The following is a 57,671-nucleotide window of genomic DNA, read 5'->3' as shown; positions in this document are numbered from 1 at the left end:
CGGGCCGGACCCGCGCCGTGGTCCTCCTCCACCAGGGACAGCGCCAGGTCCATGCCGGCGGTGATGCCCGCCGAGGTGATCACGGGGCCGTCGCGTACGAAGAGCGGATCGGACTCGACCGTCACTGCGGGGTAGGCGGCGGCCAGTTCACCGGCGAGCCGCCAGTGCGTCGCCGCCCTGCGGCCGTCCAGCAGACCCGCCTCGGCCAGCACGAACGCGCCCGCGCACACCGACGCCACCCGGCGGGACCGCCCGGCGAGATCCCGTACCCCGGACGTCAGCGCGGCGTCCTCCACCGCCCGCCGCCAGTCCCGCCGGCCCGGCACCAGCAGCGTTCCGAGCCGCCCCGGGAGACTGTCCAGGGGGCCGTCGACCCCGAGCCTGATCCCGCCGGAGGTCCGGACGTCCTGCCCGGTCACCGAGACGATCCGTACGTCGTAGCGGCCCCCGTGGCCGTTGGCCGTGGTGAACACCTCCGCCGGGCCGGTGACGTCGAGGAGCTGAACCCCGTCGAACGCCACGACGGCCACCAGGTGGGGGCGGGTGGCGCCGGTCACTCGGGCCAGGGGGAGTCGAGAACGGTGCGGACGAAGTCGCCGCGTTCGAAGCCGGGGACGTAGTGCTCCAGGACGTCGGCCTTGACGTTGCCGAACGTCGTCTCCGGTTTCGGGCCGACACCGTCGGTGAACGCCCCGAGGATCCGCCGTTTGAAGTCCGGCCGGGGATGGAGCGCGACGACCTCCGCCCGGTCGGCCGGGGAGAGATCCTCGTAACCGATGCCCAGTACGTCGTACTCCACCCCGGCGGTCACGAGGGCCACCTCGGGCTCCATGAACGACGGGATGCCCGGGGTCGTGTGCAGGGCGATGGCCGTCCAGACCCGCCGCACGCTGTCCTCCGGAACCCCGCGCGCCTGGAGGAAGCGACGCGCCTCGTCCGCGCTGTCCACCTCGAAGCGCCGACCGCTGGACCGGAAGGACTCGCCGAGGCCGAGATCATGGAACAGAGCCCCCACGTAAAGGAGTTCGGGGTCGAAGCTCAGGTCGCGGCGCTGCCCCTGGAGGGCTCCGAACCAGAAGACCCGGCACGAGTGGTGATAGATCAGCTCGCTGGCCGTGTCCCGCACCAGCTCGGCCGCCTCCCGGGCGAGCGCGGTGTCCGGAACCCGGACGCGCTCCGTGAGTGACGCACGGGCGGTCGACGTAGGGGTCGATGTATCGGTCGGCATGGGGTGTCCGCTCCCTTCCTCGAACGTCCGGACCATCCAGGTCATCCAGGTCATCCAGGCCATGGAGATCAGCTCACTCCAGCTTGGGCTTCCGGCCCCGGGTGCGCCATGTCCCGAGGGTCGGATATCCCACAGATCCGGACATGGCCCGACCATGGTCACGCGGACGCCGATGCGCTGGGAACCACCGCCGCCCGGCGTACTTTGCCTCACTGGCATACGCTCATGCCCATGACGCAAGAAGATGGTGAGCTGGACAGTCTGGTACGCAAACGGATCCGCGCCCTGCGCGTGGCCCAGGGCTGGTCCCTGTAGGAGCTGGCCGCCCGGGCGAAGGTCAGCCAGTCCACGCTCAGCCGCATCGAGAACGGCCGGCGGCGGCTGGCCCTGGACCAGCTCGTCACGCTCGCCCGTGCCCTGGACACCTCGCTCGACCAGCTGGTCGAGACCGCCTCCGACGACATCGTCTCCAACCCGATGATCGACGGGGCACACGGGCAGATGCGGTGGCCCATCAAGGCGGAGCCCGGCATGACCGTCATCCGCCAGCGCATCACCGAGCCGCCGCCCGACAACCCCTCGCGGCTGCGCGCACATCCGGGCCGGGAATGGCTCGTCGTCCTGTCCGGCACCGCGATCCTGCTCCTGGGCAACCGCCGCCTGCGGATCGAGACGAACCAGGCGGCGGAGTTCCCCACGATGCTCCCGCACGCGATCGGCGCCGAGGGCGGTCCGTGCGAGCTGCTCGGCATCTTCGACCGGGACGCCCGCCGCGGCCACCAGCGCGGCGAAGCCACGGAGAAACGCGGAGAAGGCTCGGACAAGAAGGGGCCCCGCCGATCATCATGTTCGGCGGGGCCGGCCTCCGGTCCACGCGGTCGGCCTCCCGCGCGGGTCAGCCGCTCACGCGGGATCGACGCGCGAGACGACGCCGTTGCTGCCGAGCACGTACAGCTCGCCGTCGCCGCCCTCCGCGAACGAGATGACCTCGCCGCCGCTGACGCCGAGGTCGCCCACGCCGGTCACCTCGCCGTCCTCCAGCTGGAGTGTCCGCAGGGTGCCGTCGCAGTAGTCGCTGAACACGTAGCTGCCCCGGAGGTCCGGGAGCGCGTCGCCGCGGTAGACGAATCCGCCGGTCACCGAGCAGCCCAGGCCCGTACGGTCGTACTCGTGGACCGGCGGGACGTGGTTCGCGGGCTCTGTGCCGCCCCGGAAGGGGTGCGTGCCCTCCATGGAGGACCAGCCGTAGTTCTCGCCGCCCTTACTGGCCGCCGGGGCCCAGTCGATCTCCTCCCAGTCGCTCTGGCCGACATCGCCGATCAGCAGGTCGCCCGTGCCCGCGTCGAAGGAGAACCGCCAGGGATTGCGCAGCCCGTACGCCCAGATCTCGTCCTTCGCGTTCGCGTCGTCCACGAACGGGTTGTCGGCCGGGACCGCGTACGGTTCGCCGCCGCTCGGGTCGATCCGCAGCAGCTTGCCGAGCAGGGTGTCGAGCTTCTGCCCGTTGCCGTGCGGGTCGCCGCCCGAGCCGCCGTCCCCGAAGGCGATGTACAGATAGCCGTCGGGGCCGAACTTGATGTCCCCGCCGTTGTGGTTCGCGTACGGCTGGGTCTGGGTGAGGACCGTACGCCGTGTCTCCGGCCGGAGTTGACCGCCCTCCACCGCGAACTCGTCGATCGTGCTCGTGCCTTCGAGGTCGGTGTACGAGATGTAGAAGTGCGCGAACGTCTTGTCGAACGCGACGCCCAGCAGGCCGCGTTCGCCGTCGGTGGTGGTCTCGTCGGAGATGTCGAGGACGGGATCCCCGAGCCCGGAATCGTCCAAAACCCGTACGGTGCCAGCGCGTTCGGCGATCCACAGCGTGTCATCGGGTCCGGCCGCGCCCGCGGACGGCCCCTGGGCCCTGGCCACTTCGGTCAGGGAGGCGCTCACCTGCTGAACGGGGGCGTCGGCGGGCTCGTCCGCCGACGCCGTGGCCAACGCCAGGGACGTGACGAGGCAGAGCGTTCCGATGATCGCCGAGCTTCTGGTACGAAATTTCACCGTGACCTCCTGGAGGCGGCGAATGGGGGGAAGTCACCCGGCTGCTCGAACGGAGTTGAGTGGGGGCACGAGCCGGCAGGCAACCTGGGTGGGGGACGGTGTGTCACCGGCTACGGGTGAGGATAGGGGGACGGACACGTCTTGGACTAGACCAGCGTTACGGAGTCTTCGTCGCCCAACTGCCCGCCTCCGGCCGGGCACTGGTTCTCCGGGCAGTTCCAGGAACTGCTCCGTAACGCCCACCCGCCGCTCGACCGAGGCAGCGGAACCGCGAGTCGGGGACGTACGCGGGACGTCGGGAACGTATGCGGGCCGCGGTCGACGGGACCGTTCCCGTCGGCCGCGGCCCGCTCACTCGCTGGGCTTACGTGCCCTGGTTCAGCGCACGTCGACGTGGTCACCGGAGCTGGTCGTGCCCAGGCGGGACGAGGTGGCCTTGAACTGGGCCTTCCAGGTGCCGTCCTTCTTCGCGGTGAAGCCCTTCGAGAAGACGCCCTTGCTGTTGGTCTTCACGGTCGCCGACTTGCTCCACTTGGCGGCACCGTCGGCCTTGAACAGGATGACCACGGACTGGCCGGAGGTGTTCTTCCAGGTGCCGTCCAGGCTGCGCAGGGTGCCCTTGACCGTGATCGTGCGGCCCTTGCGGACCGGCTCCGGGGAGGCGTTGAAGCCGGACACCGAGGTGCGCAGCTTGACGTCCACGTAGTCCGAGGAGCTCACGGCCGCGGCCCGGTCGGCGGTCCCCGCGTAACGGGCCCGCCAGGTGCCGTCCTTGACGGCGGTGACCGACGCCGTGGCCACGCCCTTCTTGTCCGTGGTGACCGACGCGGCGCGGCTCCAGGTCTTGGCGCCCTTCGCCCGGAACTCGACGACCACGGGCGTCTTGGCGAGCGGACGCCAGACGTCGTCCGTGGCGCCGGACGTCTGGAGCGTGCCGACGACCTTCAGCTTGCTGCCCTTGCCGACCGGCTCGGGGGAGGCGTTGAAGGAGACGATACGGGCGGGCACGGCGGACACCGTGAGCGTCGCGGCCGACGTGGCGGTCTCACCGGACGCGTTGACGAAGACGGCGCGGTAGCGGTGGCCGTTCAGGGCGGCGGACGCCTTCACCGACAGGGTGGCCTTGGTGGCCCCGGACACGGTGCTCCAGGTCGCGCCCTTGTCGGCGCTGCGCTCCCAGCGGACCGAGTCGTATCCGTCCGCGGCGGCGGTGAAGGCGGCGGTGGCGCCCGAGCGGACCTTACGGGAGACGGGCTGCTGGGTGATGGTGGCGGCGGGGATTTCGACGCCGAACGTGAGCGGCTGGGCCACGTCCTGGGCGCGGGACGGCATCCAGGTGGGGTCGGCGCTGTCGTGCGAGTTGAAGCTCGTGACGAAGCAGGCGGTGGTCCGGCAGTCGACGGCGGGGCCCCCGGAGGGAGTGAACGTCTCGGTGAGCTTCGCCGTCACGCTGAAGGTGCCGTCCGCGCCGACCTGGCGGACGTACACCGCGTTGCCGAAGACGCTGGGGTACGTGGTGCCGGGCATGGCGATGGACTGGGCCAGGTAGACGCCGCGCCCGGGCTGGTAGCCCTTGCCGCTGACGGTGACCTCGGTCTCCGCGCCCAGATCGGTGACCTGGCTGACCGTCAGCGTCGGGACGCTGACGGTACCGCTGATGGCGAGGGGATCCAGCGCCGTGCCCGCCGGGTACATGGGCCGGCCCTGGAAGGCGAAGATCGCCGCGCCCTCGCCGGTGAGCGAGGCCGTGATGCCCGACCAGTCGAGTGCGCCACCGTCGAGGGAGCCGGCGGACGCCGCGAGGGTGGCGAGCGGCACCCCGGACGTGGTGACCGGGTCCTCACCCGCGACGAGATCGGTTGTCACGTCCATGTGCAGCGTGCCCTGGCCGTCCTTGAGGACGACACGCGGGTTGGCCAGCGTGATCGCGGTGATCCCGTGGCTGGGCACCGCGTAGGTCACCGAGCCGCCGAAGCGCACATCGGCGGAGCGCCCCGCCGGGTCGACCGAGCCGTGCTTGACGGGGTAGTCGACCTTTCCGGCCGCGTCGGCGGTCGCACCGCCGCCCGCGGTCACCGAGCCGCCGAACATCGCGACGTAACGGACCCAGGACTCCTTGAAGCCCCAGGAGGACTGCCCGGTCACCAGGATCGGGGCGGCCGCCGACGTCGTGCCGCCGGTCTCGGCCCGCGCCGCGGCGTGGACCCCCGGGGCGGCGGAGGCGGGAACGGCGAGGACGCCGGCGCCCACGGATATGACGGTCAGGGCGGCGAGAGCGGCCAGGCGGCCGCGGCGGGGCATGGACATGCGCTGCATGTCTCCTTCGGGGGAGGGGCACAGCGCGCGTCGGAACGGAGCCGTGCCCGGGAGACGAACGAAAGAAGGGGGGATACCGGCTTCTCGGCGTGTGGGGACCCGAAGACGACAAACGCATATTAGGTGAGGCTTACCTAATTGTCACGATGAGGGTGGTGGCCCGCCGGCCCGGTCCGCCACCTTCGAACGCCTTCGGAGCCGGAGGCCGCCGCCCCCGCCTCAACGCCGAAGACCGGCGTTGAGCCGCGCGGCCCGGCGCGTCAGATGGTCGCGCTCGGCGAGCGTGGGAGCCTTGCGGGCGGCCTCCGCGTACAGCCGCGCGGCCGTCGGCAGATCGCCGTCACGCTCGTGCAGATACGCCGCGACCGCCGTACGGCGCGGCAACGAGTCGCTCAGCGCGGCGAGTTCGGCCAGCCCGGCACGCGGACCGTCCGCCTCGCCGACCGCCACCGCCCGGTTGAGCCGGACGACCGGGCTGTCCGTCAGACCCGCCAGCTCGTCGTACCACTCGACGATCTGCACCCAGTCGGTCTCCTCGGCGGTCGGCGCGTCAGCGTGGAGCGCCGCGACGGCGGCCTGGGCCTGGAACTCGCCCAGCCGGTCCCGGGCGAGGGCCGCCTGCAAAATCTCCACGCCCTCGGCGATCATCCCGGTGTCCCACAGGCCCCGGTCCTGCTCGGCGAGCGGCACCAGGCTCCCGTCGGGCGCGGTCCGGGAGGCGCGCCGGGCATGGTGGAGCAGCATCAGGGCGAGCAGCCCCGCCACCTCCGGGTGGTCGATCGCCGCCGCGAGCTGCCGGGTGAGCCGGATCGCCTCCGCGGCGAGGTCGACATCCCCGGAATAGCCCTCGTTGAAGACCAGATACAGCACGCGCAGCACGGTGGAGACATCGCCGGGCCGGTCGAACCTCACCCCGGAGACGGTGCGCTTGGCCCGGCTGATCCGCTGCGCCATCGTCGCCTCGGGCACCAGATACGCCCGGGCGATCTGGCGGGTCGTGAGCCCGCCGACGGCGCGCAGCGTGAGCGCGACGGCCGACGACGGGCTCAACGACGGGTGGGCGCACAGGAAGTAGAGCTGGAGCGTGTCGTCCACCGCCGACGCGGGGCCCGGCGCCGGCTCCTCCTCGACGAGGTCCTCGCGCCGCCGCCGGGAGGCATCCGCCCGGGTCGCGTCGAGGAACCGCCGCCAGGCCACGGTGACCAGCCAGCCCTTCGGATCCCGCGGCGCGTCGTCCGGCCAGACGCGGACCGCCTCGACCAGGGCGTCCTGCACGGCGTCCTCGGCCGCCGCGAAATCTGCTCCGCGGCGGACGAGGACGGCGAGCACGCCCGGGGTGAGGCTCCGCAGAAGGAGCTCGTCCATCGGGGCGTCCCTCCGTGACGGTGGGCGGCGCGGTCAGGAACGGGCGCACCTCCAGCCACTCGTGGATCGGCTTCCCGCCCGCCCCGGGAGCGGCGGACAGCTCCCCGGCCAGTTCGACGGCCCGGTCGTGACTGTCGACATCGATGATCATCCAGCCGGCGATCAGATCCTTGGTCTCGGCGAACGGCCCGTCGGTGACCGGCGGGCGGCCCTCACCGTCGTACCGGACCCACGAACCCTCGGGGGCGAGCGCCTGACCGTCGACGAACTCCCCGGTCTTCTCCAGCCGGTCCGCGAAGTCCTGCATGTACTGCATGTGCGCCGAGATCTCCTCGGGCGTCCACCGGTCCATCGGGACGTCGTTGACCGCTGCCGGGGCGCCGCGGTAGTGCTTGAGCAGCAGGTACTTGGCCATGATGTCTCTCTCCTCGGTGCTGGGCGGCCCATTCTGGTCGCTCTCACTACGGGGACGGAGCCGGATCCGGGTTCTCGACATCGTCGCCCAAAATCTTCTCGACTTTTTTCGACGGCCCGCGAACGGCCAGTGGTGAGACCGTGGACGGGCTCGCGAACGGCCCCACGGCCGGGCCCCGCGTTCACTGCTCGCGCATGCCCCAAGGCGACCCGTACGCGACGAGCAGATCGAGGAACGGGCGCGGATCCAGCGCCTCGGCGCCGAGCACACCCGCGCCGCTCCAGACACCGCCCGCCACCAGCTCCAGGGCGATCACCGGGTTGATCGCCGTCTGCCAGACCACGGCCTGGGAGCCGTACTCGCGCATCGACCACTGATTGTCGACCACGTGGTAGAGGTACACCTCGCGGGGCGCGCCGCCCTTCGTGCCCTTCACCCAGGTACCGGCACAGGTCTTGCCCCGCATCAGCTCGCCCAGGGAGGCCGGGTCGGGCAGACAGGCCGCGACCACGTCACGGGGCGACACGTCGCCGCCGGGCACGGTCACCTTGTCCGTGCGGTCGAGGCCGAGCCGGTGGAGGGTCTTGAGGGTCTCGATGAACTCCTCGCCCAGCCCGTACTTGAACGTGACGCGCCGGGACTCCACCCAGCGCGGAATCAGCAGAACCTCCTCGTGCTCGACGTTCACGCACTCCACCGGACCGATACCTTCGGGGAAGTCGAAGACCTCCGGCTCGCTGAACGGTGCCGTGGTGAACCAGCCCCGGTCCTTCTCCCAGATCACCGGCGGGTTCAGGCACTCCTCGATGGTGGTCCAGATCGAGAACGACGGGGCGAAGTCATAGCCCTCGACGGTGAGGTTCGCACCGTCCCGGACACCGATCTCCTCGATCTCGTCGAACAGTTCGTCCGCCGCGTACCGGGCGAAGACATCGGAGAGCCCCGGCTCGACCCCCACTCCGACGAGCGCGAGCCGCCCCGCCTCCTCCCACGCGGCGGCACGCTCGAACTGCCCGTCGCCGAGCTTCACCCCGCACTCCTCGTACGGGCGCTCCGGATGCGGGGAGGACAGGGACATGGCCATGTCCAGATAGTCGACCCCGGCGGCCAGCGCCGCGTCGAACAACGGCATCACGAACCGGGGATCGGTCGCGTTCACGAGGATGTCGCACCGCTGCTCGGCGATCAGGGCGGCGACCGCCGCCCGGTCCGAGGCATCGACGCGCAGCGCGGTGAACCTGCCCCCGTCCCCGCCCAGCGCGGCCACCGCCGCCTCGGCCCGGGAGAGGTCGTAGTCGGTGACGACCATGTGGTCGAAGAAGGAGCGGCGGGCGGCGATTCTGGTGATCGCCGTACCCACGCCACCTGCGCCGACGAGGAGTACGCGCATGGCGGATGTGCCTTTCGTCGAGGGGCCGGCCGTACGGGCCGGTGCCCTTGGATTCGTCCATGAAAGGGGCGCACTTGAGTAACGTCAACGCTGTTGGCATAAGGTGAGGAGGCCCGACAGGTCAGCACCGCTGCCCGCCGGGTACGGGGAGACGGATGGGAGAGCGCGCATGGCGAAGAAGGTGGTCGCGGAGGAGGAGCGGCGGCGCAGACGGCCGACACGCCAGGGCGTGGTCGTCACCCAGCAGTTGATCGTCGAGACAGCGCTGCGCATGCTCCACGAACACGGCAGGGACGGACTGACCGTGCGCCGCCTGGGCCTCGCGCTCGGAGCCGACCCGAGCACGCTCTACCGCTACTTCCGCGGCATCGACGACCTGACCCTGGCCATCGCCGACGAACTGATCGGACGCGCGATGCGCGGTCGGCGGGCCACCGGACAGTGGCGCACCGACCTGCGCGAGATCGGCCTGCGCATCCACACCGCCTACCTGGCCCATCCGGAGGCCGCGGTGCTGACCGCCAGCCGGGTCAGCGGCCGGGCCAACGAGACCGCCGGCGACGAGACGATCCTCGGCATCCTGCGGTCGACCGGACTGCCCGACCCGGACGTCGTACGGATCTACCAGGCGTTCGTCGACCAGGCACTGGCCTTCGCCGCGCTGGACGCCGCGAGCCTCGCCCTGCCCGAAGCGGCACGCGCCGCCGACGAACAGGTCTGGCGCGCCACCTACGCCGAACTGCCCGCGGAAACCCACCCGAACATCGCCGCCCTCGCACCGCTGCTGGTCGCGAGGATGAACGACAGCGCGTACCCCACGGCCCTGGAAATGCTGCTCGACAGCGCGGAGGCAAGCATCCGGTGCACACGGCGCGACAACGACGACCCGGCCGAAGCCTGATATCCCCGGTCACTCGATCCGCAGGAGGGCGTCCTTCGCCCCGCGGGCCTCGGCGACGGCCTGCGCCTCGGTCTCCAGGGCCCGCCGCACCGCGGCGGACAGCGCGGCGAACCCCGCAACCGTCACCTCCACGCGCCGCCCCGAACCCCGAGCACGCCACGTGCCGACGATCTCCGACCCGACGAGCACCGCCCCCGGCCCGCCGATGGCCCGCCACAGCTCCCTCTGCCGTTCCCTCTCGGGCAGCAGCAGCGACCGGTCCCGCGCCTGGAGGAACGGATCGCCCGGCGGCAGCAGCCGTACGGTGCCGGTATCGGCGCGCGGAGCCCCGAGCAACGCGTCCACCTCGGACTCCGGAACCCAGGCCGACGCACCGTCCACCGAGACCTCGACCAGCCCGTCCGGCCACACCGACCGGATCGCGGTCGGCCGGGTCCCGAGGAACGCGGCCACCTCCGCCCGGTTGGCCGGACCGAGAAAGCGCAGGTAGGCGCGGACCAGGTCCGCCGTCCCCGACGCCGTGTCCGGCACAGGGAACCGCGACTCGAGCGGCGAAAGCACCGTCTTCCCCCGCTCGGAGCCGACCCGCACCGACCCGAACAGCCCGGCCTCCTGGAAGAGCAGCCCCGAGATGTGCCGCGCGTCGCACGGGGTACACCAGTACGTCAGCGATTCCGGTACGGCCGCGCTCACCGCCGTACTGACCTCGCCCTTTCCCAGCGGCTCCACCACGGTCCGGCGAAAGGCCTCCGCCGTGACGCGGAAGGCCGCCAGGCCGAGCTTCGCCCCCTCCTTGATCGACGCGGTGCTGATCCGGGCGGTGGCGTCCGCGTCGTCGAGCGGCCACAGAGCACGGGCCAGCGCCGCCAGCTCCGTACGCCGGTGCAGATGCGGCGCGCCGCGGAAGGACCAGACCCGCTCCAGCGCACCGGAGGAGGCACCTCGCGCGGCGAGCGCCACGGAGGCCGAGCCGTGCGGGGTGTCCTGAACACCGAGGACCAGGACACCCGGCGTGGGCGAGGCGCGGTCGAACCCCTGGGCCGCCACGCGATAACGCAGGACCTGCTCGCGACTCACATCGATCCGGGCGGTGCCGTTCACCTGCTGCCTACTCACCACAGGTCTCCGTACGCTACCGCCGCCGACCGCCCGAAGCCCGCCGGCAGGAGGCGCGGACGGCCGAAGAAGCCGGAGATCAGCGCGCGGCAAGATGCCCAGATTTATGCTGACTGAATGCGATCTGCTCCTTGGTGGGCCTTGGTCTCCTCCGGGTGCGCTCCCGTCCTGCTGGTCGGCTCCTGGATGATTGCGCAGGTGCGCCAGGGCCCTGCGTACGATCCCGCGACGGAGACCCTGAGCGTGCTCGCCTCCTACGGCGCTACCAGCTACTGGCTGATGACGGGGATGCTGCTGGTGCTGGGGACGTGTTACGTGGCCACGGCGCACGCGCTCCGGGAGGCTGCCCTCCTCGGACGGATGGCCCTGGCCGGCGGCGGCCTGTCCGCGCTGGCCCTGACCCTGGTGCCCGCCCCGAGCAGCGGCGGGGCGCTCGAACACGGAGCGGTGGCCACGGTGGGCGTCGTGCTGCTGGCGGTGTGGCCGCCATTGGCCGCCGTACGGGCCGGGAGACCGGTGCCGTGGGGGCTGCGCCTGGACGTGTCGCTGGCCGCGAGCGCGCTGATGTTCGCGAGTTGCCTGTGGTTCCTGGCGGAGCTCCAGACTTCCCGGGCCCCGGGCACCGCCGAGCGCGTCGTAACGTTCCTTCAGGCGCTGTGGCCGTTCCTGGTGGTGCTCTCCTGCCGCAGGGCCGTAGCCCGACAGGCTCCGAGGTGAAGCCCCGGCAGCGGCGGGGAACGCCTACGCCCTCGCCCAGCGCCGCAGCCAGCCGTCGAGGACCGCGTAGTCGCTGTCCCTGATCCCCTGCCGGGGCTCCACCCGGGTGGAGCAGGGCGGGGCCTGGGTGGTGGACGGCGACCCAGGACCGGTCGGTGCCGGTGATCTCGTCGTCGACCCAGACGAAGGGCCGGCCGGCGGCCCGTGCGACGAGGGTGCGGGTCTTCCAGTGCAGGCCGTTCCGCACGTCCTCTTCCTCCTCGCAACCGGTGGCCCCATCGGACTCGGAGGTCCCCGGCAGGCCGACGACCGGCAACGACGGCAAGCCGATGCGAGGGGCGACCCAGGTGTTCGCGTCCTCCATCCATGTGGTCGCCCAGACGAGTTCGCAGGGCAGAGCCGTGAGCCGGGGCCCGTGGTGGGGATTGATCCTGGCCAGGAGCGGATTCTCACGGGCGCCCAGGTCTTCGGGGCCGGTTTCGTAGGTCGGGTACGGCTGGGAGGCCCCGAAGGGGATGAGTGGTCCGTCGACGTCGAGGAACAACAGCGGACGGTGGGCTGTGGGGAGCACGCGGGCACGATAGCGGCTGCCCCCACCGGAACTCGACCTCAGGCCGGAGTCCGGTGGGGGCCGGTAGGGCGCGGGGCGGGCTCAGGTGAGAGGCTCGACCCACACATTCCGGTAGCGGACCTTGCTGCCGTGGTCCTGGAGCTTGATCGCTCCGGCTGTCGGCCCCTCGGCGATCCCACCGCCGGTGACTCCGTCGATGGCGACGTCGTCGTGGACGGTGACGCCGTTCCACACGACCGTGACCCGGGCATCCTCCGTCTTCGCCCCCGAGTCGTCGTAACGGGCGGCGCGGAAGGTGATGTCGTACGTCTGCCAGGTCTCCGGAGCCGTGGCCGCGTTCACGTCCGGGGCCTTCTTGGTGTAGATCGCCCCGGCCTCGTCGTCCGCGAGGGTGGTGTCGCCGTACGAGTCGAGGATCTGTATCTCGTAGCGCTCCTGGAGGTAGACGCCGCTGTTGGCGCGGTCCTGGCCGGTGACGTCCGGGGGCAGGTTCGGCAGCCAGAACTCGACGTGTGCGCGGAAGTCCTGGAAGCCCTGCTTGGTGCGCAGGTCACCGCCCGCGACCTCCATCGCCTCGCCGTTCACCGGCCACTCGGGCGTACGCCCGTCCGGGTGCTGCCAGGCAGCCTGGCCGGTGCCGTCGAAGAGCTGGACGCGGGCCCCCTTCGGATGGACGGTGATCATGTCCAGATTCACATGGCCCGTGTCACCGCTGTCGTAGGAGTACGTGATCGTGTTGCGGCCCTCGCGCAGTTCCAGCTGTTCGGTCCCCGTCGACCAGGTCTTCCAGTCGGTGGTGGAGAGCAGCTTGATCTGGCGCACCTTCTCACCGTTGACATGGACGCTCACCGTCTTCGTGCCGGGCGCCGGGTTCGGCCCGTTGGAGTAGCGCAGACCCACGTCGTACGTCCCCGCCTCGCCGGCCTCCACGTCGAAGGTGACCGCTGCGCCTTCCTGGCCGAAGTTGTCGACGAAGCCGCCGCCGGAGTAGCCCGCGTGCTCGGTGTCGAAGCCCGCGCCTCCGGTGAGGGTGGCTTCCTCCGCCTCGTACTGGGTGGCGGGGGGCTGGTCGCCGGGCAGGGAGTTGAGGGTGTACCAGGCCTCCGTGCTCCACAGCTCGGTGCCGTCGGCGGAGCTGAAGGGGCGCGGCGAGCGGATGTGGACGACCCGGTTCGCCTTGAGCCCGGGGATCGTCAGCGTGACCTTCTTACGGTCCTCGGAAAGGGTGGCCTCACCGACTTCGAGGGCCTCCTCGTCGATCTTGGGCCCGCCGTACGCGGGAGTCGGGGCGTACGTCCACTGCTCGACCCGATAACTCTCGGCGAGCTCCGCCGCGGTCTCCTCGGAGAGCGGCTCGGTGTACTCCAGCTCGAAGCCGCCCGGCTTCGCCCGCATGGCCAGGATGTCGAAGGCCTTGTCACCGCTGGGGGAGAGCTTCTGGAGCCCGTACGTCAACTTGCCCTCCTGCCCCCAGTTGCCGCCCGCGCCGAGACCGCCCGCGTAGATCGCACCGTCCGGGCCCATGCTGATCCGGTTGACACCGGCCTCCAGACCCTGGGTGAAGCGGAACACCGCCCCCTGGTACTCGCCGTCGACCTTCTCCAGGTACGCGCGCTGGATGCCGCCGTACGTGACGTCCCCGAACAGCATCTGCCCGGCGAACCGCCCCTCGGTCAATTGCAGGGGAGTGCTGGGCGAGTTGGCTATCTCGTTCTGCGGCAGCCACAGCACCGGCTTGGTGACCGGCTTGCCGTCGAAGGGGCCCGACGGGTTGGTGTAGTGGTTGAAGAAGCGGTCCTGCTTGATGTGGAGCAGCTTCGAGGACGGCAGCCAGCCGCCCTGGTTGTCGAGGACGAACATGTCGCCCTCGGGGCCCCAGCCGATGCCGTTGGGCGTACGGAGGCCACCGGCGATGTAGTCGACCTCGCCGGTCTCCTTGTTCACCTTGATGGTCGAACCCCGGTTGGGCGCCGGCTGCGGATCGGTGGTCGCCCCGCCCAGGTCGATCGCCACGGACAGGTTCAGGTAGAAGTACCCGTCGCGGTACAGCAGTCCGAAGGCGAACTCGTGGAAGTTCCCGCCGTACGGCCAGGTGGCGACGGTCCGCTTCTCATCGGTCACGTCGTCGCCGTCGGCGTCCGTGAGCTCGGTGAGCTCGTGCTTCTGCGAGACGTACAGCTTGCCGTCGACGGCCTTGATGCCCATGGGCTCCTTGAGCCCGTCGGCGACCTTCTTGGCGGTCACCTTCTCCGTATCGGTCTCGCCCTGGACGTTGTCGAGGAGGTAGACTTCACCGGTGGTGTTGTCGGTGCCGCCCCAGGTGGTCACGGCGAGCCGGCCGTCGGGCAGCCAGTCCATCGCGGTGACCTGCGGTTCGAAGCCCGCCGGGCGCAGATCGGTGAGCGCGTAGTCCGGGTGCGTCCCGGTCAGCGGCAGCCCGTCGCCGGGGGAGTCGAGGGCGCCTTCGCACTCCTTGCGCCCCGGGGCCGTCACCCGTACGACGTCGGCGTCGGTGCTGAGCACGGAGTTCGGCACGACGGCGAAGTCCGAGGCGCCTGGCGGCTTCCATTCAAGGGTGACCTGTTGGTCGCCGGTTCGGTCGAAGTGATCGATGTGCAGGGCATGGTGACCGGCTGTCAGTTCCGTCGATCCGTCCTTGGGCTCCGCACCGTGCAGCCCGTCGTGATCGATGACGGTGGAGTCGTTGATCCGCAGCCGCGAACCGTCGTCGCTGATCAGACGGAAGGCGTAGGAACCGTCCTCGGGAACGGTCAGGTTGGCGGTGACCTGGGAGACGAAGTAGTCGCCGAAGCCGAAGTCGTCCGGCGAGCTCCAGTCGATGACCGGCATCAACTTGTCTACGTTCGGCGTCTGTCCGGTCTTGATGTCGCACAACTCGCTGAGAGGAACCTGTACATCGAAGACGCGCAGGGTGACCCCCGGTTCCTGGGGCGGGAGTTCGTCCTGCGGCCTCGGCGTCGGCGCGGCGGCGGCCGGAGAGGCGGCAAAGGCGCCGACGAGAAACGCGGAGACCAGCAGACCGGTGAGATGTCTGCGGCAACGGTGGAGCGGCCGTGGATGCATTCTTCCTCCTGGCCCCTCGCGGCGAGGGGCACGTCGCGGCGGTGGGTGGGGCCACCCGGCGCCCGGGGGTGAACGGTTCGGCTCGTGCAGGCGGGGCGTGCTGCGTCCGGACAGGGAGACTCCGGTGGCTGCGTCGAGAACAGTAGGAGGCTTCTACCGGCGGCGTCCATACTTCGTCACCACAGTGTTCAAAGTTCGCAGGTGTTGATGCAAAGTAGCCAAACCCCTTACTGGTCAAGGGATCTGGCACATCATCAGCATCGATGGGGGCGACGGAAGGGCCCGTGGCCGACCCCGAAGCGGCCCGCCGCTTCCGCAGCGCTCTCGGCGCGGACACGCGCGTACGTCTGCGGGCGCCGGACCGGACACGAGCGGCGTTCACGCCGGCGGGACAGTCAGAAGTGTTTGTTCAGCGGGCAGTTGCCGACCAGCCCCGGCTTGGGGTCAATGCCTGGGTCGGGACTCAAGAGGACGCGTCGGTGGAGCGTTTCCGCGCCGCGTCGGCGCCCCAGCTGGCGAGCAGCCGCAGGGCCTCCTCGGAGGGTGATCCGGGTGCGGCGTGATAGGTGCTCAGATACTGATCCTCGTCGCCCTGGAGTGCGAGGGTTTCGTAACGCAGGGTCAGCTCGCCGACGAGCGGGTGCGTCAGACGCATGGGGCCATGGGTCTGCTGCTTGACGTCGTGTGCGGCCCACAGAGTACGGAACTCCGCGCTCTTCATGGAGAGTTCACCGACCAGCGAGGCAAGCTCCGCGTCGTCCGGGTAGAGACCGGCCCACAGCCGTAGCCGGCCCACGACATCCCGGGCCTTGCTGTCCCAGTCGGTGAAAAGCGTCCGGGAGGCGGGGTCGAGAAAGGCGACCCTGGCCCAGTTCCGGTCCCGAGGGGCCCGGGCCGCCCAGTCACCGAAGACGGCGGATGCGGTCTGGTTCCAGGCCAGCACATCGGAGCGGCGCCCCCACACATAGGCGGGGACTCCCTCCACAGCTGCCAGGAGGTCCCGCATCTCCGGCCTGACCTGCTGCCGCGGCGGTTCGACGGTCCTCTCCGCGCGCCGCTTGGGCTGAGCCAGCTGTAGAAGGTGGGCGTGCTCGGCCTCGGAGAGCCGGAGAACGCGAGAGACCGCGTCCACCACTTCGCGCGAGACATTGCGGGCGTTCCCCTGCTCGAATCGCGTGTAGTACGCCGCGGAGACCCCGGCAAGCTGCGCCAGCTCCTCCCGCCGCAGACCAGGGACGCGACGGCGCCGACTGTAATCGGTGAGCCCGACATCGGCCGGCTTCAGACGATCCCGGCGGGTACGCAGGAACTCACTGAGCTCCGCCCGAGGATCGAGGCTCTCACGCTGCGATTCCAGGGATTCCCGCTGCGGGGCTGTCTCCGCCGCCTTCGATGTGCCGGTCCGGGCGGCGCGATGAGTTGCCATGACTCGAGTATGGCGCGATTTACTCGCCCGATCCTGTCCCTGCCAGTGATAGCCCCGCGATACATAGACGAAAGGAGTGTCTGGCTAACCCCGGGATTTCGGCCGACTCTCGAATGGTCCTGACCGACGGCATCAGCCCTCGTCAGGAGCCATCCGCCCGACAGGGCTCCCTCACCGCCCCTGGGAAAGCATCATGACCGACACCATCACCCCACCTCCGGCAGCGGCCGTGGCCGCGCCGGGCCATCGCCTCCCGATCAAGGCCCTGCTGGGCCTGTTCCTGGCCGGATTCATCAGCATCCTCACCGAATGCCTTCCGGCCGGTCTGCTGCCCGAGATGAGCCGCACGCTGGGCACGAGCGTCTCCCTGACCGGCCAGACCGTCACCCTGTACGCCCTGGCCACCGCCCTCGGCGCCATCCCGCTGGCCCGCGCCACGGCCACCTGGCAGCGCAAGCACGTGCTACAGCTCGCACTCGCCGTCGTGGCGGTGATGAACGTGCTCACCGCGCTGTCCACCGACTACACGCTGACCATGGCCCTGCGCTTCGTCGCGGGCCTCGGCACCGGACTGATCTGGCCGCTGCTCGGCGGCTACGCCGCCCGCCTCGCCCCGGAGGGGCGGCAGGGCCGCGCCATCGCCATCGCCCTGGCGGGCACACCGATCGGCCTCGCCCTCGGGATCCCGCTGGGAACACTGCTCAGCAGTATCGGCGGCTGGGAGCTCGCCTTCTACGCCGCTGCCGCCGTGACCGCCCTGTCCATGGCCTGGGTGCTGGTGGCCGTCCCGAACCTGCCCGGCCGGCCGGTCGAGAGCCGGTTCACGATCGCGCAGGTCCTGGTCATCCCCGGGCTGCGACCCATCCTGTTCGCGCTCACCACGTACATGGTCGCGCACAACCTTCTCTACACCTACATCACGGACCTGCTCGCCCACGTGGGCATGGGCGGCCAGACCGGCTGGGTCCTGTTCACCTTCGGTGTCACCTCCGTACTGAGCGTGCTCGTCGTGGGCGCACACATCGACCGCCACCTGCGCAGGCTCACCGTGAGCAGCACCGTGGTGTTCGGAGCCGCCGCCCTCGTACTCGGTGCGGTGTCCGGCGTCCCGGCCCTGGTCTACGTCGCGGTGGCCGCGTGGGGCTTCGCGTTCGGCAGCTCCCCGAGCCTGTTCATCGGGGCCGTCATCAACGCCACCCGGCAGGCCGCGGACGTCGCCCAGTCGATCACCATCACTGTGTTCTCCGCCTCCATCGCCGTGGGCAGCTTCCTCGGCGGCCTGCTGATCGCGGGGCTGGGCACCACCTCACTGACCTGGGCGGCCCTCGCCCTCCTCGTCGCCTCGGCCGCCACCGTCATCGGCGGCAGGAAGCACACCTTCCCGCCGAACGGCTGACACCAGGGCGCACACCGCCATCACACGAGCCAAGCTGGCCATCCACAGGAAAGCGAAACCAGCATGAGCACCACCGACACCCCATCCAGCTCCAGCCCCAGCCTCAGCGCCAGCCCCCGCACCCGCACCCGCACCGGGCACTGCCTGTGCGGATCGATCAGCTACCGGTTCGACGCGGAACCCGTGGCCACTGTCGTCTGCCACTGCGGCCACTGCCAGCGCCACACCGGCTCCGCGTTCTCGGTGAACGTCCTGGTGCCACGCCACTCCCTGCACGTAGAAGGAACGCCCAAGACCGTCCAGACCACCGGTGTGGAGAACGGCAACCTGCGGGACCGGCAGTTCTGCGGTGACTGCGGCACACCGATCTTCACTGTGCTGCACGAGCAGCCCGATCTCGTGATCGTCAAGGCGGGAACCCTCGACGACCGGACGGGCATCGAACCGTCCGCCGAGGTCTGGCGCCGCCGCGCCCAGGACTGGATCGCGCCGGCGGCCCACCGCCCACTTTTCGAAGGCGACCTCACGTAACCCCACGGAAAACAAGGGGCAGAGCCATGGTGTTTCAGACGATCAACCCGGCCACCGGCGAATTCGTCAAGGAATTCCCGCTCCAGTCGGACGAGGAAGTGTTCGCGGCACTGGACACCGCGGACCGGCTGTACCGCGAGGACTGGAAGTTCCGTCCCGTCGCGGAGCGGGCTCGCATCGTCGCCCGTGCGGCCGAGATCCTGCGCGAGAAGCACGACGAGTACCGGGACCTGCTGACCCTGGAAATGGGGAAGGTCACCCGCTTCGGTGACTTCGAGGTCGACCTCGTCGCCGACATCCTGGACTACTACGCCCAGCACGCGGAGAAATTCCTCGCCGAGCAGGAACTGCCCGACGAGCCCGACGCGAAGCTCGTCACCGAACCGATCGGCGTGATCCTCGCGATCGAGCCGTGGAACTTCCCCTTCTACCAGTTGGTCCGGGTCGCCGCGTCGCAACTGGTGGCGGGCAACGTCGTGCTGATGAAGCACGCCGAGAGCGTGCCCCAGTGCGCTCTCGCCTTCGCCCGGCTCTTCGAGGAGGCCGGGGCCCCGGAGGGCGCGTACACGAATCTGTTCTGCGGCATCGACCAGATCGGCAAGCTGATCGACGACTTCCGCGTGCGGGGTGTCACCCTCACCGGCAGCGAGCGGGCCGGCACGTCGGTCGGCGAGCGCGCGGGCCGCAACCTGAAGAAGGCGGTCCTGGAGCTGGGCGGCAGCGACCCGGCGCTGATCCTGCCGGGCGCGCGGATGGACCAGGCCGTCGAGCAGGTCGTGATGGGCCGTACCTACAACTCCGGTCAGGGCTGCGTGAACATCAAGCGGGTCATCGTCGTCGGCGCGGAGCGGGGTGAGCAGATGCTCGCCGCGCTGAAGGACGCCTTCGCCGCGATCAAGGTGGGCGATCCGACGGACGAGGAGACGCAGGTCGGCCCGCTCGCCAGTGAGCGGGCTCTGGACGGTTTGCTCCGGCAGATCGGGGAGGCCAAGGCTGCGGGCGGCACCGTGGTCACGGGCGGAAACCGCCTCGACCGTCCCGGCTTCTACCTCGAACCGACGATCATCACCGGCATCACCGAGGACAACCCGCTCTACCACGAGGAGGCCTTCGGACCGGTCCTGTCCTTCTACGTCGTCGAGAGCGAGGAAGAAGCGATCAGGCTGGCCAATGCCACCAGGTTCGGCCTGGGCAGCTACGTCTTCGACGCCGACGTCGAGCACGCCCAGGATGTGGCCGCCCGGCTTGAGGCCGGGATGGTGTTCATCAACTCCTGCTTCGCGGACTCGCCGAGCCGCCCCTTCGGCGGCGTCAAGAACTCCGGTTTCGGCCGCGAACTGGCCGAACTCGGCATCGGCGAGTTCCTCAACCGCAAGATGGTCAAGATCGCGCGGTAGTTACTGGGCACGGCGGGCCAGGTGAGGTGGCCGGAGGCGGCCACAACTCACCGGCGGCGCACCAGACCGGCGGATGCGCGGGGGCGGGAGTTCCGTGGGGACTGTGCCCCTAGGCGCCCTCTAGACGCCTGCCGTGGTGGCCCGGGCGCGGAAGGTGTTGCGGTAGGCCTTGGGTGACACCCCGATGACGGCCTGGAGATGCTGGCGGAGCGAGGCTCCGGTGGCGAAGCCGACTTCGCCCGCGATCCGGTCGACGGGCAGGTCGGTGGTCTCCAGGAGGTGGCAGGCGCGGCGTACGCGCTGCTGGATCAGCCAGCGGCCCGGGCTCATGCCCGTCTCGCCCTGGAAATGCCGGGCGAAGGTACGCGGACTGGTCCCGGCGTGCGCGGCCAGCTCGGCCAGCGACAGAGGGCGTTCGAGGTTCTCCAGGGCCCAGGTCTGGGTGGCGGCGGTGCCGTGGGCCCCGGTCTGCGGCACGGGCTGCTCGATGTACTGGGCCTGGCCGCCCTCCCGCCACGGGGGGACGACGCATTGCCGGGCGACCTGGTTGGCGAGAGCGCTGCCGTGGTCGGAGCGGATCAGGTGGAGGCAGACATCGAGTCCGGACGCGGCCCCCGCGGAGGTCAGGACGTCGCCGTCGTCGACGAACAGCACGTCCGGGTCGAGGGGGACGCGCGGGAACATGCGGCGGAACTGGCCGGCCAGCACCCAGTGGGTGGTCGCGGGCCGGCCGTCGAGCAGTCCGGCGGCGGCGAGTGTGAACGCTCCGGAACAGATGGACACGATGCGCGTGCCGGGCCGGATCCGGGCGAGGGCGGCGCGCACCGGTCCGGGCAGCTCGGCCGAGATACAGGCGGAGTCGTACGGGGGCACGATGACGGTGTCCGCCGTGTCCAGCGCCTCGGGTCCGGCCCCGGCGGTGATCGTGAAGTCGGCGTTCGTCGTCACCGTGCGGTCATCCGTGGCGGTGCAGGTCACCACCTCGTAGGCGCCTTCGGCATACGGGAAGACCCGGTTCGGGATGCTCAGCTCGAAGGGGTAGACGCCGTCGAGCGCGAGGACGACGACACGGTGCGCGGGCGGCGTCTCCAGGGAGGCTGTGGCCGCGTCCGGGGAGGCTGCGGGGGAGGGCGTCGAGGTCATGTCTCGATTCTATCGTTTACTGTCCATCTTGCCATTGTCCAGGTCAGGGACCCTGCCGCAGGCTTGAACCCATGAGCAGCTTCACCGCGTACCAGGGCAAAAGGCCCACGGTGAAGGCTGTACACCAAACCGTCCTAGGCAACCCGGACGTACTCCAGGAGACCGAGACCGAGACGGGAACCGGGACCGGGCGGCCGAAACCGGCTCCCGGACAGCTAGCTCTTCGCGCCGGGTGACGAGGACTTCGGCACGCCCCGCTCACCGTGGTCACCAACGCCCGCCGGGTGCTCGACGTCTTCGCCGGATGCGAGGGCATCCGCCTGATCGCCCTGGGCGGCGAGTACTCACGTACCCACGACTCCTTCCTCGGCATGCCCTGCGTCGAGGCGGTGGAGGCGCTCTCCGTGGACCTCGTCGCGGTCTCCACATCGGCCGTCGACGCCAGGACGGCCTACCACCAGGAGCAGGACGTGGTGCTGGTGAAACGGGCGATGCTCACNCGCCCCGCTCACCGTGGTCACCAACGCCCGCCGGGTGCTCGACGTCTTCGCCGGATGCGAGGGCATCCGCCTGATCGCCCTGGGCGGCGAGTACTCACGTACCCACGACTCCTTCCTCGGCATGCCCTGCGTCGAGGCGGTGGAGGCGCTCTCCGTGGACCTCGTCGCGGTCTCCACATCGGCCGTCGACGCCAGGACGGCCTACCACCAGGAGCAGGACGTGGTGCTGGTGAAACGGGCGATGCTCACGTCGGCGGCGACGAAGGTGATGCTGATGGACCACACCAAACTCGCCCGCACCGCGCTGCACCGGGTGGGACCCGTCGGCGACCTGGACCATCTCGTGGTGGACGACGGAGCGGACGCCGACCTGCTGGGCAAACTCCGCGAACGAACCCGGGTCACGGTGGCGGAGGTCGCACCATGACGACATCCCGTTGACTTCACGAACGACCCACCACGAGAACGAGCCGTGCCCCGATCGACGGCCCGATGCGGACACGTGAGGACCACCGCAGGGGAAGGACGCTTTCCACATGAGCAGTGAATCCCGTCGCCCCACTCCGCCCTCTCCGGCCGTGATCGGCATCGACGTGGCGACCGCGTCCGTCCGCGTGCTGTGCGCGGACGCACAGGGACGCGTACTCGCCGAGGCACGGGCCGACCTTCCACCCCCTGTACGGACCCCTGCGGGAACGAGCGAGCAGGACGCCCGCTCATGGTGGCCCGCCGTACGGACTGCCCTGCGCCGCTCGACGGACGCGCTGCCCCGGGGCGGCCGCGAGGTGGTCGCGGTGGCAGTGTCCGCCACCTCCGGCACCATCGTGCCGACCGGAACCGACGGCGAACCGCTCGGCCCGGCCCTGATGTACGACGACCGGCGCGCCGCCGACACCAACGCCGAGGCCCAGCAGACAGGCAGCGCCCGGTGGGACGCACTGGGCCTGTCCATGGGCCCCACCGCCGCGCTCGGCCGGGCCGTCCGGTGCCTGCGGACGTACGGTTCCGCCCTGCACCACGTCCTGCACACCCCCGAGCTCATCGGCCGCGAACTGACGGGCCACCCGGTGGCCACGGACTGGAGCCACGCGCTGAAGTCCGGTTACGACGCCCGTGCCGGGGAGTGGGCGCACGAGGTCTTCGACGCCCTCGACTTCCCGCTCGCGCTGCTCCCCCCCGTAGGCGCCCCCGGCACCGAGGCCGGGGTCGTCGGCCCGGAGGCGGCCGAGGCGACAGGGCTGCCCGAAGGGTGCTCGGTACGCCTCGGGATGACGGACGGCTGCGCGGGCCAGATCGCCACAGGCGCGGTCGAGCCCGGCCGGTTCGTGGGCGTCATCGGCACCACGTACGTCCTCAAGGGAGTGTCCGAGCACCTGGTGCGCGATGCGACCGGGGCGTTCTACAGCCACCGCCACCCCGACGGCTGGTGGCTCCCCGGCGGGGCGTCCAACACGGGAGGGGAGTGCCTGGCCGACATCCCCCCGGCCCGCCTGCCCGCGCTGGACGCCGCCGCGGCGGCCCGGGGCCCGGCGTCGTACGCGCGCTACCCGCTGCGCCGCGAAGGTGAACGGTTCCCCTTCGTCTCCGGCGCGGCGCGCGGCTTCGAGCTGGGCCACCCCCGCGACGAGGCGGACGCCCACCGCGCCGCACTGGAAGGAGTCGCCTTCCTCGAACGCCTGGCCCTGGACCGGGTCGAGCGACTGGGCGTCCCGGTGCTCGGCCCGCTGCACGCGGCCGGCGGGGGAAGCCGCAGCTCCGTCTGGACGGCGATCCGGGCCACCGTTCTGGACCGCCCGGTCCGGGTCGTCGAGCGCGCGGAGACGGCGTTCGGCGCCGCACTGCTCGCCGCCACCGGCACGCTCCACGAGGACCTCGCCGCGAGCGCCGCCGCCATGGCGCACAGCGGAGCTCTCGTGGACCCGGTACGGACGGAACACCCGGCCCTGGAGGAGAATTACGGCCGTTTCGTCGCGGCTCTGAGTGAGCGCGGCTGGCTCCCCGACGACTGACGCGGCTGCGCCCCGACGGTGCGAGCACGGCCGCGTGTACGGTCTACAGCCATCCATGGCGCGCCGCGTGCCAGGCGGGTTGCATGCGGGTCGAGGCGTCGGAGCGTTCCGTCAGGCTCTGGATCCGGCGCTGGACGGTACGACGGCTCAGCTGCATCTGCGAGGCGATCGTCTTGTCGCTGACCCCCGCCACCGGCAAGGACGGCAGACGGCGTTCAGAGTGCCTACGGGGGGCCTGAAGTCCTGACCGAGACCGAGTTGCTGCTTCCCGAGCCAGGGGTGGGCGAGATCCGGATCCGGATCGCGGCCGCCGGGGTGAACCCCACCGATTGGAAACACCGTGACGGTTCCATTCCCTACGATCACGGACTTCCGGCCACTACCGGCTGGGACGTGGCCGGGACCGTCGACAAAACAGGCCCTGGCGTCACGATCTTCGACGAGGGCGACGCGGTGTTCGGTATGTTGCCCTACCCGTACGGTCCCGGGGGCTATGCCGAGTACGCCACCGGCCCGGCCCGTGCTTTCGCCGCCAAACCCGGGAACATCAGTTTCACGGAAGCTGCCGCACTGCCCCTGGCCGCGCTCACCGCCTGGCAGGCCCTGAACGACACCGCTCGGCTGACGGGCGGTCAGCGGGTGCTGGTCCAGGGCGGTGCCGGCGGTGTGGGGCATCTGGCGGTGCAGATCGCACGTCATCTCGGCGCCGATGTCACCGCCACGGCGTCCGCCGCCGATGCCGACTTCGTACGTTCCCTGGGCGCCGACCGGGTCGTCGACTACCGCGGCACCACGATCAGCGACGTCGTCACGGATGCGGATGCGGCCCTGGTGCCCTTCACGGGACAGACCCGCCTGGATTCCCTGCGCGCGATCCGCCGTGGCGGCGTTCTCGTCTCCCTCCTGGGGGCCGACGACGCGGCGCTCGCTCTGGCCGCCGAACGCGGCGTGCGGTACCGCAGCATGATGGTCCAGTCCGATCACGCCGGGATGCGGGCCATCGCCGGTATGGCGGCTGGGGGAGCCCTGCGTGCCAGGATCCACGGGACACTCCCGCTTTCCCGGGCTGCCGAGGCCCACCGCCTCGGTGAGGAAGGAGGGATCGACGGCAAGCTCGTCCTCATCCCCTGACCTGATGGGGCGGGGTGAGCGCAGGGATGTTCGATCCGGTCACCCGGCCGGCTGTGGGGTGGTGTGCCTTACGCATCCCAGATGCTCATGTGCTGGAGCCGGTTGCGGGGCCGGGTGTAGTCCGCCGTGTCGGCTCCGTGGAGGGGCGTCGGGTTGTCGGGACTGAACGCGAGGAACACCGGGCAGTCGGAGAGCCGTCCCTTCCCCTGCCCGCACGGCAGCCCGGGCAGCTCGGTGCAGCCACCGCTTGGCCGCAGCTCGCGGAGACGGAACCGGACCCGGTGTGAGTTCTCGCTTCATGCTGGGTGGTCGAAGTAGCGCTGTACTGCTGTCCCGTGACTCGGAGTGGACGGTTGCGTGGTACTAGGAAACGCGTCTGAGCAGGGAAGTCTTGATTCGTGCCTGCAGCTGAAAGGTCGTGACCTGCGACTCCGCTGGTCTAACGGGATTCTCGTAAATGTCGCGAGAATCCTATGGGTCACCCTTCTGTTTGTGCAGGTCAGAGGCACATTAGGGGATGCTCGAGTCTCCGGTCAGAAGTGGCACTCCCCTTCGCCGGGATTCAGCCCCGCCGCTACCTGATGGACTCTTCTGGAGGCAGGTGTGCAGCAGAGGCCTGTGGTGACCATCGGTGAGGGCTGCCGGCCCGTACCGGAAGTCATCGGCGCGGTCGCACGAGAGGCTCTCCTCGGATCCAGCGCGGGTGGGTTCCTACCGGGATGGGGCCCTTCCTCCCGGTGCTGCCCGTTCGACGCCGCATGGTCACCGCATATGCCTGCGGCGATTTGGCCTGGTGAGGTGTCAGTTCTGGATAGCCTTGGGCTGGGGGATTCTCAAGGGGGTGTGGGGTGTATCTAGGGCGAGTGCGCGCCAAGGGTTTCAAGTCGCTCTTGGACACCGACGTGGCGCTGCGACCGGGCGTCACGGTGATGGTGGGGGAGAACAACGCAGGGAAGTCCAATTTCATCGATGTCCTGCGGCTGCTGACTGATCCGCTGGATGACCGGCGTACGCGCTGGTGGGACGCCGAGGACGTTCACTCGTGGGTCGACACTGCCGAACTGACCGCACTGTACGGGGGCCTCTCGGCAGAGGAAGGCGGGACGCATCTGCAGGCGTTGATCTCGCCTGCGGACGACACAGGCATGCCAGCCGGACGTAGTGCCCGTTACACGGCGCGGTTCACCCGCCCTGCTCCCGGAGAACGCGCGCAGCGGCCAGCCTGGTCGGCTGGGCGGTTGATGGACGACCCCGAGCCCGAAGCCCGCCGCACTATCCGTCACGTCTATCTGCCGCCTTTGCGTAATGCGCAGCAGGAGCTGGCTTCCAGTGCGGGCAATAGGCTCCGGCTGATTCTCGCGGCTGAGCTCGGTGCCAAGGAGGCGATCAAAGCCTTCGAGGAGGAGCAAGCGGAGCACTTCCGCGGCCTGGAGTCGCATACCAAGATCAAAGCTGCCCGCAAGCGGATCAATGAGCCCCTGGAACTGCTGACGGCTGGAGCGCACCCTCAACACATGGGGCTGTCCTTCGCCGAACCCAGCCTCGCCTCCATCGCACGAGCTCTGCGTACCCGCATGGGTGATGAATGCCTGGCCGTGGAGGACATCGGCCGCTCGGGTCTGGGCTATGCCAACCTGTTGTACATCGCCACCGTGCTTGCCGAGCTTGATGCTGCCCGGGACGCGGATCTGACACTGTTTCTGGTCGAGGAGCCCGAAGCTCACCTCCATCCTCAGCTGCAGATCCTCCTGCTGGAGCATCTACGTGCTCAGGCCATGCGGTCGCAGAGTGCTTCTCCGCGTAAGGACGGAGCTCCTCAGGGACGCATCCAGGTCGTGATCACCACCCACTCGCCAGTTCTGGCGGCTGCGACCACCGTGCGGGACCTTGTGGTGCTCAAGCGATGCCGCACTTTGGCTCCGTCCTCGGGACAGGATCCGGCTGCCACCGAGAGCGAAGAGGAAGAGGCATCGAGTAAGGAGAACGCGTCAACGTTCGCGTTTACCACGGCTGCGGTACCCGTGAACGAGATTCCCTTTGCTGAGCACGAGGCCGCCAAGCTAGACCGCTACCTTGACATCACTAAGTCAGCCATGCTGTTCGGATCCCGGGTGATCCTGGTTGAGGGCCTTGCGGAAGCTCTCCTCATCCCGGCGTTCGCCGACCTTGTTCTGTCCTCCCTTCCCGAGGCAGAGCAGCGCCGGGCGAAAGCTGTTTTCCGGGGCACGTGCATCGTGTCGGTTGACGGAGTGGACTTCACGCCCTACTTGCGTGTGCTCTTGGTAGAGGCTGGCGGTGTGCGGATCGCGGATCGCGTCGTCGTGATCACTGATCAGGACCCCGGCAAGAAGGCCGCTGAGATAGACGATGACTCTCGGGCTGCCCCGGTCGGTGAAGTCCCGTCCGCCCGGGCGCCGTTCGAGTCGGCAGCAGGAGAGGCGCAAAACGCCACGGACCCGGAAGCTTCTGGCGCCGAAGGCCCAGCACCAGTCCGTTTCAACCGTGCGTCCTGGCTGCGGGGAAACCTTCTGCAATGGCAAGTGCCGCAGGAGTCGTTCCACATAGCGGAGAGCAAGCCGACCCTTGAGCCGGAGCTCATGAGGCCCGACGGTAACCAGGAGTTTCTGGCCGACATCTTCTTCGACCTCAGGCCAAAGTCCCAACACCATTGGATGGCCGTCACCGAGGCGACCACTGCAGACGAGAGGGCAGATGCCTTCGGTGCCTTGTTTGCCAAGGGCACCGGCATCGGTCTACCCAAGGGAGATTACGCCTACCGGCTGGCAGAGCGACTTGTCCAAGAGCAGGGCGAGTTCACGGTTCCCGCCCACCTCGCAGCGGCCATTCGCTGGATCAGCGGAGTAGGCGGTACCACGGCATGAGCGACATAGAAGAACAGCGCAACCACGCCCGAAGTCAACAGCAGCAAGCCATTTATGCCCAAGCACCCGTCTTCATCCGCGCCTGCCCGGGAGCTGGGAAGACCCGAACACTGGTCCACCGACACTGCAACACACCGCCCGGTCCCCGGCGCAGCGGACGTGCGCTGCTCTCCTTCACCAACGTCGCGGCGGACGAACTACGCCACCGCTGCACGGGAGAAGCCAACCGCGCGGATCTGACCGCTTATCCCCACTACATCGGCACCTTTGACAGCTTCCTGTGGCGATACCTTGTCCGCCCGCATCTGCCGGCCACCCCTGTGTGGCAGCACATCCTGTCCTGGGATCACATCCCCTCAGCACGCGTCCGGCCTCGCGACATCCCCCTCTCCTCCTTCGAGTTCAGTTATGACCCCACCACATCCCAGACCAGCGTGCAGTGGCCCAAGGCCGCAACGTACCTGCAGAACTCGACTCTCACAGAGAGCGACTACCTGGCGCGGGCAAAAGCGACCCGTGAACGGCTGTGGCAAGGCAACGGCTACATGACCGGACTCGAAGTACGCATCGCCGCACTAGAACATGCAAGTGACCCTTCCTGTATCGAGCTCCTCAAGCACCGGTTCTTCGAGATCGTCGTCGACGAAGCGCAGGACTGCTCCGCACTCGACCTGCTCATCCTCACCCGCCTGCACCAAGCGGGCGTCCCTCTCGTGATCGTCGCCGATACTGACCAAGGCATCTACGAGTGGAACGATGCCCGCCCCGAAGAACTGCACACGTTCACCCAGCACATCCCCGACCAACTCGAACTGACCGGCAACTGGCGCAGCAGCGCGGCCATATGCCGACTGGCAGCCACGCTCCGGCCACCAGACCGCACCACACCGGACGTGGCCGTGGGGGAGTACCACGACGACAGCATCCCGCTGCTCCTGCTGCCTTACGGCAGACACCGAAAGGAGATCTCTCACTTCACCGACGTGTCCGGTGCCGGCGAGGCCTTCACCGCCTGGGCCGCTACTTGGAGCATCGGTGTCGACAATTGCCTCGCTCTGGCCTACATGAACAGCGCCGTTCCCAAAGCGCGCACCCAGCCACTTCCCGACTACCCCAAGGAACCGAACACCACGGCGCTAGCCTGGGCAGCCACAGTGTTCACTGCCGCCGACGCCTCCACCTCGGCACGCACCCACGCCCTGTCGATAGCCACCACGTTCCTCCGTGAGCACTGGTACTCCGGCGAGCCGGGCACCCTGAACGAGCTCCTCACACAACACAACCTCACAGCAGCCCTCTTCCGCCGACGCGCCGCATCCTTCCTCGCAGCGCTGCCTCCGACGGACCACACACCAGCCCGGGACTGGCGCAAAGCCGCACGCAAGATCCTGCAGTCTCAGGCTGCCCCCACCAGCACCCATGGCCAGCTGCCGGCAGCCAGCCTCATCCCGCTCTCCACAAGTGAGCTGGACGAACCCATCTCCCGCCTCATCGGAGTGATCCCACACCAGGGCAACGTCCCTTTGGGCCCCACCATCCGGTCCTCCAGCATCCACCGCGCCAAAGGCAGCCAGGCACAAGCCGTCCTTGTCCATCTCCCCAAGGCGCAGGACATCAACGAACTCGTCACAGCCTGGACAGCCTCGGACACCAGCACGGCGACGAGTGAACTTCTGCGCACTTACTACGTCGCCTTCACTCGAGCCCAGCGCCTTCTGTCCCTCACCTATCCGTACTCCAAGCACGCAGACATCACGCGCCTTCTGCAGAGCAACAGGATTGAATACCAGATGGAGACCACGCTGCCGCAGGACCGCCCCTTCCTCTTTTGAAGCCGCCCCGACTTGTTCTGCCAGACGAACAGGCTCTCGGATCGGGGACAAGACTGGGGAAAGTCACCGAAACTGGGCTCCCTGACACAGCGACGAGCCCTTTCGACCCCCTCGTGACCTATGAGCCCACACAGCGCGCTGCGGAGTCCACGTCAGTGCCCGCGGCCGATGTGGATGGCGTCGAGTTCGGTGCGGGTGATGTTCTCGGTGCCGGTCAGGATTGCGAGGGTGGCTGCTTGGCAGATCAGCTGGGACAGGGCGAGGAAGTATCCGCCGGTGCGGCTGTGGAGGTACTTGCTGTGCTGGCTCAGGGCGTGCTTGGTCAGGTTGTGCAGGCTGAGGTGCTTTTCGTAGCCGGCCAGGACCTGTACCCATGTCTCTGTGTCCTGGGTGCTGAAGGGGATCGGGTCGAGCCAGGTGATGGGCAGCAAGGAGTGGGCCTGTTCCTCCTGCGGCATGTCCTGCTGAGCAGTGCCGCGGTGGCCACGGCGGGTGAGGTGCCTCTGAACGACGACTTGGTGCCGGTCGGCGATCGCGCGGGCTTCGTGGACGATGTCGCTGGCGCCGGTGCCGCAGAAGATCGTGGTGATACCGAGCCGGTTGCGCAGGTAGTCGAAGTAGTGCAGGACCGGGGCTAGCTGGTGGGGCTGGACGCGCTGGATGTCGTCGACGAGCAGCAGGCGGGTGAGGGCGTTCTCCAGGACGTAGTTGACCGGTGCCGTCAGGTCGGGATAGCTGCGCCAGCGCAGGAGGTCGTTCTCGTTGAGGGGCTCGGGGTTGAGGCCGAGGAAGCAGGCGATCTCCCACACCCAGTTGATCTTGCTGTCGGTGTCGGCCGGTGCAAGGATGTGGACGACCGGGATCTGCGTGCCCAGCTCGTCTTCGGTGCGGTCCTCGATGTCGCGCTGGACTGTGCGGCCGATCGCACGCAATAGCAGGGACTTGCCGGTGCCGCTCATTCCGTCGATCACCCGGTCCAGGATTCCCTCACGGCGGTCGCCGTTCACCGTCACCGCTCGAAACGCCGCCAGCAGGACTTCGTCGTAGCTCTGGTGGGAGACCAGCTTCAGATGTGCGTGGTAGGCCAGGCGAGGGTCGCCAAGGCGTTCCTTCTTCGTCGACAGCGGGGGATAGGCGGCCAGGTCGGGCTGGACGATGTCTTCGCGCGCGAAGCTGTTCCACCCTTGCCGACGGTAGATCCATTCCGGGCGCATCGGTGCCAGCTGCGCCCGGTGCAGAGCCCGTTCCTCCTGCTTTTTCTGCAGCGTCGTGGTTGCCTTCACATCTCTCCTTCAACGCTCTCGGTGATTCCAGGCAGGCCGAGTTCGGGGCCGGGGAACGGATCCTCGTCTGTGTCGTCGGGTGGGGTGTCGCTGAACAGGGCGGCCAGCCCCTCTCTGTCGGAGACCAGGGGGAGGTCGCTGGCCGGTAGGGCGGTCAGACGCGCCGGGATCGGCGCGGATTCGTAGGGAGTGATCGAGTCCAGGTCGATCTCACCGATGCCGGCGTACGGGTCGGCCACAGGCTTGTCGACGTCCAGTTCGGGGCCCTGGAACGGAATCCACGGCCCGCTTCGGGTATGACGCTGGGGAGCGGTGCGGGTGCGTCGGCGCCGTTCCTTCACGGCGAGGGCGATCGCGGCCTGGTGTTCCTTGCGGCCGCCGTCGGCCAGGATCACGGCGGTGGCCTCTTCCCAGTGATCCGCGGTCCAGTGAACGTCGGTGAGCAACCGCCGGTGGATGAAGTCCGCCTTGACCCAACGTCCCTGGCCGCGGTGGTCGTACAGCCAGGCGACGTCGGGGCGGTAGGGGTTGAAGCGTGCTTCCCACCGGCCGCCCTTGCCCGGGCCAGCCAGCCCGGAGCGCAGACCGGCCATGAGCCTCAGCTCACCGGCCTCGTTCTGGTAGGTGCGGTTCTCGATATCGAAGCCCTTGTCGGTGACCGTCACCCAGGCTGGCAGCAGCAGCTGACGGTTGTCCGCCTGTGACAGGGGCCTGGGCCGGTAGCCGGCCCCGGGAACCAGTGCCGCGTACATCTCGTTCGGGGACAGCGTCACGCCCGGCAGCTCCGGGTGCTGCAGCCCTTCATGGGGTAGCTGCTGATGGTCCAGCGCCACCCACTCGTGCGCCATGTGCTGGACCTCGTTGATGGTCCACAGCGGCTGGCGCTCGATACCCCGCCCGCGCACCGCGTGACTGCGGCCGGTCCAGCCGGCGACGTACTGGCTGAAGGAGTCGGCGAATGAGGAGAAAACCCGCTCGACGATCGGCTTGTCGTCGGGCTGCTCCTTGCGTGCGTAGAGGAGGGTGATGCCGAGGAAGTTGCAGACGTCCTCGAAATGCTGGCTCAGATATGTACTGCCCTGGTCGACGATGATCGTCCTAGGATGGATCACCGGACGGGCTGCGGCGGCCTCGGTGAAGCGGGGGTCCGCTTCACGCAGCTTGATGAATGGCAGCGCCGAGGCACTGGCCGCGGTCAGCGGGTCCCAGCCGGGCAGCGTCGGCATGGGCGCGTATGCCTGGGCGAGCAGGAGGACCAGGTCGAAGGTTCGTGTCGCCCGGCCGCCGACCCGCTGCCCGGGTCTTCCCTCGCCCGTGATGACGGGCACGATCATCAGCGCGACGATGCTGCGGGTCGCGACATCGATCAGGATGGTCATCTCCGCCGACACGACCTCCCCGTCATCACCCAGGACCTTGATCCGCAGCGGAGTGGTGTCGATCTGCATGATCTGCCCGGGCCGCACCGCGTGCGAGGGGGTGTAGGGCTTCTTGGGCTTGCTCGCCTGGGAGGCCCGCTGCCGGGTCGTGCCGAGCAGGATGGCCGACAGGCCGAGCTCGTGCATCCGCTTGTAGAACGTCGAGCGTGGCAGCCGCAGCCGCTTCGCCTCCTGCGGATCCTCGAGCTCTTTCGCGTACCGGGTCTCGACGCGTTCCTCGACCAGATCGAATGCCTGCCTGATCCTCCCGCCCGACTGGCGCGCCAGGATCGCGGTCACCTCCTGCATGATCTCCAGCAGACGCGGGTCGGTCCTGCCTCCCGGCGAGGGCGCCCGTCCCTTGCGTCCGTCGATGATGAGGGCCAGCGGGTTCTCATCCGCCTGCTTCCACCGGCGCCGCTTGTCGTCCAGCGTGCGCCAGCTGATGCTGATGTCCAGCTCGTCGAGCTCGGCCGCTTTGCGTTTCAGCCGCTGTTCCATCGTGGTGGACGCCGGGTCGTAGCCCGCCCGTGGAACACGCCGGCCGGGCCGGATCCCGGTCTCGACCTCCTTCATGTGCCGGTGCCACATCAGCGCCCGCTTGCGGTCCTCCTTGCCGACGACCAACAGCTGTCCGAGGGGAGGCAGCCTGGTCCGTTCGACGGCATTTCCCGCCTCGTCCAGGACGGCGAAGTCCGCCGACCCCGCCATTTCCGCGTACGAGGCCTCCACCAGCGCAGCAGGCTCCCGCAGGGGCCGGAGCGTGACGTGGGGGCCGGTGAAGGCGATCACGCGGAACTCCCGCCCCTGCCAGTGCACCCGGTCTTCGAGGCTGACCCGGTCGCTCTCGAACCATCCCCACAGCTTCCGCTGAGTCACGCCGTCTCCTCCGCCGTCCACACCAGCGGGCCCCGAGGCAGTGGCTGTTCCCAGTCGAACAGCAGCCGTCGCTGCCACATCAGCACATACACAAGATCAACAGCGATCAGTACCGGCACTCCGCACGCACCGGCACCCTCGAACAGAGGCCGCCTGCGCCGAAAAGCATGGAGAACGGCCTGCTCCTGCTCGGGGTCCACCCGGTCCGCAAATCGGTAGTCAGCCAGCCACATCAGGTTTTCCAACTGGGTGCCCCGCGGGACGGACCGAATCTGAACCTGCCAGCCCGCGGACTGTGCGACCTCTTTGAGCGCCGCCAGGCGCTCATGCCACTGCGGTCCGATGCCGCGCGGCGGCTGCATGACCACGGCGCACCGGGATCCGTCCCGCATCCTGGCGACGAAGTCCGGCCGCCACCGGTGCCGGGTGCGCCCTGACTTCCAGTGGAGTTCCACTGGTTCCCCGCTGAAGCGGACAACCTCGGGGTCGAAGTCCAGCTCAACCGCCACCCGCAGCCGGCGCAGTGACCCGCATACCACCTTCGACCGAGCCGACGACGGCCACGCCGTGATTTTTCCCTGTCGCCCGTGATACGCCACTGGATCCGTCGGCGGCTGTCTCTCCTCGAGTGCCACACCTGCCAGGGCAACCGCGGTTGAGACGGTCAACTCACCCCACTCATCGAGGTGCCAGGCCCTCACGTCCCGCATATCCCTCCCCATCCCGGCCCTCGCCGCTTCGTAGAGCTGCCCGGCGCGCTGTCTTTCGAGCCCAGTCCCAGTGGGTGACCGCGCACGCTGGCTCAGCACGTCACAGCCCACCTCCGTGGGGCCGGTTCCCCGGGGAGGCGGGGCGCACCTTGGGCAGGCGACCAAGGGCGAGGTCACGACAAGCATGAGCGCTGTTCCAACGGCCCAGTCGTCGAGGCGAGCCGGCGGTGCCCCGCGGCAAGCGGCAATCGTCCCCGCTTGGACCGGCCGGTCGGCTGTGCTTCCGGGTCAGCCGGTAGCCGGTGGCGGTGCAGCCAGTCCAACAGCGGCCCTTTGCCTGCCTGCACGTCCAGCTCCCACGCCCCCATCAGTGCCTCGGCCTCGCCGAGCCACCGGGAGCGGGCTTTGGTGTCGCGGAGGTCCGACTGCTCGAACTCGACCATCAGCTGAGCGAGTTGTGCCGCTTCCGGGTAGATCACCAGCGGCATCGCCCGGGTACTGCGGTTCTCCAGCCCGCACGCCCATGCCCGGTGGACCCAGCGCAGCACCATGGGCATCGTCCGCCACCAGTCCGCCGCCACCTGGAAGGCGTCGGCGAACAGCTCCTCACCCGACCTGCCGAATTGCCTCTGCAGTCGGGCACGCTCCCGATGCGCGTCGACGACCTCGGGGACCTCCTTCAAGGACAGCCCGTCGAGCGGCTCCGTCCTCGAGTCGTCACACCACCGCCCGTGCCGGGCGCACACCCGCCAGCTGTCCGACGCCAGCCACCAGGCCGACTCCCTGACGCCCCGGAGCTCCGCACACCTCGTGCAGCAGCGCACGAGATGCCCCTCCGACGGCTGCCAGGGCCATTTCCACACCGCGTCCCCGTTCCCCGGCAGCCTACGGCGCGGCGCAAGCCCGGGCAGTGCCCGCTGCAACAGGGCCGCCGGTTCGCCGGCCAGCACGGCCAGATACTCAAGCCCCGGCCCGTTCACATACATCTCCGTGCACTGCGGGTACTTCGCCACCCGCGCCGCATCGCCCGACGACGACCCGGTGCCCTGGCCCACACGCTGCAGGAAATCCGCAAGTCCCAGCCCGTTGGCATGAGCCAGCCGGTTCACGAACGACCCCGTCGACTCACCAGGCAGAGGCAGGACCCGCATCGGCAGAGGCTGACGCGGACCGTAGAGCCCCGGAAACTGCAGCACCACGCCGTTCCTCTTCTCTGCCCACCCCGCACGCATGCCTGCGCTCTATCGTCACCAGCCGCCGTACAGCCTGGTCAAGGGCCCTTAACTCCTTCGGGTGAACAAGGCGGCAACACCGCAACACTCTTCATGGCACGGGTCTGAACCTTGATCCGCAACGTGACGATCCGCTGCCGGGAGGGCATCGTGGCCACGCTGACGAGCAACGGCCTGAGAACACCACTACGCGGCCACCAGACACTCGCCGCTGACGCCTGCGTCCACGAGTTCACCGATGGCGCACCTCGCGTGAGCGTCGTCATGGCCACCGGAACGGGGAAGACTCTTGTCGCTCTCAACACCGTCCAGGAGACCGCGCCCCGGGGCAACGCGCTGGTCGTGATGCCCACCCTGGACCTCCTGGAGCAGACGGCAGCCGTCTGGCAGGGCGAAGGCCGCCAGGGGGTCTACCTGGGCTACTGCTCGCGCGACAGCACCCAGGTCCGTTCGCTGCGCGGAATTCTCACTATGGTCCGCGATCCCGGTGAACTCGCCCGCCACGCTTCCCTGACCGACGGCCCGGTGAACGTCTTCTGTACTTACCAGTCGTTGGAGAAGCTGGCCTGGGCTCACCGCGGTCACCACCTGCCGCGCTGGGACATCGTCATCGCCGACGAAGCCCACCGCACCGCCGGCAACCGGCATAAAGCGTGGGGCGTCATCCACGACAACGACGTCCTGCCCGCCCGCCACCGTCTCTACATGACCGCCACCCCGCGTATCTTCGACGAGGAATCTGGCTCACACGTTGCGATCGGCTGCGAAGTGGCCTCCATGGACGACCACAGCCTCTACGGCCCCGTCGTCTACCGCATCTCCCTCGCCGAAGCGATCGACCAGGGTCTGCTGGCGGACTACCGCATCGTCGCCGTCGAGATCAGCGACGCCGAATTGCACCGCGTCCTGAGATACGCCTCCATCGCATCGGCCGGCGCCGAAGGCCTGCGCGTGGCAGCCGCCCAGATCGCCCTGCTGCGCGCCCAGAAGCTCTACGACCTGCGGCGGACCTTGACCTTCCACCGCCTCATCGCCTCCGCCGGCATCTTCGCCGAAACCCTCCACGAAACAGCAGCACTCATGCCCCCGAGATGCAGGCCCCTCTTCTCGTCGGCACCGTCAACGCTAAGCAGAGCCCCCGGTCCGCCGACGATCACTCGTGGATTTTGGCTCCGTCCCCATCAACAGCACCAGCCCTGGCGCAGCCCCGCACCGAGCGGTCCTGACCAACTGCCGCTGTCTGGGCGAGGGCATCGACGTCCCCAGCACCGACTCCATTCTCTTCGCCGACTCCAAGCAGAGCTCCCTCGACATCACCCAGGCCGTGGGCCGCGCGCTGCGTCAGAACCCCGGCGACGACAAGACCTCCACCATCGTCGTCCCCGTCTTCATGGAACCCGGACAAGAGCTGGAGGAGGGAGTCAAAGGAACCCGATACCGGCTCCTCTACCAGGTCCTCATCGCCCTGAGCACCTACGACGAGCACGTCATCCACCGTGTCGACTGGGCTATCTCCAACGACTCCGAAGAGGACCTGGGAGTCGCCGCCCGGCCCGAACGCGCCGACGAGATCATCCCCTTGCTCGACCTCCAGGCCACCGGGGCACCCAATCGGGTATGGCAGATCGGCTTCGAAAGTGCCCAGCGCTACTTCGACACCTACGGCCATCTCGACGTCCCCAGCCGCTACCTCGGCCCCGACCGCTTCTACCTCGGCTGGTGGCTCGGCCGTCAGCGCTCCCTGCGCATCAACCGCATGCTCCTGCCCGAACGCATCGAACAGCTCGACATCCTCGGCATGGTCTGGCCCCATCCCCGCAGCAGCATCGAGTACAAGCTGCAGATCGCCCGGGACTACAAAGCCCGTCACGGCCACCTCGCCCCGCACCTCGAAGAATCCTTCGGCGGCATCCGCCTGGGCCGCTGGATCGCAGACCGTCGCCGAGAAGCAAACAAACGCACCCTGCCCTACGGCTACCAGCGCGCCCTGAACGAGATCTACCCCTGGTGGAGCACCCACTGGCCCAAACACTGGCACCACACCTACGCCCAGGCCCTTACCGCCGCCCGCGCCGGCAATCTCCCCTTCCCCGACCTGCGCCCCGACACCGACGAAAACCTTCCTCACGCGCTGGCTCGACCAACAGATCGACGCTCTGCCCACCCTCCACCCCGGCCAGCACGAACTCCTCGGCGCCCTCCCGCTGCGCCACCCCCTGGCCCTGCTCCTGCGCCGCCCCCGCGGCCATGCACAATGGGCCTTCGCCAGAGGACTGCGCGCAGCACGTGCCTTCTGGCGCAGCCACCAGCACCTCGACGTCCCCTACGACTACCTCTGCCCCGACAGCGGGCTGCACCTCGCCTCCTGGATCGCCGACAAACGCCGCGACCCGCTCCGGCTCACCCAGGAACAACGCCACGCACTCGAAGCCCTCGACTTCCGCTGGATCCGCTGACCGGCACGTGGCCTGCGATCAAGCCCGCCCGAGGGCATGCCGAACCGTCCCCGCAGCTGAGCCTGAAGACGACTCGTGTCGCTTGTTGTGCTCGTCTTCCTGAGTGCAGCGCTGTGGTGATTCCCGCGCCCTGGGATGGCCGGTAGCACCCGCTACTCAGAACCGGCACCGTTGAACGGCTCATGACCGACCATCGTGACCGCCAGAGCGTGATCAAGGCCGAGATCACAGCTGATGACCGGAGTGCCGCCGGAGCAGGGGCCAAGTGCCTCTCGGCTCTGGCTCACCGGCAGCGTCCAGTGCCCGAGGCCCTCGAGATGCGGTGGACCCCACGGGGCGTGGGCGTCGCCGGGCGGGCCTGGCCAGCGACCAGCGAACCCGCGGGATCGCCCGGAAGAGAATAAATTAAAGGATAAATCTGCAGGTAAATCTGCTAGGTTCTGAGGTATGCCGACTCAGGATGAGCTGTTCGATGCCGTGGATGCGTTGCTGGCGGGGGAACCTCAGATGCCATCCCCGGCGGAGCGGGCGCGGCTGCGTGAGGCGGCCGGGATCACGCAGGCGCGACTCGCGCAGGTTCTGGGAACGACTACGCAGACGGTGAAGAACTGGGAGGCGGGCCGGAGTGAGCCGCGGCCCCCGCGCCGCGCGCCGTATCAGCGTCTGCTGGAGGGGTGGGCGCAGAAGTATCCCGCCCCGGCGCCGGAGACGTTCACGGCCCCGGCTGCGTGCCCAGAGCCTCCCGCTCCGGCGGCCGAGGAGCCCCCGGGGCTTGAGGCAGCACCCAGCCCGGCGGCCGCCGCTGGTCCGACGGCATTGCGGCGCCCGGGCGCGCGGAATGCCGCCTGGGCGAGCACTCCGCCCCCAGCCGCGGCCATCGACCCGCGGTTCGTGAATGGGCCGCTGGCCGTTGTCGACGTCGGTGATGGGGGCCAGGTCCTCGCGTACTGCGTGGGTGGTCTGGTCTTGGACGTGCCCGCGAAGACCCTGCCTTCGCTGGTGGAGTGGACGCTGGTGGAGGCGCAGTTGGGTGCGGAGCGGCTGAACGGTTCGGGCAAGGACGCCGACCCGCTGCTCGTCCTGACCCGGGCCGCGCTCGAGCGCTTCGGCCTGCCCGCCGAGCTGACCGACGAGGAGCGTCTCGCGGCGCGGCTACCGGATACGCACAAGGCAATTGCCCAGTTGACCCGGGCGCAGTGGCAGCTGACGAAGCGTGGTCTCGGCCCCTGGGCACGGATCTACCGCCCCGCGCAGGGCGGCCGCCGTTCCTGTGTCCAGCTGTGCATCCCGTCCTGGAACGCGCTCGACACCCGCAGCTGGGGCCACGCTGCAGACCTGCCGCCGGCCGAACTCGCCTCCGTTCTCGGTACGTACGCCACCCGGGTCCTCACCCCACGAGGATCCACCGCCGTCACCGGTCTGGAGCTGATGACTGCCCTGCACCCGCCCACCCGAGCCTCCGCCCCGGACGAGACAGGTAAGCGGCACAGCGAACACAACCCCGGCTCCCTGGGCAAGGAACCGATGGAACCACCGCCGTGCGAGGCGACCGATGGCCACCCCGTCCTCGCCCACCTGCCCCGCTTCCACATCCGCACCCCAGCAGAGAAACTCCTCGAGGAGGCATACGACTGGGCGCGCCCGCTCACCGACGAGGAGTGCATGCGACGCCATCTCGTCGGCATCGACGTGAACATGGCCTTCGCCGCCAGCGCCAACGGCGCGATCGTCGGCCTCGCCACCCCGCCCGTCCACGTCACCAACCCGGATTTCGACGCGAAGACGCCGGGCTCGTGGCTGGTCGACCTCTCGCACGTCGACCTGTCCCAGGTGAAGGTCGGCAAGCAGTGGCACACCCTCGACGGCGATCTGCTGCCCAGCCCGTTCACCCCGACCGGACAGTGCCCCGATGGGCCCGCCTGGTACGCGACACCGACCGTCGCCTACGCCGCCGAACTCGGCTACGACGTCGCCCCCACTGAAGCCTTCATCCGCCCGGAACCGGGCCGCTACCTCGACGGCTGGTACAAGCGGCTACGCGATGCCTATGTGTCGACGATGGCCGACCTCGGCGTCACCGAAAACCTGACACCACCGGAACTGCTCGCCGCGATGGACGGCTACAAGCAGCGCGACCCGCAGACGGCGATCGTCCTGGACGCGATCAAGTCGACGGTGAAGAACGGCATCGGCAAGTTCCAGGAGAAGGCACGCGGCGGAGGCTGGCGGCCCGGGCAGCCCTGGCCGGCTCTCACCCGCCCGACGTGGCGCCCGGACATCCGCGCCGTCGTGATCTCCCGTGCCCGGATCGGCATGCACCGCAAGATGGTGGCACTTGCTGCCGCTACCGGCCGCTACCCGGTCGCTGTGCTGTCCGACTGCGCCGTCTACGCCGCCGACGGACCCTCACCACTCGACGTCCTGCCCTACGACGACGCGGGTAAGACGGTACCCGGGTCGTTCCGGCTCGGAGTGTCACCCGGAATGGTCAAGCACGAAGGCACTCAGACGACCCTGTGGGCCGAAGAGCTCCGCGAGCGCGTCCAGGCCCCGGAGCTGAACCTGGCCCGCTACATCAAGACCGGCGATGTCACCAGCGCCGATACAGGGGAGTAGGGGCATCAAAGATGACCAAGTCGGTCGGCGAGGGACTCGACAACGCACTGGAGCAGGCCGTCACACGCCCAGCGCCCAAGAGCGCGGGCGCACAGATGCGCTACCTGGTCAAGCAGCTGAAAGGAACCAAGGCCGCCGCCCAGGCCCTCGGGATCTCCCAGCGCACCGTCGAGCGGTACATCAAGAACCAGCTCAAGAAACCGCGCCCGGACCTCGCTAGCCGGCTGTCCGGCGAGGTGAAAAAGCGGTGGCAGCCCCGCGTAAAGGCGCAGGCGAAGAAAGCGGCCGGCACGAGCAGCGGCCTCGTCATCGACGTCCAGGGCCGCCTCGGCTACAGCGCGCCCATCGGCAGCACGGACGAGGCCCGCGAACGTCACCTCACCGTAGCGCTGCCACCGCGCTTCGCCGAGCGTCTGTTCACCGCGCAGGAGCAGGGCGCGTCTGAGAACCAGCTCCAGCAGATCGCAGCCGAAGGACTCAAGGAGACCTACTTCCAAAACCATGGGACGCGGGCCGGGAGCCTGGAGGAAGTGCGTCTGTTCGACGTCCAGCACATCGAGTTCGGCCTCTAGCCCACACCGGCCCAGGACTCGGTACCGATCCTCAGCAAGTTAGGTGTCGCAGTGGCAGGCTTGTTGCCGCAGGGGCACCTCGTCGCTGATCTTCGCTCTCTACCCGCGGGTCGTCGAAGCGTCTCGCGGGCTACAGAGTGACCACCGCGACTGTGCGCTCTGCTCGGCGCAGTAGAGCGCTGGTGATCAATGAAGTACCGATCTGCTGCAAGTCAGAGCCGGTCGGTTTGGGTGACGTGTTCCATTGTTGGTCTACTCATCGATGGCGGCATCGACGATGCCACCATGGCGGGTGAGAGCCTCGCCCAGTGCCTTTCGTCCCACGCTGCCGGGAGCACCGGCCCGCCACATGGAGAACGCGTTTCGTACGATCTCGTTGCCGCGATACGGGGCCAGGTCCGAGGACACGGCGCCGTCACACAGTGGCAGAAGACCTGTCAGGATCGCGCGAGCGTCTGTCGACTCCGGGTACCGGGCGGCCCGCCGGGCGACGTGGTCCGGCACTTCAACGAGTGGAGTCTGCTCCACTGTGCGCCGGGTCAGTTCCAGCCATGTTCGGTCGTCCAGGCCCGTGGCGAAGGAAAAGGCGCCTGTGAGCGTTGCTTTCCGGTACCTCCAGGGCGAGCGCGGCCCGCCAAAAGCGGAGCGCGTGCTCGATCAGGTCTTCCCCGCTGCTGTCCTTGGGCAGAATCCTCGCTGTCCGAGAGAGCAGGCGGGAAACCGCAGCTGGTCCGGCGTCCCGCTGAGCCAAGGCCGATACGAAGCCTTCGATCGGTCCGAAGACGTCCGGGGCAGTGAGGAAGGCGTGCGCGCACCGAGAGGCTTCCTGGTCGACGCCGGGGAGGCACAGGAGAGCCTGCAGCTGGGCGGGATCGATCTGGCCGACCACATCCACGTCGACCGGCCGGTGCCGGAGCCAGGTGCGAGCGGGCCGCCACGTCTCGTCGAGGCTGAGAAGCTCGGCGCGATGCTCGGAAAACCAAGGCTGGGCATGGCGGTGGAGCGCTGTGAGGTCCCACCCGATGGCGGCGAGTGCTCGGTCGTCGGGGGCGGCGTCGAGGATGGCGTCGAGGCGTGTGGTCATCTCCATGGGAGGCGCGCCTTCACGACAGGAACGGTGGCTACCCCAACGGATCAAGGCAAGGAGCGCGAGGCCCCCGACAGAATTCGACATTACGCCAGCAGGGTCGGCCGTCGATTGAGTGGGAGCGGTCCACGCTGCCACGGTGCCGTCGAGCCAGACGGCGACCTCAGCCGCGGTCTCGCCGAGATCGAGGTCGCGGGACCAGAAGGTATAGAGAAGACGGCAGAAGCTGCGCTCAAGGCGCTGGGCTGCTTCGGTGTTTGTCGCAAGGGAATCCGCGACAGGGATGAGGCCCCACAGGGCGAGAACCGTGCGGCGGATGGCCTCAGGATCGGCGGACGCCCGGCCGGTGGTGATCTGGTTCTCCAGGGCGGCGAAGTAGGCGGCCTGCAGGCCGAGATCCGAAAGCTCGGCCGAAATCTGCTCCGGGTCGGCCATCCAGGTCTCAGGAGCCTGGCTGACCAGGGTGGACAGCAGGACGCCTTCATCGTCCCGCTCACCATCGGTGTCGTCCGAACCTGCCTCCGAGACGAGCATGCGAGCGGCGGCGACGGCTCCCCCGGAACCAGCTGCGGCGGACAGCTCGGCGAATCCGTCCTCGGGGACCCGCTTCACCGAGACGACCTCCCACCGTGGTGCGGGCCGGTCCGGAGGAGTGCCGAACCGCTCGACGAAGAGGTCCAGGACGGGCTGCCAGGGCGCGAGGACCGACGCTGGCAGGACAGGCGAGAGCGACCACACCATGAACCATGTCCGGACCGAGGGCAGCGGTTTGCGATCTTCGATCGCCTGGAGGCCGGTTTCTAGACCAGCCGCGTCCGGCGGGGCGCCGAGACCATTTGCCAAGGCTGCCTCCGCGTGAAGCGATTGAGCCTCGGAGCAGGCGTTGTCCACCGCGCGCAGGAAGTCCGAGAGGTCTGCCGTCGTCCTCGGCAAGGCGCCAAGCCGTGACATGACGTCGAGCGCCGCCTTCCACCAGGCGTCCGAATCGTTCCCCGGCGGGACCTCCAGGAGGTGCACCGCGACCAGCCGGTCGAGCACTGGCCCTGCGGGAAGCCGGTGGGACCACTGTCCTGTACGGACATCGAGACCAAGTCCGTATCTCGCCTCGTACTCCGCGAAGTCCAAGCATGCTCGTGCGATCAACCGCACCAGCGATTCGCCTGGGTGCGTGGTGCCAACCGACCGGAGGTCGTTCTCAACCTCGATTTCGCTGGCACCGTCGGGAGAATGCAAGGCAGTCGCCATCACCTCCGCCAGGCCCTGGCGTACTCCCTTCGCCACCGAGATCTCCGGCCCGCCGTCCTCAGCCCGGGCCCCGGCCGCCTTGAGATGCTCCAGAGCTTGTTGCGCCTCCCAGGGATCCAGCCATCTGGTGGCTGCGGCGCTCTTCAGAACGCGGGTGACCACGTTGACCCACTGTCCGTTCCGTTCCTCCGCGGGTACCTCGACAGCCCAGTAGTGGATGTCGAGCAGCAAGCCCTCGGACTCGCTGGTCTTCACAAGCCGCAGTACGAACGTACTCGCGGCGGCGCCGACCACCCGGGCCAGGCGTACGGTCTGCGCTGTAGCGGCAGGACCCAGCTTCGTGATCTCGTCGAGTTCGGCATCAAGCCATGCCAGCACGCGCTCGGGGTCCTCAGCCGCGAGACGTTCGAAATAAGGAGCAGCGGTCCACCTGTTGCTCTCCGGCCGCACCCTTTCTTTCGGGAGCAGGTCGAGCCATGCCGCGCTGGTCGCCTTCTCGAAGAAGTAGCGGTTGGCTCTTGGGCCGGTGATCCTTGAGACTTCGTCGACCTCTTCCTGGGTGGGCTGGGTGAGGCTGACGAGTTCGCGTAGCCGCGGTGCACGGGCTGGAAGGTCTACGAACAGCTGCTCGACAGCTGCGATGATCTTGCGCAACGTCGAGGAGGCAAGCTCGACGTCGGCGGACTCGCCATGCACCGTCACATTCGCGTCCTGGTAGAAGTCCGACCATGCCTTGATTGCCTGGAGTTCGACAGCGCCCGGTTCCCTGCGAGTCTGTTGCGCACCAGCTTGCTGACCTTCCGCGCCCGGAACTCCCAGGCGTTGGCCTGCTCGTACGTGAACGCGGCGAATGCCTCTTCGACCGCCTCGAACTCGGCGGCCAGATCGTTCCCCCGTAGGAAGGTCTCATGGGCCTTGCGGGCTTCGAACAGTTCACGGAGTCTGACGAAGACCGCGTCGCCTTCGGACAGCCGGTCCGGAAGAGCATCCAGGGCATCGACCTCAGCTGCCAGAGCAGCCCGTGCTTCGAACACGGCTGACGGGTTCGCCACCGGGGCCCTGTACCGGCTACGTGCCGCCACCACGGCTCTCAGCTTGATGAACAGAGCATCGTCCGAGGTGAGTTCGGACGGGAGGCTACCCATTGTGTCGAGCTCGGCCTCCAGCCCCTCCAACACCCCGGAGGGTCTGTGGGCTTTCAATAGCTCCTTGAGTCTGGCGGAGAGCTCCCGCCCCGTACTCCCCGTGCCAGCGAACTCCGACTCCGCGCCAGCGAGCTTCAGCAGACCCTCCACCGCGCCGCGGCAGCAAGAGATCACGATCTCACTCCGCCGCTCCCATTCCTGCTCATCTGTCAGCAGCCTTTCTGCCGATCGCAACAGGCCCAAGGCGCGGACGCCCGGTTCGCCAAGGTCGGTCAACGTGACAGAGAAGGCAGACTCGTTGGCCAGCTCGGGCGCCGGGAGGAAACGGAGACTGTGGTCAGAGCGCTCGTCCATGCTGGCAACGTATCGAATCGGCAGACAGCCGACACGACGCTTGTCCTGGGCTGAGCCAGACTGCCCAGGGGGGGGCTCTGGCGGTGCTGCCCGGAGAGGGAGAAGGGAGGGAACCGCTAGGCCGGGCATGTGAGCAGGCGGGCCGAGACTCAGAGTGCGGTGGAGTGGACTGACGTTAGAAGCCTGAAGCTGGCTGCCGGACGTGCGGAGCCGGGATCCGGCCCTGCAGGACCTGCTCTTCTCAGCTTGTGCCCCTGTGATTGTCAGCGCCGGCTCGTATCATCCGTTCACCCTTTTGGACCGGGCTTGGAGCGGAGCGACACGATATGGCACCACAGCGTCCGTGGATCATTGAGGACTGCGCGATCACATCGCATAAGCAGGACCGCTTTGACCACCAATCCGTCGCGCGGGAGCTCCTCACCATCGTCAGGGGAAGCCGGCAGCCCCTGGCCGTCGGGCTGCTGGGCCCGTTCGGCAGCGGCAAGTCCTCCGTCGTGCGGCTCCTGGACGCCGAACTGCAAGGCGACAGGGAATGGGCAGTCCTCCACCTCAGCGCCGAGCGCCACACCGGTACCGCTCGTGCCCGAGGCTTGCTGTACGGAGTCCTGGACGAAGCCTTGGGCAAGAAGCTCATCAAGAAGGAACAGTGGGAGTCCGGACGAGCGTGTCTGGACGCCGGGCGACAGCGGGCAGTACCCCGCCCGAACCCCACGTCCGACATCCCGGGCAAAGCCAGCCGGAAGAGTCACGCGAAAGCAATCGGTGCCGCGTTCACTTGGATCCTCGGGTGCCTGATCGCACTCTGGGCCCTTGGCGCCGTTGCGGTTCTCATCGGCCACGCCGTCGGCCGCGGGGCCAGCGTGCCGGTGTGGACCTGGTTCGCTTCCCCTGGTGCGAGACCGCTGACCACATCACTGTCAGGGGCAGCCGTCGTGGCATGCGTCCTGGCAGCCGCCAAGGACGGTGCCCTTCAACGCTGAAGAAGTACGAGATCACACTCACCACACCGCGCCCAGAATCCTCCGACGACCTCGAGCAGGTCTTCTCCAGACTGATCGACAGCATCGACCGACGTCTCGTCATCGCCATCGATGACATCGACCGCCTGGCCGCGGCCGAGGTCCTCGAAGCGCTTGCCACTGTGCGCAGCCTTCTGCTGACGGGGACCCAGCGTGCCCACCCGCCCGTGTTCCTGCTGTCCTGCGACGAAGACATCGTCCGCGAAGCCATCGTCGGCGTCCGCCCTGGGCTGGCCCACGCCCCCGCAGTCCCACCCCACACCGGCAAGAACCCCAGCAAAGCCTCCGAGCGCAAAGCCACAGAGGAAGCCGCCCAGGAGTACCTGAACAAGCTGTTCACTGTCCGGCTCACCCTGCCAGCCCACCACGAATCGGACCTTAGGCAGTACATCCAGCACCTGATCACCGAACCCACTCCGCATGAACTCATTGACCGGCTCGGAGGCATCTCAGCGGTCCGCGACGTTCTCGAAACCCTCATTCACCCCGGGGTACGCGACCCCCGCCACGCGATCCGTCTCCTCAACAGCTTCTTGACCGACTACGGCCTTGCACTGAGGCGGGAACAGCCGGATGGCAACCAGACCACCTGGATTGCTGTTGGCGAGGTAACCGGCTACCCCATCGCCCTGGCTCGTCTTACGGTGCTCCGGAACGACTACCGCACCCTCTATGACGCCATTCGCCGCGAGAACGAACTCCTCACACTCCTCGACGACGCCCTGCTCGGCACAACCCGCACGCTCTACGACCCCCTCGTCGCGCCGTACACCGTCAAGCCGGACACCGACGACGAAGCGCAGGCCCTCCACAACGACGACACGCCTCGGCTCGACACCACATCGCACCCCGGCCTGGTCTACCTGAGAACGACCGCGGCCAAGGCACGCCTGCGCCGCCCCACCCATCTCGTGCCTCTACTCACCCTCGGTTCTACCCCCGCCAGCCGAGCCCTGGGCAGCGAAGGCGCCGCAGAGGTCCAGCGTGAACTCCTCCAGCGAGACAGCGACGCCCTCCGCGACCGTCTGCAAGCCCAAGGCATGCGCGAACGGGTCCTACAGGCTGCGGCCGAGGCGCTACAGACGGCACGGCCTGGCCTCGACCTCGACAACACCCTGGCCGCCACCGTGCAGGCGCTGGCACAGACCCCCGACCTTGCCCAACACCTTGACCACGACACCGACACCACCGGCCGGGCCCTGCTCAGCCTGACCGACCGCATCGCCAGCCGACGCCAGGAAGCCACCACCCCAGTCCCAGCTCACCACCTCGCAGAGATTCTGGACCTGGTTCCCAGCGCACACCTTCCCTCCCTTTACAACACCCTCGGCAGCCCCCCTCCGCGAGACTCCGTGCTCACCGCCGAGCAGGATCAGCCGTCCTTCGCGTGGGCACAGGCCTTGATGAACCTTCCGTCCGAGGAACACGCCCGCGCACTACGGCCCGCCCTCACCCGCTACTTCACAGCGCTCACCCACAACGGGGACCGCGAGCAACTCTGGGCATGGATCGTCTCCTACGACGAAGCGACCGATGTTCAACGCGCCCTGTGGCCTGCGCAGGCCTTCCGCGCACTGATGGGCATGACCGCCAGGATCTCCGAGAACACCCCGGCAGCTGACGTCCGCAGGATCGTCGAACATGCAGCCGGGCACCATCAGTGGACCAGGCCGCTCATGCTGGGTGCCGTGACATGGCTGTCCACCGAGAACGACGAACTGCGCTCTCACGCAATGGACCTCCTCCTCGACAGGGACATTCCAGCCGACGGATGGGGCGAAGCGATGCAGCAGGACGCCGCCTTCGGCTCCACCGTCGCAACCGAACTGATCCAGCACGCGGCCGTCTTCCTCACCGACGACGACGATGCGGATCGCGCCGCCCGAACAGCCGACCAGATCCATGGCTGGCTGCGAGACCTCGGCGACCACACCGCTCCCTCAGGGCAGCAGGTCAGCGCTCTGGTCGCCGATGCCGTCGCTCAGAGCGCACACACCAGTGTCCAGATGGCCGACGCAGCGGTGCGGATCGTGCCCGACCTGCTGCAGGACGACGCGATCTCTTGCGTCAGCACCATGGCCGGGAACCTGGCGACAGTCGACCCCAGCGATGAACCGCTGTCTGACGCCCTGGCCCAAGCACTCATCACCTTCATGCGAGTCGAGACCGACAACAGCGAAGCCCACAAGGCCGCTGACGCCTGCCTGACCGTGCTGACCACCTCCCTGGCCGATGACGACGCGCGAGGAGCCTTCGCCCGCAGGCACCTGCCTGCCGTCGCCACTACCCCCGCCGGCCGCCAAGCCGGCCCCAGCTTGGTCGACCAGTTCCTCCCACGCCTCGGCCAGCATCACATCCACCTTCAGGCCGACACCTTCTCCGCCCTCCATGTCCTCATGCGAGACGGTGACACCCGCACCGCTCGGCTTGGACAGATCATGCAGCACCTCTACGGGCGGATGAGCACACAGCCAGTCCCCAATGTCGCCTTCGCCGCGCACTACGCGGCAGATCCGATCGTCAATGTCCAATGGCTCACCTGGATGGCACAGCACTGGGCCGGCATCCCTGACGAAGAACGAACCCTCACCATGGCGGCGGCCTGCCGACAAGACCTCCCCCAGAGCGGTCTGCCGCCCCTGCTCCTGCAGCACCTCCTGGCAACCGAGGACACCGAGGCCTGGCACGTCGCCGCGCACCTGTGGGACAAGATCGGCACCGAGGAACAGACCTCTCTCCTCGCGTCCGCGCGCGGGCGCTGCTCTCAGCTTGCCGACCGCGCGAACGAAGCCTCTCAAGATGTGCTCGTCATCGCACTCGGCAAGGCCTGCACAGAAGAAACACTCTTGCCCTTCCTCGCACTGATCGCCACGCACCCTCAGGCATCCCAAGCCATCGCCACCTACCTGGACGACGCCATCTCAGGCCGCGACTGGGATGAAACCCTTGCCGTACGCACTGCCTGCGGATGCCCCGACCCAACACCCCTGTGGGACGTGCTCATCCGCGCAGTCCACAACGACCAGACCAGCATTCAACGCGCCAGCTCACTGATCGCAGGCCTTCTCACCACCAGCCCGGGCACAGCCCCCGCCAGCCTCGCCGGGGACCTCGCTCCCGTCCTGCGCACCGCGACAGCCGACAGCGCCACCGCGATAGGCCAAGCCGTCCGGCCAGCACGCCACGTGGCAAACGCACTTCGCACCTCACTGCACGGCCACACCAAGACGGCCGCCGAGAAGGAACGGACGGCAGCCTTCAAACACGCGGCCGGCATCCGCTGACACTCCTGCCCGCATCACCCCGCAACCAGAACAGGGTCCGCCCGACCACTCCGCCACCGAGGCGGTCACCCGGTGCTTCCCCAAGGCACGCCAAGACGACGGCGACCCGCTACGGCCTGAACACATGAACGGCAGCCCCAAGAATCCGAGGACAGATGGCGCCCTCCGCTCGTAACCACCCGACGGCACCCGTTGAAGGTGTGTACGCCTTCAACACCCCCGGCGCGCCCGTCGTCTTGTACGACGGGCCTGTCGGCCGCTCTGAAGGCCCCGAGACGCCGGGCATCGTCGAGCTCCGGTTCACTCCGAAACCTGGCCTGGTCTGGCGACTGCCTCAAACCGACCACACATTCGACCCGCTCCCCGACGACACGACCCTTCGCATCGCCCGCCCCTACGGCACCGCAGAACTACCGGCCCAGCACTGTAACCACCAGGAAGGCTGGAGCAACGGCGCATCCCTGGGAGACTCCCAGGCGCCCCTGCAGCGCCTCATCGCCCACTGGGTCAACCTCCCCGCGCTACGCGGCCAGCACGACCTCACGACCCGCACCGAAGGCGCCGAACACACGACCCACCGCGGCCGGTGGTCACACGAGACCGGCGGCTGGAAGATCACACTGGACATCCGGCCCGACCACCGCAGCATCTGGAAAGACCTGCATCAAACCCACGTCTACGCCATCACCCACGTCATGGAGCTCAGCCGTACGGACGGCTCGGTGTTCACCGCAGACCAGGCCCAGCCCATCCTCCAGGCCCTGCATATGGGCTTCTCGTTTGCCCTGGGCCGCTGGGTGGCTCCCATGTTGCCCGTCGGCCTCGGCGAACAGGACCACATCCGCTGGGAGGAGTGGGCCGCTCGACTCTGCGACCCGGCGAAGGCAATCTCCTCAGGATGGTGGACGCACTGGGACAGCGAAGCGCTGCGCACGCTGGTCACCCGTCTCGTATCCGCTTGCAGCGACCCCGCCTACGCCGCACGCGTCAACCGGCAACTGACCTACGCCGTCTCCACCACCCGCGACGAAGGCTTCGTCGAACAACGCATCATGGTCGGCGCCGCCGGCCTCGAGCACACCCTGTGGCAACGATTCGTCCTGTCCGGGAACATGACATGCGCCGAGTACGGCCGCATGCCTGCCCACAAGCTGCTGCGCCGAGCCCTGCAAAGCGCCTCGATCCCCCTCACGATCGATCCGGAACATCTGCCCGCACTTGCCGAGCTTGCCGCAGCACGGAAACGCGACCACGGCGCGAACATGGACGGCGCGGACTTGGTCACCTGGGTGCGCAACAAGCTCGTACACCCCACCGGCGCCGAGGACGATGTCTACCGTTTCAAGGGCGCCGTGACCGAGACCTGGCTACTCACCCGCCACTACCTCACCCTGCTCATCCTGGAATCGCTCGGCTACCAGGGCGCCTACACGAGCCTGGCCGCCGGCCACAGATACGTGGGCGAGAGCGCAAAGGTGCCGTGGGCGACCAGCAACGCCACCGACGCTTGACCCAAGGCGGACACACCGCGAAGCGAGGCATCCACGAATGCCTCGCTCGTCGCTGTCGACATCCAGCCGCTCAGGGAACGAGGAGATCCTCCCGGCTCAGCTCGATGGTGTGCATCTGATCCAGCAGTCGCTTGGGGAGTTTCGGCAGGTCGTTGTCGACGATGATGATCTGGTGCGGCCGGGTACGGGTCGCACCGCTACGGACACCCGCGATGTGGTCAAGGAAGTGCGCGTACAGCCGGCCGATGAGTTCCTGATCGTCCTGCCCGAACCCGACGTTCTTGCGGGGCGAGTCGATGATCAGCAGCGACGGCAGATCGGTCACCCCGGTCACCAGCGCGTAGCTGAGGAACGCCATCCGGTACACCACATTGATTGCGGTACGTACACCGTGTCCGACCTTGGTGAGGTTCCCAGCCCTCACCTGCGGAAGCAGCGAGCTGTGATTGATCCGGGCCCCAGGGGCATTGGGCAGGCCGACCGCATCGATGAGCCCGGCGAAGTGCTCCTCGAACTCCCCGAGCGTGACCCGTCTGCCAGCCAGCAGGTTCTTACGCGTACGGACCTCCTCCCGCACCCCCTTCAGCTCCTCCTCAGCGGTCTGGACGGCCCGGTACAGCTCGGCCAGCCGGCGGTGCGGATCCAGCTCCCGCTCCAGCATCGTCGTCCTCGTGCGGGCCGTCGCGTGGGCCGCAGCCAGCAGCTCGATCTGCGCAGCCAGCGGGCTGATGTCCTCCCGCGTCCGCTCATCGAGCTCGGCCCTCGCCTGCTCCCACGCCGTCTGCGCCTTACCCAGAGCCTTGGCCCGCTCAACCGCGTTCTGCTCCGCCGCAGCGAGCACCGCCTGCGCAGCCTGCAGGGCCCGCGCCAGCGCATCGGGGTCCAGCTCGCTCAGACACAACGGGCAGTCCCCGGCAGGAACTGGCCGCACGCTCAAATCCGCAGTACACACCGGGCAGGGGGAGAGCGGCCGGGGGCCGTGGTGCCGCTGCTCCGTCAGGCGCTGAACCTGCCGGCGCTCCCGGACGAGGGCGTGCTCGGCGTCGGCGATCGCCCGGCGGCACCGCTCCAGGACCTGCTCGAGCTCCTGCACACGGCGCCGCAAGGGATCCGCGTGCGCGGTGGCGGCCCGCATCCGGCCCTTGAACTCCTCCAGCGACCGCAGAGCATCCCGCTCCTCGCCCTGGCAGCGCGCCAGTTCCGCTTCGAGATCTGCGGCGCTGCCGGTCAAGAACTCACTGATCGTGCCCGCCCGCTTGCGCAGCTCACCGAGGGTACGGGTCAGCTCGTCCTTCCGGGCCGTCAGCACCCGCATCGGCCCGTCGGTCAGCCCCAGCAACAGCTCGACGATGGTCCGGTAGGACTGGGCCGTATTCGCCTTGCCCCTCACCGACTCGCTGCCGTCCACCAGATCCTGGGTGAGGTAGCACATCGCGTACAGCTGCTCGAACGTCAGCCGGGCCCCGGCCCCCAGAAGCGCCACGGCAGAGGGAGGCGCGAACATTTCCGCGAGACCGAGCAGATCCAGCAGCACCTCGCCCACGATGCGCCGGTCGCTGTCCTCCTGCGCCTCCACATCGAGGATCTCCTCGACCCAACCGCCGGCCCCGTCCAGCAGCTCGACACTCCTCGTATCGGCGACCAGGGAACGGCGCAGCCCGATCCGCATCCCCTCGATCCGCACGAACAGCGTTACCGTCTTCAGACGCTTCTCCGGCACCTCGCGCCAGGCCACCGGCAGGCCGAGCGCGTACTTGATGCAGTCGACCAGCGTGGTCTTGCCTGTGTCGATCGGCCCGAAGACACACACCACCGGGTAGGCGAGATCGAACTCCCGCACACCGCCGTCCGAGGTGAGCATGATCCGCTCACAGAAGAAGTCCCTTGCCATCGCGGTTCCTTCGGATTCTCTGGCCGCACCGTCGAGACATCCAACGGGCCACTCCCGCACAGGGAGCCGGGGCACCCCCTCACGCCACCGCATCGGGTGGGCAACACACGAACGTTGCCCACCCGATCCAGCGCACGCCCCGGGCCATCAACCGCCCGCCCTGTACTGCCACGCAGATCACCACGCGAGACGAGGATCCGTCCCCTCCACCCGCTGCCGGTATCGGCATACGACCGGCAGCAGTCACAGCCATCCGGCACAGCAGCGGCCAAGTGGCGCCCTCCCCGGTGCCAGCAGCCTCCCCATCCGCTCGTGTCGGCCCGCGGTATGAAGGGAGATTTTTGCGAGTACGAGGCAAGGCACTGGTCCGGTGCACGACGATGGGGACAGAACGCCGTCAGCGGGGCGGCGCCCAACCGATTACTGGAGGCATGAGTGCGGTTAGAGGTGCACCTGGAGTCGGGTGCGGGGGAACTGCGTTCGTTGCAGAGCTGGCTTCGTTCGGACCTGGACGTGCGCAGGACGGCTATGACCGACGTGCGGGGGAGCGCTCCTCGGCCGGGGGAGATGGGCACCGCGCTCGACATGCTGCAGCTGGTGACAGGAAACGGGTGGAGTGCGGCCTCGTTCGTGTTGGCGCTGGTGGCGTGGCGGCAGACCCGGCCGCAGCGACCGCGGGTGGAGATCCACCGCGGTGACACGGTCATCGTCCTCACCGACTGCTCACCAGAGGAGATCGAACGAGCGACCAGAGCACTGGACTCTGCCGCGGAGGAGGACCGGGACACGTGAGTGTCCTGCCCGACCCCGGAGCCTCACGCGCGGTACTGATCGGCACGAGCCGCTACGACCACCTTGAACAGCTGCCTGCCGTCTCGAACAACCTGACCGCCCTTGCCGCACTCCTCAGCGGCCCACTGTCCCTGCGCATGCCCGCCCCACACGTGACCGTCGTCGAGAATCCGTCCGACCCAGCCACTGTGATGGATCCACTGCGCCAGGCGGCTGTTGATGCCACCGACACGCTGATCGTCTACTACGCCGGCCACGGCCTTATCGACCCCCACGACGCCCTCGCCCTGGCCCTGCCGCACACACAGCCCGGCCGGGTCGAGACCAGCCTCAGCTACGACTGGCTGCGCCAGATCCTCCTGGGCTCCCGAGCACAGCGGCACATCGTCCTCCTCGACTGCTGCTACAGCGGCCGCGCCCTCGGCCGGATGAGCGCATCCCAGGGCCTCGCCGACCAGGCCGCAGTGGAAGGCACCTTCCTCCTCGCAGCCTCCGCCGAGACCCGCACCGCCCTGGCCCCGGTCGGCGCCGCTCACACAGCTTTCACCGGAGCCTTCCTCGACACGCTGCGCCACGGCATTCCTGGCGGCCCGCCACTGCTCGACCTGGAGACCATCTACCGGCACCTGCGCCTGACCCTGGAAGCCCGGGCGCATCCTGTTCCCCAGGCCAGGAATCGCAACACCGGGGCCCGAGTGGCGCTGGGACGCAACCACGCAGACCTTCCCACCACACCCGTCACTGCCGAAGCTGGCGTAGAGCCGGAGCACCGGCTGTGGCCCGACCCGACCTCGATCCGCACGACCACCGGCTTCCTTACGAACCTCGCGGCGGTCCGGGAAGCCAGCGGACTGACCCAGCAGGAAGTCAGCCGCCGCTCCGCCGGGCGCATCTCCCCGGGCACCATCAGCAGGCTGACCAACCGCGACACACTTCCCGCCACCTGGAACACCACGGCCGTCTACCTGGCCGCATGCAGTGTCCCCGACGACCAGATCCAGCAATGGCACGGAACCTGGCAGAAACTGCGCCACAACGCCACCGAGACACAAGAGACGTGCGTCGCCACGCCCCAGGTCGGCACCGCAGAACACGGGAAGACACGGCGGAGGTTCTCCGACCTATGGCGTGGCCGCAGTCACCGGCCGGGATCAGCCGGGGCAGAAGCCCCGGAGGGACGGGGCTGAGGGTTCTGCCCCGCGTCGCCGGAGTCGCTCCCGAACAGCGTGTTCCACCCAGCGATCACCAGAAGACCGGCTACCAGGATGACGCCGGTGGACGGTTTCTTCCACCGACTGGCAGAAGCCGACGACGGCTGCACGTAGTGCCGTGCCCGGTAGTACCCCTTGCGCTGCTGTGCCACAGCTCCACATCCCCCATCGCGGCAGACTGACATTCTCACCAGTCTTCTGATGGCGCTCCACCTCCGGCGCTGAACCGCCAAGCATGTCCGAATTCCGGCGCTCGGCGGACAGGCCATCGCCGTTCTTCCCACCGCAGCCACGGGCGCCCAGACCTCCGCCGCTGTTCGCGATCGTGGCGTTGCCAGTCCAGTGGCCAGGGGCAGTTCCAGCCCGGGTCGATCATGGCCAGCTGCTGCGCGCCCGAGCCTGCTCCGCGTCCTTTCCGCGACCGTCTTTGCGGGGGGAGATCGGCCATGTGCTGGCCGATGGGCACCATCGTCTCGCCCTTGCCCCACACGGCGTCCTGCCGGGGTGCGAGGTGTCCGGGGGCCCGTCGGTAGGAGCGCAGCGCGGCGAGTTTGGTCTCCCCGGCTTTTCGTGTTCCGCGTACAGCTGCAGGATGTGTCGCGCAGCATGCTCTGGTGATCCCACCGCAGCTAACGGGAGGCTCTTGTCGTACTCGCACGAGGACTCTTTGACCGGCCCACCTGCTTGCTTGCGCGGACATCACCCCCATCGCATTCCGAGCTCGGACAGTTCCTCGACCCGCTCGGGAGCGAGCCGCGTTCGGCGGGAGCGGCTGTTGGCGATGAACACCCCCAGCGCGTGCTCGGCCCCGTCGAGCTTCTCGATATGCCGGTGGGGCACTTCCAGATGCCCCTCCCGCTGCTGGTACTGGCGGGCGGCAGCCAGGTTCGACGCCCACACCTGCGCCCGTGTACGCCGCGGCGCCGCCACGCCCCGCTCACCGGCCTGCAGGGGCCCGAGCCCGAGTGCTTCCTGCAGCAGCCATCGCTGCGCCGCCCCGAGGGTGTCCCACTGACGCCGCTGCCCGCCGGCCCACTGCCCCAGGTCCTCGCCCTGAACTACCAGGCACCCCGGCTCCTCAGGCAGCACCTGTCCTCCCTGTACGTGCAGCCGGGCGAGGTGGAAACACCGCTGCCAGGCCACCGACCAGGAAGGGCACCAGGACGGGTCGATGCTCTCCAGGGCCCGGCGCCGAGTCGCACTCAGCCCACTCGCCCCCTGCCCACTCTTGCCCTGCCTTGCGGCCGCCCGCTGGTTCTTCAGCCACACCCCCACCGCGTAGCCCTCCCACATGGCATCAGCCGACGCCAGCAGGTGCCCGTGCTCCTGGGCCCACCCCCGTGCTGCCGACAGCCCCTCAGCGAACGCGACCTCGGCATGCGACCAGATCATGCCGAGTTCCTCCAGCTGCCCCACCCGCTCCTGGCTCAGCTCCCCACGCGTGCGCGCGCTGCGCTGCCGGGCGACCCACACCCCCAGAGCGAACCCGTCCGGAGTCCGGTACTCATACGGCACCGCCAGGTCACCACAATCACTGCGGTAGGCGAGCGCGGCCGCCAGACCCCGCCGCCAGAACTGCGTCTCCGGCTGCAAAACCCGCAGACTGATGAACGCCGCCAACTGCGCCGGATCCCGAGGCCGGGAAAACGACAAGAGCTCCGCAGCAGCCTTGCTCACCCCGCCCGCCCCCTCCACCACCCCACCGGCCGATTCACCGCCGGCCACCTGTGGAGCAGCCAGCTGCTCCACGGCCTGGGCGTCATGCGCCCGAAGAGCCGTGAGAACCTTCACCAGCTCCCCGTAGGCCCGCGAGAGCAGCATCTCGTCAGGCTGCTCACCCGGTCCGAGGAAGACAGGAACCACCAGGGAAGCCACCTTGCCCTCGCCCGGCTGCATCCGAAGCGCCCGCCCCACCGCCTGGACGATGTCGATCGCCGACCCCCGCACGTCCGCGAAGACGACCGCATCGCACTCCTTGGTATCCACCCCCTCACCCAGCACCCGCACCGACGACAGCACCCGCACCCACGCCGCCCCTGGATCAACCTCCGGCTCCGACGCGAACTTCTCCAGCACCAGACCCCGGTGCACCGGCTTGTGCTCCCCGCACAGCCAGTCAGCCCACACCCCATCAGCACCCGGGTAAAGACCCGGATCGCTCTCGTGCAACTCCTTCGCCACCGCGCCAAGACCGCTGGAGAACGCCTCGGCCTCACTCGTGCGGAAATGAAACGTCAGCAGACGCCTCAACCGCCGCTCCGCAGCAGCCTTCAGCACCGCCGTCTGCAAAGCCGCCAGCCGCACCCCCCGGACCTGCGCCGTTCGACCAGCGCCCCCCGCCAACTCGACCACGGACAGCCCAGGATCCGTGATGTCGACACACACCACCTGGTAACGAGCGATCAGCCCCCGCTCAATCGCCTCCGACAACGACAGCCGATACACCACCGGACCGAACACAGTCTCGTCATCCATCGACGCAACCAGCTCACCACCCTCCGGCCCCTCCCGATCCGCCACCTCCCACAACCGTGGCGTAGCCGTCATGTACAACCGACGCAGCGCCGGCACCCGGCCATCGTCATGAACCCCCGCCCACGCCTTCCCCAACGCCCCCGACGTCCGGTGCGCCTCATCCACCACCACGAGGTCCCACGCACCCAGCCCCGCGCGATGACTCCGCTCCAGGACCCCCAGCCCCAGCGAGGCATAGGTGGCAAAGACCGTCACCAACTCCAGGCCCGAAACCCACCCCACCAACTCCGCCTCATCGGTGGTGCACTGAAGAATCTGCGCATCCTCACCCGACAACGAGCAGGCACCGAACATCGGACCCCGCCGCCCCGCCTCACGCCACACCGACACCGTCTGAGCCAACAGCCCGAGCGTGGGAACCAGCACCAGAACCCGCTGCGCCCGCAGAGCCCGTGCCGCATGCACAGCGATCAGGCTCTTTCCTGTACCGGTGGCAGCGACAACCTGGGCCCTTACCTCACCCGATGACCCTCCATCAGGAACGTGCTCCAAGGCCCGCACGACCGCGTCAACAGCCTCGACCTGATGAGGACGAAGCGTCCACCGAGTCGACACAGCACATCACCTCTCACCCCGGGGCACCCGGTAGAGGCACTACCCGCTCAGCGTGGACTTTATCCGTTCCCATTTTGATTGCACCCTGCCGCAGGAGCAGGACTTCCACCCCACTATGGCAGGGGCACCACCTACACCGTGCGAGCTCGGAAGAACAGCCCCCATCCGAGTACAAGCGGAGGCGGACATCCAACCCCCAGCAGCTCCCGCTCCGTAGCCAGCCGCCCGCACAGCGGGCCAGGCTTGAAGGCGAAGCCGGAAAGCCTCAGGCGGGGGAGCGAAGCGGACCTGCCCAACCGGACTGCGAAGCAGTCCGGTTCGTTGACGGCCGGCCGAAGTAGGCCGGCAACGAACACTCCGTCACACAACCGCAGCGAAGCGGAGGTTGCTCCTGGGGGAGCGAAGCGGACCCAGGCCCGCCGGGCGAAGCCCGGCGGTTTCGCTTGGACACGCGCAGCGTGTTCCAACCCGCTCCGCGGG

37 protein-coding genes and 8 pseudogenes (1 of these 45 running past the window's edge) are annotated in these 57,671 nt (G+C 68.7%); 22 read left to right on the top strand and 23 right to left on the bottom strand.

Going from position 1 to position 57,671, the window contains the following annotated elements; genetic code table 11:
* Both A3Q37_RS15200 and A3Q37_RS15195 read right to left on the bottom strand, forming a co-directional pair.
* On the bottom strand, positions 1–557 hold the 5' portion of the coding sequence (locus A3Q37_RS15200; RefSeq protein ID WP_255311824.1) for a GlxA family transcriptional regulator. The gene continues 448 nt to the left of window position 1, outside the view; 557 of the gene's 1,005 nt are visible here — the first part of the coding sequence; its start codon is at positions 555–557; the stop codon falls past the left edge of the window.
* Positions 554–1,228, bottom strand: coding sequence for an HD domain-containing protein (locus A3Q37_RS15195; RefSeq protein WP_065484846.1), 675 nt, complete (start codon positions 1,226–1,228; stop codon positions 554–556). Before A3Q37_RS15195 ends, A3Q37_RS15200 begins: the two co-directional genes overlap by 4 nt.
* A gap of 318 nt (positions 1,229–1,546) precedes the next feature.
* Here A3Q37_RS15195 and A3Q37_RS35720 point away from each other — a divergent pair.
* Positions 1,547–2,020 (top strand): annotated as a pseudogene (locus tag A3Q37_RS35720) (helix-turn-helix domain-containing protein); the annotation flags it as partial.
* 111 nt (positions 2,021–2,131) lie between these two features.
* On the opposite strand, the gene A3Q37_RS15185 reads toward A3Q37_RS35720, so the two are convergent.
* The 5 genes and pseudogenes from A3Q37_RS15185 to A3Q37_RS15170 all read right to left on the bottom strand — a co-directional run bounded on the left by A3Q37_RS15185 (position 2,132) and on the right by A3Q37_RS15170 (position 8,757).
* Positions 2,132–3,271 carry a sorbosone dehydrogenase family protein gene (locus A3Q37_RS15185; RefSeq protein WP_065484295.1) on the bottom strand — a complete coding sequence of 380 codons (1,140 nt, stop codon included), beginning with the start codon at positions 3,269–3,271 and terminating at the stop codon, positions 2,132–2,134.
* 378 nt (positions 3,272–3,649) lie between these two features.
* On the bottom strand, positions 3,650–5,578 hold the full coding sequence (locus A3Q37_RS15180; RefSeq protein ID WP_065484292.1) for an HtaA domain-containing protein: 1,929 nt from the start codon (positions 5,576–5,578) through the stop codon (positions 3,650–3,652).
* A 228-nt stretch (positions 5,579–5,806) separates the two neighbouring features.
* Positions 5,807–6,952, bottom strand: a complete 1,146-nt coding sequence (locus tag A3Q37_RS15175; RefSeq protein ID WP_065484281.1) for an RNA polymerase sigma factor — start codon at positions 6,950–6,952, stop codon at positions 5,807–5,809.
* 10 nt (positions 6,953–6,962) lie between these two features.
* Positions 6,963–7,367, bottom strand: a pseudogene (locus A3Q37_RS35715) (YciI family protein); the annotation flags it as partial.
* A gap of 181 nt (positions 7,368–7,548) precedes the next feature.
* A complete protein-coding gene (locus A3Q37_RS15170) occupies positions 7,549–8,757 on the bottom strand; it encodes a saccharopine dehydrogenase family protein (protein ID WP_065484278.1) in 1,209 nt (402 codons plus the stop codon).
* 169 nt (positions 8,758–8,926) lie between these two features.
* Between A3Q37_RS15170 and A3Q37_RS15165 the strand changes: the two genes are divergently transcribed.
* Positions 8,927–9,658 (top strand): TetR/AcrR family transcriptional regulator, encoded by a 732-nt coding sequence (locus A3Q37_RS15165; RefSeq protein ID WP_065484275.1) that lies wholly within the window; start codon positions 8,927–8,929, stop codon positions 9,656–9,658.
* 9 nt (positions 9,659–9,667) lie between these two features.
* Here the strand turns inward: A3Q37_RS15165 and A3Q37_RS15160 are convergent, their stop codons facing one another.
* Positions 9,668–10,774, bottom strand: coding sequence for a DNA glycosylase AlkZ-like family protein (locus A3Q37_RS15160; RefSeq protein ID WP_255311823.1), 1,107 nt, complete (start codon positions 10,772–10,774; stop codon positions 9,668–9,670).
* A 117-nt stretch (positions 10,775–10,891) separates the two neighbouring features.
* Between A3Q37_RS15160 and A3Q37_RS15155 the strand changes: the two genes are divergently transcribed.
* Entirely contained in the window at positions 10,892–11,491 is a 600-nt protein-coding gene (locus tag A3Q37_RS15155) for a DUF998 domain-containing protein (protein ID WP_065484267.1), read from the top strand.
* A gap of 24 nt (positions 11,492–11,515) precedes the next feature.
* On the opposite strand, the pseudogene A3Q37_RS37810 reads toward A3Q37_RS15155, so the two are convergent.
* The 3 genes and pseudogenes from A3Q37_RS37810 to A3Q37_RS15140 all read right to left on the bottom strand — a co-directional run bounded on the left by A3Q37_RS37810 (position 11,516) and on the right by A3Q37_RS15140 (position 16,572).
* Positions 11,516–12,062, bottom strand: a pseudogene (locus A3Q37_RS37810) (hypothetical protein).
* An 81-nt stretch (positions 12,063–12,143) separates the two neighbouring features.
* Entirely contained in the window at positions 12,144–15,146 is a 3,003-nt protein-coding gene (locus A3Q37_RS15145) for a family 16 glycoside hydrolase (RefSeq protein ID WP_065484258.1), read from the bottom strand.
* A 463-nt stretch (positions 15,147–15,609) separates the two neighbouring features.
* Positions 15,610–16,572, bottom strand: a complete 963-nt coding sequence (locus A3Q37_RS15140) for a helix-turn-helix transcriptional regulator (RefSeq protein ID WP_079137808.1) — start codon at positions 16,570–16,572, stop codon at positions 15,610–15,612.
* A 193-nt stretch (positions 16,573–16,765) separates the two neighbouring features.
* Here A3Q37_RS15140 and A3Q37_RS15135 point away from each other — a divergent pair, with 193 nt between their 5' ends.
* From A3Q37_RS15135 to A3Q37_RS15125, 3 genes are all read left to right on the top strand, one after another.
* Positions 16,766–17,968 carry an MFS transporter gene (locus A3Q37_RS15135; RefSeq protein WP_065484249.1) on the top strand — a complete coding sequence of 401 codons (1,203 nt, stop codon included), beginning with the start codon at positions 16,766–16,768 and terminating at the stop codon, positions 17,966–17,968.
* 63 nt (positions 17,969–18,031) lie between these two features.
* Positions 18,032–18,499 (top strand): GFA family protein, encoded by a 468-nt coding sequence (locus A3Q37_RS15130; RefSeq protein ID WP_079137807.1) that lies wholly within the window; start codon positions 18,032–18,034, stop codon positions 18,497–18,499.
* A 26-nt stretch (positions 18,500–18,525) separates the two neighbouring features.
* On the top strand, positions 18,526–19,896 hold the full coding sequence (locus A3Q37_RS15125; RefSeq protein ID WP_065484247.1) for an NAD-dependent succinate-semialdehyde dehydrogenase: 1,371 nt from the start codon (positions 18,526–18,528) through the stop codon (positions 19,894–19,896).
* A gap of 120 nt (positions 19,897–20,016) precedes the next feature.
* Here the strand turns inward: A3Q37_RS15125 and A3Q37_RS15120 are convergent, their stop codons facing one another.
* Complete coding sequence (locus A3Q37_RS15120; RefSeq protein WP_079137806.1) at positions 20,017–21,039, bottom strand: GlxA family transcriptional regulator; 1,023 nt, start codon at positions 21,037–21,039, stop codon at positions 20,017–20,019.
* Between the two features lie 263 nt (positions 21,040–21,302).
* On the opposite strand from A3Q37_RS15120, the pseudogene A3Q37_RS35705 reads away from it, so the two are divergent.
* From A3Q37_RS35705 to A3Q37_RS15110, 3 genes and pseudogenes are all read left to right on the top strand, one after another.
* Positions 21,303–21,482: pseudogene (locus A3Q37_RS35705) on the top strand (DeoR/GlpR transcriptional regulator); the annotation flags it as partial.
* A gap of 58 nt (positions 21,483–21,540) precedes the next feature.
* Positions 21,541–21,966 (top strand): annotated as a pseudogene (locus A3Q37_RS15115) (DeoR/GlpR transcriptional regulator); the annotation flags it as partial.
* Positions 21,967–22,075: 109 nt separating this feature from the next.
* The gene (locus tag A3Q37_RS15110; protein ID WP_065484245.1) at positions 22,076–23,548 is read left to right on the top strand and encodes an FGGY-family carbohydrate kinase; all 1,473 of its coding nucleotides are present in this window, start codon (positions 22,076–22,078) and stop codon (positions 23,546–23,548) included.
* A 43-nt stretch (positions 23,549–23,591) separates the two neighbouring features.
* Here A3Q37_RS15110 and A3Q37_RS35700 read toward each other — a convergent pair whose 3' ends face one another.
* Positions 23,592–23,741: an HTH domain-containing protein gene (locus A3Q37_RS35700; RefSeq protein ID WP_369691453.1), complete on the bottom strand. Its 150-nt coding sequence runs from the start codon at positions 23,739–23,741 to the stop codon at positions 23,592–23,594.
* Positions 23,742–23,806: 65 nt separating this feature from the next.
* Between A3Q37_RS35700 and A3Q37_RS15105 the strand changes: the two genes are divergently transcribed.
* From A3Q37_RS15105 to A3Q37_RS15095, 3 genes are all read left to right on the top strand, one after another.
* Positions 23,807–24,679: an NADP-dependent oxidoreductase gene (locus tag A3Q37_RS15105; protein ID WP_255311821.1), complete on the top strand. Its 873-nt coding sequence runs from the start codon at positions 23,807–23,809 to the stop codon at positions 24,677–24,679.
* Between the two features lie 863 nt (positions 24,680–25,542).
* Positions 25,543–27,561: an ATP-dependent endonuclease gene (locus tag A3Q37_RS15100; RefSeq protein ID WP_065484239.1), complete on the top strand. Its 2,019-nt coding sequence runs from the start codon at positions 25,543–25,545 to the stop codon at positions 27,559–27,561.
* Complete coding sequence (locus A3Q37_RS15095) at positions 27,558–29,393, top strand: UvrD-helicase domain-containing protein (protein ID WP_079137805.1); 1,836 nt, start codon at positions 27,558–27,560, stop codon at positions 29,391–29,393. The genes A3Q37_RS15100 and A3Q37_RS15095 overlap by 4 nt, the downstream gene beginning before the upstream one ends.
* A 152-nt stretch (positions 29,394–29,545) precedes the next feature.
* On the opposite strand, the gene A3Q37_RS15090 is transcribed toward A3Q37_RS15095, so the two are convergent.
* The 4 genes from A3Q37_RS15090 to A3Q37_RS15075 all read right to left on the bottom strand — a co-directional run bounded on the left by A3Q37_RS15090 (position 29,546) and on the right by A3Q37_RS15075 (position 34,882).
* On the bottom strand, positions 29,546–30,676 hold the full coding sequence (locus A3Q37_RS15090; RefSeq protein WP_065484230.1) for an AAA family ATPase: 1,131 nt from the start codon (positions 30,674–30,676) through the stop codon (positions 29,546–29,548).
* The gene (locus A3Q37_RS15085; protein WP_176711420.1) at positions 30,673–32,721 is read right to left on the bottom strand and encodes a DDE-type integrase/transposase/recombinase; all 2,049 of its coding nucleotides are present in this window, start codon (positions 32,719–32,721) and stop codon (positions 30,673–30,675) included. The genes A3Q37_RS15090 and A3Q37_RS15085 overlap by 4 nt, the downstream gene beginning before the upstream one ends.
* 248 nt (positions 32,722–32,969) lie before the next feature.
* Entirely contained in the window at positions 32,970–33,782 is an 813-nt protein-coding gene (locus tag A3Q37_RS15080; protein ID WP_255311820.1) for a TnsA-like heteromeric transposase endonuclease subunit, read from the bottom strand.
* Positions 33,783–33,856: 74 nt separating this feature from the next.
* Positions 33,857–34,882: a TniQ family protein gene (locus tag A3Q37_RS15075; RefSeq protein WP_176711419.1), complete on the bottom strand. Its 1,026-nt coding sequence runs from the start codon at positions 34,880–34,882 to the stop codon at positions 33,857–33,859.
* A 156-nt stretch (positions 34,883–35,038) separates the two neighbouring features.
* On the opposite strand from A3Q37_RS15075, the pseudogene A3Q37_RS37805 reads away from it, so the two are divergent.
* A pseudogene (locus tag A3Q37_RS37805) lies at positions 35,039–35,578 on the top strand (DEAD/DEAH box helicase); the annotation flags it as partial.
* A gap of 81 nt (positions 35,579–35,659) precedes the next feature.
* Here the strand turns inward: A3Q37_RS37805 and A3Q37_RS37800 are convergent.
* Entirely contained in the window at positions 35,660–35,980 is a 321-nt protein-coding gene (locus A3Q37_RS37800; RefSeq protein ID WP_065484221.1) for a hypothetical protein, read from the bottom strand.
* Between the two features lie 325 nt (positions 35,981–36,305).
* Between A3Q37_RS37800 and A3Q37_RS37795 the strand changes: the two are divergent.
* From A3Q37_RS37795 to A3Q37_RS15045, 4 genes and pseudogenes are all read left to right on the top strand, one after another.
* Positions 36,306–36,854 (top strand): annotated as a pseudogene (locus tag A3Q37_RS37795) (helicase associated domain-containing protein); the annotation flags it as partial.
* Positions 36,855–36,993: 139 nt separating this feature from the next.
* Positions 36,994–37,371, top strand: coding sequence for a helicase associated domain-containing protein (locus tag A3Q37_RS38345; RefSeq protein ID WP_369691455.1), 378 nt, complete (start codon positions 36,994–36,996; stop codon positions 37,369–37,371).
* A gap of 447 nt (positions 37,372–37,818) precedes the next feature.
* Positions 37,819–39,987, top strand: coding sequence for a telomere-associated protein Tap (locus A3Q37_RS15050; RefSeq protein ID WP_065484211.1), 2,169 nt, complete (start codon positions 37,819–37,821; stop codon positions 39,985–39,987).
* A gap of 11 nt (positions 39,988–39,998) precedes the next feature.
* Positions 39,999–40,559 (top strand): telomere-protecting terminal protein Tpg, encoded by a 561-nt coding sequence (locus A3Q37_RS15045; RefSeq protein WP_065484208.1) that lies wholly within the window; start codon positions 39,999–40,001, stop codon positions 40,557–40,559.
* A 505-nt stretch (positions 40,560–41,064) separates the two neighbouring features.
* Here the strand turns inward: A3Q37_RS15045 and A3Q37_RS15035 are convergent.
* Positions 41,065–43,593: a hypothetical protein gene (locus A3Q37_RS15035; protein WP_065484202.1), complete on the bottom strand. Its 2,529-nt coding sequence runs from the start codon at positions 43,591–43,593 to the stop codon at positions 41,065–41,067.
* Entirely contained in the window at positions 43,590–44,390 is an 801-nt protein-coding gene (locus A3Q37_RS15030) for a hypothetical protein (RefSeq protein ID WP_065484198.1), read from the bottom strand. Before A3Q37_RS15030 ends, A3Q37_RS15035 begins: the two co-directional genes overlap by 4 nt.
* Before the next feature lie 326 nt (positions 44,391–44,716).
* On the opposite strand from A3Q37_RS15030, the gene A3Q37_RS36460 reads away from it, so the two are divergent.
* The 3 genes from A3Q37_RS36460 to A3Q37_RS15015 all read left to right on the top strand — a co-directional run bounded on the left by A3Q37_RS36460 (position 44,717) and on the right by A3Q37_RS15015 (position 50,207).
* Positions 44,717–45,373, top strand: a complete 657-nt coding sequence (locus A3Q37_RS36460) for a P-loop NTPase fold protein (RefSeq protein ID WP_065484191.1) — start codon at positions 44,717–44,719, stop codon at positions 45,371–45,373.
* Positions 45,331–48,696 carry a P-loop NTPase fold protein gene (locus A3Q37_RS15020; RefSeq protein ID WP_065484185.1) on the top strand — a complete coding sequence of 1,122 codons (3,366 nt, stop codon included), beginning with the start codon at positions 45,331–45,333 and terminating at the stop codon, positions 48,694–48,696. The genes A3Q37_RS36460 and A3Q37_RS15020 overlap by 43 nt, the downstream gene beginning before the upstream one ends.
* 200 nt (positions 48,697–48,896) lie before the next feature.
* A complete protein-coding gene (locus tag A3Q37_RS15015) occupies positions 48,897–50,207 on the top strand; it encodes a hypothetical protein (RefSeq protein WP_065484178.1) in 1,311 nt (436 codons plus the stop codon).
* A 70-nt stretch (positions 50,208–50,277) separates the two neighbouring features.
* Here A3Q37_RS15015 and A3Q37_RS15010 read toward each other — a convergent pair whose 3' ends face one another.
* Positions 50,278–52,098 (bottom strand): AAA family ATPase, encoded by a 1,821-nt coding sequence (locus tag A3Q37_RS15010; RefSeq protein WP_065484174.1) that lies wholly within the window; start codon positions 52,096–52,098, stop codon positions 50,278–50,280.
* A gap of 435 nt (positions 52,099–52,533) precedes the next feature.
* Between A3Q37_RS15010 and A3Q37_RS15005 the strand changes: the two genes are divergently transcribed.
* The gene (locus A3Q37_RS15005; protein ID WP_065484169.1) at positions 52,534–52,890 is read left to right on the top strand and encodes an effector-associated constant component EACC1; all 357 of its coding nucleotides are present in this window, start codon (positions 52,534–52,536) and stop codon (positions 52,888–52,890) included.
* A complete protein-coding gene (locus tag A3Q37_RS15000) occupies positions 52,887–54,077 on the top strand; it encodes a caspase, EACC1-associated type (RefSeq protein WP_065484166.1) in 1,191 nt (396 codons plus the stop codon). The genes A3Q37_RS15005 and A3Q37_RS15000 overlap by 4 nt, the downstream gene beginning before the upstream one ends.
* A gap of 349 nt (positions 54,078–54,426) precedes the next feature.
* Here A3Q37_RS15000 and A3Q37_RS37785 read toward each other — a convergent pair.
* Positions 54,427–54,669 (bottom strand): annotated as a pseudogene (locus A3Q37_RS37785) (helicase); the annotation flags it as partial.
* A 131-nt stretch (positions 54,670–54,800) separates the two neighbouring features.
* Positions 54,801–57,191 carry a DEAD/DEAH box helicase gene (locus A3Q37_RS14995; RefSeq protein ID WP_079137801.1) on the bottom strand — a complete coding sequence of 797 codons (2,391 nt, stop codon included), beginning with the start codon at positions 57,189–57,191 and terminating at the stop codon, positions 54,801–54,803.
* Positions 57,192–57,671 lie beyond the last annotated feature (480 nt).

This window comes from Streptomyces sp. PTY087I2 (genome assembly GCF_001687325.1).
In the GTDB taxonomy this organism is placed as follows: domain Bacteria; phylum Actinomycetota; class Actinomycetes; order Streptomycetales; family Streptomycetaceae; genus Streptomyces.
Note: the sequence above shows the minus strand (reverse complement) of the source record. Positions and strands in the feature narration are given on the sequence as shown.

Coding starts and splice junctions, on each gene's coding strand:
- A3Q37_RS15195 (WP_065484846.1), bottom strand. CDS start 1,228: ATGCCGACCGATACATCGACCCCTACGTCGACCGCCCGTGCGTCACTC.
- A3Q37_RS15180 (WP_065484292.1), bottom strand. CDS start 5,578: ATGTCCATGCCCCGCCGCGGCCGCCTGGCCGCTCTCGCCGCCCTGACC.
- A3Q37_RS15175 (WP_065484281.1), bottom strand. CDS start 6,952: ATGGACGAGCTCCTTCTGCGGAGCCTCACCCCGGGCGTGCTCGCCGTC.
- A3Q37_RS15170 (WP_065484278.1), bottom strand. CDS start 8,757: ATGCGCGTACTCCTCGTCGGCGCAGGTGGCGTGGGTACGGCGATCACC.
- A3Q37_RS15165 (WP_065484275.1), top strand. CDS start 8,927: ATGGCGAAGAAGGTGGTCGCGGAGGAGGAGCGGCGGCGCAGACGGCCG.
- A3Q37_RS15155 (WP_065484267.1), top strand. CDS start 10,892: ATGCGATCTGCTCCTTGGTGGGCCTTGGTCTCCTCCGGGTGCGCTCCC.
- A3Q37_RS15145 (WP_065484258.1), bottom strand. CDS start 15,146: ATGCATCCACGGCCGCTCCACCGTTGCCGCAGACATCTCACCGGTCTG.
- A3Q37_RS15140 (WP_079137808.1), bottom strand. CDS start 16,572: ATGGCAACTCATCGCGCCGCCCGGACCGGCACATCGAAGGCGGCGGAG.
- A3Q37_RS15135 (WP_065484249.1), top strand. CDS start 16,766: ATGACCGACACCATCACCCCACCTCCGGCAGCGGCCGTGGCCGCGCCG.
- A3Q37_RS15130 (WP_079137807.1), top strand. CDS start 18,032: ATGAGCACCACCGACACCCCATCCAGCTCCAGCCCCAGCCTCAGCGCC.
- A3Q37_RS15125 (WP_065484247.1), top strand. CDS start 18,526: ATGGTGTTTCAGACGATCAACCCGGCCACCGGCGAATTCGTCAAGGAA.
- A3Q37_RS15120 (WP_079137806.1), bottom strand. CDS start 21,039: ATGACCTCGACGCCCTCCCCCGCAGCCTCCCCGGACGCGGCCACAGCC.
- A3Q37_RS15110 (WP_065484245.1), top strand. CDS start 22,076: ATGAGCAGTGAATCCCGTCGCCCCACTCCGCCCTCTCCGGCCGTGATC.
- A3Q37_RS15095 (WP_079137805.1), top strand. CDS start 27,558: ATGAGCGACATAGAAGAACAGCGCAACCACGCCCGAAGTCAACAGCAG.
- A3Q37_RS15050 (WP_065484211.1), top strand. CDS start 37,819: ATGCCGACTCAGGATGAGCTGTTCGATGCCGTGGATGCGTTGCTGGCG.
- A3Q37_RS15045 (WP_065484208.1), top strand. CDS start 39,999: ATGACCAAGTCGGTCGGCGAGGGACTCGACAACGCACTGGAGCAGGCC.
- A3Q37_RS15030 (WP_065484198.1), bottom strand. CDS start 44,390: ATGGACGAGCGCTCTGACCACAGTCTCCGTTTCCTCCCGGCGCCCGAG.
- A3Q37_RS36460 (WP_065484191.1), top strand. CDS start 44,717: ATGGCACCACAGCGTCCGTGGATCATTGAGGACTGCGCGATCACATCG.
- A3Q37_RS15020 (WP_065484185.1), top strand. CDS start 45,331: ATGCGTCCTGGCAGCCGCCAAGGACGGTGCCCTTCAACGCTGAAGAAG.
- A3Q37_RS15010 (WP_065484174.1), bottom strand. CDS start 52,098: ATGGCAAGGGACTTCTTCTGTGAGCGGATCATGCTCACCTCGGACGGC.